We start from the raw sequence: 54,377 nt of genomic DNA on the forward strand, positions 1-54,377 counted from the left end.
GGGAACATGCCCCCCATACAAACCTCCGTTCAGCCTGAGCGAAGTCGAAGGCCAAGGGAATCCCTCAGAAACACGGTTCCGCTCCCTGACTCAGCCGGTTAGGGAAGCCCCCATGCTGGACTTTCATCGCGCCGATCTGGCCCGGTTGGCCGCGCGGGACCGATTGCGGGTGTTGGCCCCGATGGCGGGCAAGGACTTCGCCTCCAACGACTATCTGGGACTGGCGAACAGCCCGCGCCTCACCGCCGCCATCGCGCGCGCGGTCGAGGAGGGGGTGCCCGTCGGCTCGGGCGGCTCGCGGCTGCTGCGCGGCAACCATCCCGAACATGAGGCGCTGGAGGCCGAGGCCGCCACCTTCTTCGGCGCGGAGGCGAGCCTGTATTTCTCCTCGGGCTATGCCGCCAATGTCGCGATCATGGCGACGCTGCCGCAGCGCGGCGACCTGATCGTCCATGACGCGCTGGTCCATGCCAGCATGCACGAAGGGATGAAGCTGTCGCGGGCCGCATCGGTCGCGGCGGCGCATAACGATCCGGCCGCGTTCGAGGACGCGATCGGGACGTGGCGGGCGCAGGGCGGCAAGGGGACGGTCTGGATCGCGGCCGAAAGCCTCTATTCGATGGACGGCGACACCGCGCCGCTCGCCGATCTGATGGCGGTGGCCGAGCGGCACGACACCATGCTGATCGTCGACGAGGCGCATGCCACCGGCGTCTTCGGCGAGCGGGGGCAGGGGCTCGCGACGCCCGGCGAGCGCGTCGTCACCCTCCACACCTGCGGCAAGGCGATGGGGTGCGAGGGCGCGCTGGTCGCGGGGCCGCGTATAGTGCGTGACTATCTGGTCAATCGCGGGCGGGGGTTCATCTTCTCGACTGCGCCCTCGCCGCTGATGGCGCGCGGAGTGCGCGAGGCGTTGCATATTCTGGCCGACGAGCCTGAGCGGCGAGCGGCGTTGCACGACCGGATCGCGCTGGCGGGCGAGCATCTGGCGAAACATGGCGCGCTGGCGGGGGGCACTCCGATCATGCCGCTGATCCTGCACGACAATGGCCGCACCATGCGCACCGCCGAGGCTTTGCAGGCGCGCGGCTTTGACATTCGCGGCATCCGCCCGCCGACCGTGCCGGTGGGCGCGGCGCGGCTGCGGCTGTCCATCACCCTGAATGTCGAGGCGGCGGACATCTTCGCGCTCGACGACGCACTGCAAGAGGTTCTGGCATGAGCGCCATCATCGTCACCGGCACCGATACCGAAATCGGCAAGACCGTCTTCTCCGCCGCACTCACGGGTGCGCTGGGGGCGAGTTACTGGAAGCCGGTGCAGGCGGGGACGGACGAGGACGGGCATGGCGATGCCGAGACCATCGCACGGCTCAGTGGGCGGCCGGTCCTGCCTTCCGCCTATCGGTTGAAGACGCCCTGCTCGCCGCATCGCGCCGCCGAGATCGATGGGGTGACGATCGAACGCGCGCGGCTGGCGCTACCGGAGGTCGAGGGGCCGCTGGTGGCCGAGGGCGCGGGGGGCGTGCTGGTGCCCATCACCCGGCAGATGCTGTTCGCCGACCTGTTCGCCCATTGGGGCCGACCGGTGGTGCTGGTCGCGCGCACCGGGCTGGGCACGGTCAACCACAGCCTGTTGTCGATCGAGGCCTTGCGGTCTCGCGGGGTGCCGATCCTCGGCATCGCATTCGTCGGCGAAGGCGTCGAGGACAGCGAGGCGACCATCGCCGCAATCGCCGAGGTGAAGCGGCTCGGCCGCCTGCCGCGTCTGGACGTTCTCAATCGCGAGACACTGGCCGAGGCGTTCGCCGCGAACTTCGATGTCGAGGATTTCCGATGACCTCGCCGGTCTGGCACCCCTTCACCCAGCATGGTCTGGGCGAGCCGATCCCAAAGGTCGCCGCCGCCAGCGGCGCGGTGCTGACCACGGTCGACGGGCGTGAGGTGATCGACGCGATTTCCAGCTGGTGGGTGACGACGCACGGCCACAACCATCCGCGCATCAGCGCCGCCATCGCGGAGCAGGCCGGCAAGCTCGACCAGATCATCTTCGCAGGGTGGACGCACGAACCCGCCGAGGCGGTCGCCGCCGAGCTGGTGCGGATCACCCCGCTCGAGCTTACGCGGGTGTTCTTCTCCGACTCCGGGTCGACGGCGGTCGAGGTCGCGCTGAAGATGGCGCTGGGATACTGGCTCCACCGGGGCGAGCCGCGCCACCGCATCCTCGTCCTCGAACACAGCTATCATGGCGACACGATCGGGGCGATGTCGGTGGGCGCGCGCGGCGTGTACAACCGGGCCTATGCACCGCTGCTGTTCGATGTCGGCACCATTCCCTTCCCCAGCGACGTGCAAGCCACGCTCGACGCGCTGGAGGCGGCGTGCCGGGCGGGTGCGGCGGCGTTCATCGTCGAGCCGCTGATCCTCGGCGCGGGCGGCATGTTGCTCTACGCGCCCGAGACGCTGGCCGCGATGCGCGACATCTGCGCCGCTCACGGCGTCCTCTTCATCGCCGACGAGATCATGACGGGCTGGGGCCGTACCGGCACGCTCTTCGCCTGCGAACAGGCAGGCGTGGTGCCGGACATTCTCTGCCTGTCCAAGGGGCTGACCGGCGGCGCGGTGCCCTTGGCGGTGACGCTGGCGATCGAGCCGATCTTCCAGGCGCACTGGTCGCAGACCGATCGGTCAAGGCAGTTCTTCCACTCGTCCAGCTACACCGCCAACCCCATTGCCTGCGCGGCGGCGGCGGCCAATCTGGCGATCTGGCGCGACGAGCCGGTGCAGGACCGGATCGATACGCTGGCGGCGGCGCAAGCGCGGCACCTTGCGGCGATCACCAGCGAGCCATCGGTGCGCAATCCCCGCCAGCTCGGCACCATCGCCGCGTTCGAGCTGGGCGCGGGGCAGGACTATCTCTCCGACCTCGCCCCCCGGCTGCTGGCGCATTTCCGTGAGGCCGACCTGCTCGTCCGGCCGATGGGCAACACCGTCTATGTGATGCCGCCTTATTCGATCACGCCGGAACAGCTCGGTACAGTCTGGACCGGCATCCGCGAGGCGATCGACCGCTTCGGGCGTTAAGCGCACGCCCTTTGACTTTAGGGCTTTTCATTTGCTTTATCCGGCGGCGATTCAAGAGGAGCAGGCATGGGCGTGGCGGCGGCAAGAGCGGTGGGGGCTCTGGCATCGATGACGGCGCTGATGTGGAGCCTTGCGGCCACCGCGCAGACGAGCCCGCCTGCGCCGGCGCAACCGCTGGGGCCGATCAACGCCGATCTGCCGCCCGGTGGCGATTTCTACACCCGCGCGATCGATCGTGCCCCGGTGGCCGCAACCAACTGGACGCTGTCCGCTTGGGTCCAGCCGCGCAGCGTGGGCGGCAAGGGCACGACGATGCTGATCGGCGGCTTCGGCGACCCCGCCAGCGGCCCACGACGCTATCTGGCGCTGGTCGACGGTCAGCCGGCGCTCGTCACCGAGGCGGGCGTGGTGCAGGGCGGCGGCGACGCCGATCGCAACAAATGGACGCATATCGCCGCCAGCTATGACGGCAAGGTCGTGCGGCTGTTCGTCAACGGCCGACAGGTGGTGCAGCGCGGGCTGACACTGGCGCCGGTGGCGGGCGTCGCGACGCTGGCCCCGCGTGCGTATCAGCCGGTTTTCGCGGGCAAGGTCATCGACTTCCGCATGGTGCGCGAGGCGGTCGACCCGCTCGCCATCCGCGTCGCCGCGCGGCGCGCGCCCGATCCGGCGAAACTGGCGCTCCAGACCGGCAGCCCAAGCTGGCCCTATCAGACCCGGCAGATGCAGGGACAGACCGTACCGCAGGACGCCTGGACGCTCCCCCAGTCCAAGGCCCCGATCCCGACCAGCGGCACCGCCAAGCCCGAGCCGAAGGCCCCCGCGCTGGTATCCACCGCGACCGGCCAATGGGCGGTGAATGGCTGGCGACTGATCGAGGCGGCCAAGGTTGGCCCCGGCGGTGCGGACCTGTCGCAGGGCAATTTCGACGCCAGCAAATGGTATGCCGCAGCCGTGCCGGGGACCGTGCTGACCACTTTGGTCGATCGCGGCGTCTATCCCGATCCGACGATCGGGCTGAACAACCTGTCCATCCCGGAGACGCTGGCGCGGCAGGATTACTGGTATCGCACCGAGTTCGACACGCCAGCAGAGGCGGCTGGGCGGACCATGTGGCTGACCTTCAACGGCGTGAACTATTCCGCCGAGGTCTGGGTCAATGGCCGGATGGCGGGGACGATGAAGGGTGCCTTCATCCGGGGCCGCTTCCCCGTGACGCTGGCGGCCGGGCGCAACGCGATTGCGGTGCGCGTCTCGCCGCCGCCGCATCCCGGCATCGCGCATGAGGAGTCGATGACGGCGGGCGTCGGCGAGAATGGCGGCGTCCAGATGATGGATGGCCCGACCTTCGTCGCGACAGAAGGGTGGGACTGGATTCCTAGCGTCCGCGATCGCAACACTGGGCTGTGGCAGGGCGTGACGCTGGCCGCGACCGGCCCGGCGGTGATCGGCGACCCGCAGGTCGTGACGACGCTGCCCAAGCCCGACAACTCGGTCGCCGATGTCGAGATCGCGGTGCCCGTCACCAATAACGGCCAGGCGCAGGTGACGACCATGGTGCGCGCGGTGTTCGACGATGTGGTCGTCGAAAAGCTGGTGACGGTGGGGCCGGGCCAGACGATCCGCGCCGTCCTGTCGCCCAGCGAATTTCCGCAGCTGTCGGTCAAGAACCCGCGCCTCTGGTGGCCCAATGGTTACGGCGACCCGGCGCTGCACGATCTGGCGCTGACGGCGGCGGTCGATGGCGCGCTGTCGGACAGGAAGGCGCTTCGCTTCGGGATGCGGCAGGTGACCTATGACCTGTCGCTGTTCGACGATGACGGCGATCTGGAGCGGGTGACGCTGGACCTCAACCGCGCGCGCGGCGGGCCGAAGCTGATCGACACCAGCCACAAGGGCATCCGCAAAACGGCGAACGGCTGGGCGATGAGCTTCACGCCGGGCGGCGACCAGTCGGCGGCGGTCGCCAAGCTGACCGACGATCCGCGCCTCGCCCCCTATCTGACCTTGCGGGTCAACGGCGTGCGCATCGCGGCGCGCGGCGGCAATATCGGCATGGACGACTTCATGAAGCGCGTCGACCGCGCGCATCTGGAGCCGTTCTTCCGCCTGCACCGCGACGCGCACCTCAACATCATCCGCAATTGGGTGGGGCAGAATACCGAGGAGAGCTTCTTCGACCTGGCCGACGAGTACGGCCTGATGGTGCTGTCCGATTTCTGGGAGTCGACCCAGGATTACAATATGGAGGCCGAGGACCCGCAGCTGTTCCTCGCCAACGCTGCGGATGTGGTGCGCCGCTATCGCAACCATCCCTCGATCGTCGCCTGGTTCGGCCGGAACGAGGGGGTGCCGCAGCCGATCATTAATAGCGGGCTCGACACCCTCCTGCGCGCCGAGGACGGCACGCGGCTCTATATGCCCTCGTCCAATGCGGTGAACCTGCAGGGCTCGGGGCCGTATAACTGGCGGCCGCCGGTCGAGTATTTCACGACGCACGCCAAGGGCTTTTCGGTCGAGGTCGGCACGCCCTCGCTGCCGACGCTGGAATCATGGAAGCGGACCATCCCGGCCGAGGCGGATCGCTGGCCGATCGGCGATGTCTGGGCCTATCATGACTGGCACCAGACCGGGAACGGCGCGGTGAAGACCTATATGGACGTGCTTGAACGCCGCTTCGGTCCCGCCACCGGGCTGGAGGACTTCGAGCGCAAGGCGCAGATGATGGAGTATGAATCCTATCGCGCCATCTTCGAGGGGATGAATGCGGGCCTCTGGACGGAAAATTCGGGCCGGATGCTGTGGATGACGCAGCCCGCCTGGCCGTCCTCGGCATGGCAGATCTTCTCGTCCGACTATGACACCCATGCCGCCTTCTATGGCGTGAAGAAGGCCGCCGAGCCGATCCATGTCCAGATGAACCTGCCCGACCACCGCGTCGTGCTGGTCAACAACACCCGCGACGCGCTGAAGGGTGTGCAGGTGCGCGCGAGGATCGTCGGGCTCGACGGCCGATCCGAGGGCGAGCAGGAGGCCAAGCTGGTCGCCAATGGCGAGGCGGTGACGCCGGCCTTCACGCTCGACCTCGCCAATGCGATGAAGCGCGGCGCGGTGCTGGTGCGGCTGGAGGCGACCGATGCGGGCGGGCAGCTGCTGTCGACCAACAGCTATTGGCAGGCGGCCGACGATGCCGGTTACCGCGCGCTGACCGGCATGGGCGCGGCGAACGTCACCCCGAGCGCGACGACACAGACGCAGGGCGAGGAAACGCTGGCGAACGTGACGCTGGCCAATAACGGTTCGGTGCCCGCGATCGAGACCAAGCTGACCGTGATGAACGCCGATGGTGCCCAGGTGCTGCCCGCCTATTTCAGCGACAATTACGTCACCCTGATGCCCGGAGAGACCCGCGTGATCGAGATACGCTACCCCACGGCCAAGGCGGACAAACCGATGGTGAATGTGCGCGGCTGGAACGTGACCGCGACCGCAGCGGACCTGCGCCCGTGAGCCGGGTGATCCTCACCGCGCTGATGGCGCTGACGCTCGCCGCGCCCGCCTGCGCCCAGACCGCGCCGAAGGAAACGGATGCACAGCGGTGGACCCGCGAATGGGAGGAACGGCTGCACAACGACTTCGCCTATCTGGCGCGCTATCGCGACGACAATGCGAAGCTGTCGGCGCCGGTGGCGGGGCAGCCGCGTGTAGTCTTTATGGGCGATTCGATCACTGAGGGCTGGGTCGGCAAGATGCCGCAATTCTTTACCCCCGGTCGGATCGGGCGCGGGATCAGCGGGCAGACGACGTCGCAGATGCTGCTGCGCTTCCGCCAGGACGTGATCGACCTGCATCCGGCGGTGGTCCAGATCATGGCGGGCACCAACGATATTGCCGGCAATACCGGCCCGACGACCGATGCGCAGGTCGAGGGCAATATCATGTCGATGGTCCAGCTGGCCCAAGCGAACGGTATCCGGGTGATCTTGGCCTCGATCCCGCCCGCCGATCATTTCGAATGGAAGCCGGGCCTCGCCACCGCGCCGCGCATCGCGACCCTGAATGCGTGGTTGAAGGACTATGCCAAGCGGGTGGGCGCGACCTATGCCGATTACTGGTCGGTGCTCCATGTCGGCGACGCGCTGAACCCCGCTTACGGCACCGACGGGGTGCATCCCAATGCGGCGGGCTATGCCGCGATGGCGCCGGTCGCCGATGCCGCGATCAAGCAGGCCTTGGCCAAGCCTCAGCCGCGCAGGATGCGGTAGTTCAGCCGGGCGGTCGCGATCGGATTGTCGCGATCCTCCTGCCAGGCGACCGCCTCGACATTGGCGGTCCGCTGGCCGAGGCGCAGGATGGTGCCGACCGCACGCGTCGGATGCCGGTCGCGGCCGGTGCGCAAGTAATTGGTGGTGATCGTCACCGGCTTGATCCGCGCCGTGCCGTCACCCGCCAGCCGGTGGGTCAGCGCGGCGATGCCGGCGACCTCCAGCAGCCCGGCGATCGCGCCGCCCTGCAGCAGCCCCGGCCAGCCCATCACATGCTCGCCGAACGGCATGACGAGGTGCGGATCACCCTCGACCCAATCGATCGAACAGCCGAGCCATTCGGCATAGGGCGGCAACTCCATCGCCTGCCCGATGGCGGTCCGGGGCGCGCTCATGCGGCCATGCCGATGAAAGTACCCGCGACATGCGCGACCGGATCGTTGGGATCGCCGTCATGCGCGATGCCCCGGACGAAGGCGATGCTGCGGGTGACCCGGTAACATTCGCCGCGCCCGATCACCGTGCGTTCGGGCACGGCGGGGCGGAGATAATCGACCCGCAGGTCGAGCGTCACATGCGCCTCGAACTTGCCCCGCTTCAACCAGACCGCGACGCTGGTCGCCATGTCCATCATCGCGACGATCGGGCCGGAGGCGATGACCCCGCTCGCCGGGTCGCCGATCAGCCGCGCGTCATAGGGCAGCGCCAACTCGGCCCAGTCCTCGCCATGCGCGCGGTAGCCGATGCCCAGATGCCGTCCATGCCCGCCGCCCAGGCCACCCATCGCGACGAAGCGTTCCATATCGAACCCCATAAGGCGATGGTCTACACCAGCATGCGACAAGCGCAAAAGGAGAGCGATGGTGCAGGACCGGGTGACGATCGAGATGGCGGACGGCGTCGCCGATGTCCGGCTGGCGCGCGGGGAGAAGCTGAACGCGATCGACCGCGCCATGTTCGATGCGCTGGCCGAGGCGATCGATGCGCTGGCGGTGCGCGCTGACCTGCGCGTGGTGGTGCTGTCGGGCGAGGGGGATGGTTTCTGCTCCGGACTCGACATGGCGGCGATGGCGGGGGGCGATCTGGCGGGGCTGGACCTGTCGACGCGGGCCCATGGCCCGGCCAATCTGGTGCAGCAGGTTGCCTGGGGCTGGCGCACCCTGCCGGTGCCGGTGATCGCGGCGGTTCACGGTGTCGTGTTCGGTGGAGGCACGCAGATCATGGCGGGCGCCGATATAAGGCTGGCCCATCCCGCCACCCGGTTCGCGATTCGCGAGGTGCATTGGGGGATCGTCCCCGACATGGGCGGCTTTGCCTTGTGGCGCGGGGTGCGCGAGGATTGCTTGCGCGAATGGGTCTATACCGCGCGCGAGTTTGATGCGGCCGAGGCGCAGGCGGCGGGGTTCGTGACGCGGCTGGTCGAGGACCCGCGCGCCGAGGCTCTGGCGCTGGCCGCCAAGATCGCCGAGCGCAGCCCCGATGCGGTGAGGAGCGCCAAACGGTTGTTCGGGGCGATGGGGACTGCGTCGGAGGAGATGCTGGCGATGGAGAGCGCCGAGCAGGTGGCGCTGATGCAGGGGACGAATTTCCGTGAGGCGGTGCGGGCGAACATGGAGCGGCGGCGGCCTGTGTTTCGGGACGTTTGAGGGGGCGCGTGACCTCTCCCCACACGATAGCCCCTCCCGCAGGCGGGAGGGGTTGGGGAGGGCATGGGGTCTCATAGAGACTGTCGCCCGTGGCGTTCCCTCCCCCATCCCCTCCCGCTTGCGGGGGGGGGCGTGCTTGGGGCGGTCGGCGGGGCCCAAACAAAAAAGGGGGAGCCTCTTTCGAGACTCCCCCCTTCCATCCAGCGTTCGGAAATTACTCCGCGGTCGCCTTCAAAATCTTGCCCGGATTGCGCGGCGGCTCGCCCTTGGGCAGCGCGTCGACATGTTCCATGCCGCTCTCGACCTGGCCCCAGACCGTGTACTGGCGGTCGAGGAAGCGCGCGTCGTCGAAGCAGATGAAGAACTGCGAATTGGCCGAGTTCGGATCGTTGGTCCGCGCCATCGAGCAGGTGCCGCGCACATGCGGCTCGGCGTTGAACTCCTGCTTCAAATTCGGCTTGTCCGAACCCGACATGCCGGTGCCCGTGGGGTCGCCGCCCTGCGCCATGAAGCCGGGGATCACGCGGTGGAACACGACGCCGTCGTAAAAGCCTTCATTGGCAAGCCCGCCGATGCGCGCGACATGCTCAGGCGCCAGGTCGGGGCGCAGGGTGATGACGACATCGCCGCTCTCGAGCGTCAGGGTCAGCTTGGAAAAAGTCTCGGCCATAAGGGGTCTTCCTTGGTTGATGCCCCGCAGGTAGGCATTCCGGTGCCCGCTGGCAAATGCCGCCATCGCAGTTTAGAGGCGTGACACAGCGTTCATGATCGATCGAGGGAGGCCGAGATCAGCGACACCGAACTCCCCGAACTCGAAACCGAGACCCTGCCACCCGAAACCCAGCTGGACGAAGACGACCGGCTGAAGCCCGAATATGTGACCGCCGTGCTCGACGCGCTGGAGGCGGGCGATGACGAAGGCGCGCGCGCGCTGGTCGAGCCGCTCCACCCCGCCGACATCGCCGATCTGTTCGAGCTGGTCGGCGACGAGGAACGCGTCAGCCTGGCGCGCGCGGTCGCGGACCTGCTGAACGGCGACGTCTTCGCCGAGATGAACGACTATGTGCGCGAGCAGCTGATCCAGGCGCTCGAACCGCATGAAGTCGCCGACATCGCGTCGGAACTCGACACCGACGACGCGGTCGCGATCATCGAGGACATGGACGAGGACGAGCAGCGCGCGGTGCTGCGCGCGCTCGATCCCGACGACCGCGCCGCGATCGAGGAAGCCCTGTCCTTCCCCGAGGAGTCCGCCGGCCGCCTGATGCAGCGCGAGCTGATCGCGGTGCCCGAACATTGGACGGTGGCCGAGACGATCGAATTCCTGCGCAGCGACGAGGAAATGACGACCGATTTCTGGGAAATCTTCGTCGTCGATCCCGGCCACCGACCGATTGGGACGTGTCAGCTTTCCTGGATCCTGCGCGCGCCCGGCGGAATCGCGATCGGCGATGTGATGAAGCGCGAACAGACGCTGATCCCGGTCGACATGGACCAGGAAGAGGTCGCGCTGCGCTTCCAGAAATATGCGCTGATCTCGGCCGCCGTGGTCGATGCCAGCGGGCGGCTGGTCGGCATGATCACCGTCGACGATATCGTCCACATCATCCAGCAGGAGGCGGGCGAGGACGTGCTGCGCCTGTCGGGCGCGGGCGAGGGCGACATCAACGAGCCGATCCTCGACAGTTACAAAAGCCGCGTCCGCTGGCTGCTCGCCAACCTGATCACCGCGATGGTCGCCTCCTCGGTGATCGCCGCGTTCGAGGGCACGATCGCGCGGATGGTGGCGCTGGCGACGCTGATGCCGATCGTCGCGGGCGTCGGCGGCAATGCGGGGACGCAGACGCTGGCGGTAACCGTCCGCGCGCTGGCGACCAACCAGCTGACCCAGTCGAACACCGCGCGCGCGATCATGCGCGAAATCCGCGTGGCGATGATGAACGGCGTGACGGTCGCGGCGGTGATCGGGGTGGGCGTCAGCTTGGTCTTCGGCAACCCTGCGCTCGGTCTGGTGATCGCGGCGGCGATGATGACCAACATCCTGGTCGCCGGGCTGGCGGGGGTGCTGGTGCCGGTGACGCTCGACCGGTTCGACGCCGACCCGGCGGTCGCATCGTCGGTGTTCGTGACGATGACGACCGATTCGATCGGCTTCCTGGCGTTTCTGAGCCTCGCGACCGCGGCGGGGCTGACGGGGTGATCCTCCCCGTGCCGGGGAGGATTTCCGTCGCAATTCCATCGCCCAATCAAAACTATGGCGGTCGCCCCGCGCCATGCTTATGATGCACCCCCGCGCAGCCGGGGGGCCGCGTGCATCCTCCACCCGACACGCGGGAATAGTTAAGCAGCGCGCATGAATCGTTTTGCCATCGGTATCGCCGGTATTCTCGTCATTCTGGCGATCGCGGTCGCCCTGTCCACCGACCGCCGCGCCATCCGGCTGCGCGTCGTCGGCGCGGCCTTTGCGCTGCAGGCGGGGATCGCGGTGCTGGTCCTTTACGTCCCCTGGGGCAAGAAGGTGCTCCAGACCCTGTCCGCCGGGGTCGCCGGGCTGCTCGGCTATGCCAATGAGGGGACCAAGTTCCTGTTCGGCGCGCTGGCCTCCGATCCGCTGGGTCGCAACTTCGCGATCCAGGCGCTGCCGGTCATCATCTTCTTCGCCGCCCTCGTCTCGATCCTCTATTATCTGGGGATCATGCAGCTGGTCGTCCGCTGGCTGGGCGGCGCGATCGAGAAGGTGATCGGCGTGTCGAAGGTCGAATCGCTCTGCGCCGCCGCGAACGTGTTCGTCGGCCAGTCCGAATCGCCGCTCGTCATCCGTCCCTATCTGGCCGGACTGACCCCGGCGCAGCTGTTCACGGTGATGACCAGCGGCATGGCGGGCGTCGCGGGCACCATCCTGGCGGCCTATGCCTCGATGGGCATCTCGATCGAATATCTGCTCGCGGCCAGCTTCATGGCGGCGCCCGGCGGCATCCTGATGGCCAAGATCATCATGCCCGACCGGATCGAGCCGCCCGCCGGGCAGCTGCCGCTGGGCGACGTGATCGAGGACGAGAAGATCGCGCTGGCCGAGGCGACGCATGACGAGGAAAAGCCCGCCAACATCATCATGGCGGCGGCGCAAGGCGCGCAGACCGGCGTGAAGCTGGCCGTCGCGGTCGGCGCAATGGTGCTGGCCTTCGTCGCGCTCGTCGCACTGGCGAACGGCCTGCTGGGAAGTCTGGGCAATCTGGTCGGCCTGCCGGGCCTGAGCTTCCAGGCGTTGCTGGGCTATGTGTTCCAGCCGATCATGGCGCTGCTCAACGTGCCGTGGAAGGAAGCGGGCATTGCCGGCGGGCTGTTCGGCGAGAAGATCGTGCTCAACGAGTTCGTCGCCTATATCGACCTGGGCAAGCAGGCCGCGCAGCTTTCGCCGCGCACCGTCGCGGTCGTCACCTTCGCCTTGTGCGGTTTCGCCAATTTCTCGTCGATCGCGATCCAGATGGCTGTGACGGGCAGCCTCGCCCCCAACCAGCGTCCGACCATCGCGCGCCTGGGCATCCGCGCGCTGATCGCCGGGAGCTTGGCCAACCTGATGTCGGCGGCGCTGGCGGGCCTGCTGATCGGCTGACCCGCTTTTTCCTCCCCTTGCAGGGGGAGGAATCATAGGGATTTTTCGGGGGGTTGATCCCTTGTGCGGTGGGGCGTTATGGCGCCCCTGTCGGCCGTGAGAGCCGACTCACGCTTAGGATCACAATGCCCCGATCTAGTCCCTTGTCCGGCGACGAGGACAGTAGACGCACCCGCGTCCACGTTCTTGCCGACCGTTTGACGGGCCTGACGGGGTCGACGATGTCGGCCCGCTAAACGCCGATCCTCGCCGACCTTCCGCCGGGCTCGAACCACGAACCCGAAGGAGGTCCGCCATGACCCGCATGATGTTCCGCGCGCATGTCCGCGCCCAGTCCCTCGCCACCGTGATGGCCAGCGTGCCGCGCGAGCGCGCCCGGCTGCTCCGCGCCGTCGCGACCAGCCGGCCGCAACCGATCCGCCGCACCCGCACCCCCGCCTGAAACCGGGGCCTGAAGGGCGGGGCGGGTACGGCCGGACGCGATCAGCGCGTCGGCACCGGCTCCGCGCCGGTATAGTCGTAAAAGCCGCGCTTGGTCTTGCGGCCATACCAGCCCGCCTCGACGTATTTGATCAGCAGCGGGGCGGGGCGGAACTTGGGATCGCCCGTGCCCTCGAACAGCACGCGGGTGATCTCCAGGCAGGTGTCGAGACCGATGAAGTCGGCGAGCGTCAGCGGCCCCATCGGGTGATTGAGGCCCAGCTGGCATGCCGCATCGATGTCGGGAATCGTCGCCACGCCTTCGCCCAGCGCGAAGATCGCCTCGTTGATCATCGGCATCAGTACGCGGTTGACGATGAAGCCCGGCGCGTCATTGGCGTGCACCACGCGCTTGCCCAGCTCCTGCGCGAAGCCCTCGACCCGCGCGACCGTCTCGTCCGAGGTGGCGAGGCCGCGAATCAGCTCGATCAGGCCCATGACGGGCACCGGATTGAAGAAGTGCACGCCGACGAAGCGCCCCGCATCGGGCGCGGCCTGCGCCAGCCGGGTGATCGGGATGGACGAGGTGTTGGTCGCCAGGATCGCGGTGTCGGACATCACCTTGCCGACCTCCTCGAAGATCGCGCGCTTGATGGCCTCGCGCTCGGTCGCGGCCTCGATCACCAGTTCGCAATCGGCCATGGCGGACAGGCTGCCGACCGCCTCGATCCGGGCGAGCAGCGCGTCGGCGTCTTGCCGCGTCATCTTTTCCTTGGTCACCAGCCGGTCGAGCGCCTTGGAGATGCCCGCCTTGCCCGCCTCGGCCCGTTCGGCCGAGACATCGGCGAGCTTGACCTGATAGCCCGCCGCCGCCGAGACTTGCGCAATGCCCGCGCCCATCTGCCCCGCCCCGATCACGCCCACTGACTTCATCGCGAAACTCTCCTTGTGTCTTTGGTCAACGCCCTATCCGTTTCGGAACGCGTTCGCTAGCAAGCGGGTTGAGGGATATATGAATCGACCGTACCCGGCCCCCCTGATCCTGGCCTCCCTGTTACTGGTCGGCGTCACGTCGGCGGCGGCCGCGCCTGCCGATCCGGTGCCGGCCAAGCCCCGGGTCTTCCACAACTGGATCGTCGCGTGCGACAATGGCGGGCGGTGCGAGGCCGCGTCGCTGTCGGCGGATGACGGCATGTTGCAGGATGCCGGCCTGCTGGTGCGACGGGACGAGGATGGCGGCCTGTCGGTGCGGGTCGCGGACATGACCGGCAAGGCGCCGAGCGCCACGGTCCGCGTCGATGGCCGCGCCGTCGCATCCACCCCCCTGACGCGGCAGGACGAGGGGACGTGGCGCGGCGCATCGGCCAGCGCGCTGGTCACCGCGCTGGTGCGCGGGCGGCGGGCAGCGATCCTGACGCCCACGGCGCATCCCCTGTCGCTGCGCGGGGCGGCGGCGGCGTTCCGCTACATGGACGATCGGCAGCACCGCGCGGGAACGCGGACCGCTTTGGTCGCCAAGGGCAGCGCCGCCTATCGCCGCAAACCGCCCGCGCTGCCCGTGGTGCGGATCGTCACCCCGCCAGCCGGTGCCGCGCCCGCCATTCCCGCCGCCGCGATCAACGCCGCGCGTCGCCAATATGGCTGCGCGACCGATGACGGCAGTCCGGTCAGCGCCGATGCGCATCGGCTGGACGGACGATCGACGCTGGTCCTGCTATCCTGCGGGGCGGGGGCCTATAATTATATCGTACAGCCCCTGATCTGGCGCGACGCGCGGTTGACGCCGGCCGCGTTCGACTATGCCTTCGACTTCGGCGAACCCAAGCCCGCGGGCCAGCCCCGGGTGCTGGTCAACGCCGACTGGTCGCGCGAGGGCCGTTTGTCGAGCTGGGCCAAGGGGCGCGGGCTCGGCGATTGCGGCGATGCCGCGCAATATGGCTGGGACGGTACCCGGTTCCGGCTGTTGCGCGCAGCGGTCATGCCCGAATGTCGCGGTGCGATCGATACGCTCGGCGTCTGGCGGGCCCGCGCGGTGCCGGCCGCCCGCTAGGACCCTTCAGGAACAGGAGAGGATCATGCTCGAACATCTGCCCGCCTGGCTCGGCAAGGCGATGAGCGGCTGGCGCGCCGGCGTCGAGTCGCTGGCGATCACCCGCGCCGATCTGGCCCCGCCGGCCAGCCTGTCGCTCAACAGCGCGGCCTTTGGCGATATGGCGCGTCTGCCCGAACGGTTCACGGCCGATGGCGAGGGGGTGTCGCCCCCCTTGTTCTGGGGCGATCCGCCAGAGGGCACCGCCATGCTGGCGCTGATCGTCGAGGATGCCGACGCGCCGACGCCGCAACCGCTGGTCCATGCCATCGTTTGGAACCTGCCGTCCCATCGCGGCGAACTGGCCGAAGGGGCGATCGTCGCCGATGGGCCGGGTTCGGCCGACGCGGGCGATGTCGGCCGCAATTCCTATCTGGGCGAAGGCTGGCTGCCGCCGGATCCGCCACGCGGGCATGGCGAGCATCGTTATGTCTTTCAGCTGTTCGCGCTCGACGCGCGGGTCGATCCGGCCGGCGAGACGCCGGGGCGCGGCGCGATGCTCGATGCGATGGCGGGGCATGTGCTGGCCGCCGGGGTGCTGACCGGGACCTATTCGCGCGATGAGGAAGCCCCGGTGGGGCTGGTCGGGGCCGTCGCCTGACCCCGGTGTCGGGCCGGGCGTCGCGGATCGACGACCCGGCCGATGGCGGGATGCCGACGCATGGCGTCAGGCGATCGGGAAGACGGGCGCGGCGCTGGTGATCGCCAGCCCGGCGAACACCAGCGCGCCGAGGCAGGAGACGAGGAACTGACGGGCCTGAACGGTCTGGAACATGGTGAAACTCCCTTTTTTGGTCCGGCCACCAGGTGTTGGTGACCGATGCCGGGAGCTTTGCAGGGGCCGTGCCAGTTTCTTAAGCCGTTGTTGCATAAGGGAAAATAAAACAGGCTCGCGATTTGTGGGAAATTGCGCCACCTTGCCAAGGGATTTTCCGCCATCTGGTGGCGGGAAATCTCAGTCCCTGCAGATGCGGTTACGGCCTTCGTTCTTGGCGCGGTACAGCAGCGCATCGGCCCGTGCGAAGACCGTCTCGTGCGTGTCGTCGGGGCGGAAGCCGGTGAGCCCGGCCGAGAAGGTTACCTCGCCGATCGATTCGCCCGTCTCGCGCACGCGCAACCGCTTTTCGCGCACCGCTTCGCGTGCCCGGTCGATCAGCTTGTGCGCCTGCGCCATGGTCACCCCGGTCATCAGGATCGCGAATTCCTCGCCGCCATGACGGCAGACCAGATGCCCATGGCCTTCCTCGCTCAGGATCTGGCCGATCGCGTTGAGCACCCGGTCGCCGACCGCATGACCATGTTGATCGTTGATTCGCTTGAACCGGTCGACATCGCAAAGCGCGAGGCAGCAGGACTGGGGGGCCTGGAAACACTGACCGATCGATTCGTTGAACGCCAGACGATTGGCCAGCCCCGTCAACGGATCGCGGCGCGCCGATGCGCGGGCCTCGACCAGCTTCTCGCGCAGCGCGTCGGCCTCCGCCGTCGCCTTTTCCAGCCGGCGCTCGCTGTCATGGATCCGCTCCAGCATCTCGCCAGTCAGCTTGGCGAGCGTGGCCAGCCCGATCGGCTCGCCGCGCCGGATCTCCGCCGCGCTGCGTTCCAGATTGGCGCTGAAGGCCGAGGTGTCGGCGTGTATGGTGCGGATCATCGCCGACAGCGCCTCGACATGGCCCTGGGTCTGTTCGGCCAGCGCGTCGGTACGCGTCTCCGCCGGGTCGACCAGATGATCGCGCGGCGGTGGCTCGGACGGCGCGACGGGCTCTTCGCGGGTCATCGGTCGTTGACCGGCGGCCGGGCCGCCCAGCCGCTGGATGTCATCCTGATGCAGGCGCACGCCGCCGTCGATCAGCTCGGCGGCGGCCTTGGCCAGGCTGCTGTTCGGTTGGGTCAGGATCGCATGGACGAAGGCATAGTGCGCCGGGTCCGGGACCAGGCGGTGATCCTCCAGAAACTGGCCGATACGATTGTACAGCTTGTCCGACGTCATGGCGCGCTATCTGCCGCGATCGACCCTGGCATCACATCTCCCCCGTGGATGCGCCGCGCCGATCCGACACCCTGTCCTTTATTCATATTGGCCCCGCCCGCGCTATACTCAGCGCTTGGCGGTCAGTCCACGCACCGCCGCCAACGTGGTGGCGACATGTTCGGCCGGGTTCATGTCGTCATGAACAAAGGCGATGCGGCCGTCGCGACCGATGACATAGCTGGTGCGCGAGGTGATGTCGCGCCCCTCCATCTGGCGGCCGAGCGCGACGTCATAGCCCTTCACGATCGCGGGGCCGGCGCTCGCCACCGGAAACTTGCCGGCGCATTCGGCCTTGGAAAAGGCGGCGAGCTTGTCGACCGGATCGGCCGACATGCCGATGACGCGCGCGCCGGCGGCGCGGAAGGCGTCGATCTTCTCGGCAAAGGCGCGTGCTTCGGCGCTGCACCCGCTGGTGAAGGCGGCGGGGAAGAAATACAGGACGACCGGGCCGTGGCGCAGTTGATCCTTCAGGTTCAGCGTGAAGACCTTGCCCGCGACCGCGCCGCGCGTCGTGAAGTCGGGGGCGGCCGCACCGGGACGCAACGCGGCATCAGCGGGTACGGCCAACAACGCAAGAACAACGCCAAGCAGGTGACGCATCGCGATCGATCCTTCTAAAACAAGGTTAATGCGTAACCTTTCGCATGGCCGCCGTCCATTGCTGATCGCGCCGCGCTATCCTATCGCATGTCCCATGTCCGTTCATAAAGCCGATATCGACCTGGCGCTGGCCTTGGCCGACGCCGCGGGTGCCGCGATCCGCCCCTATTTCCGCCGCGACATGGGGCTGGAGATCAAGGCGGACAACTCGCCCGTCACGCTGGCCGACCGCGAGGCGGAGGCGGCGATGCGCCGCATCCTGGAGACGGAACGCTCGGGCGACGGCATCCATGGCGAGGAATATGGCGTCAAGGAGGGCGTGACCGGCCGGCAATGGGTGCTCGACCCGATCGACGGCACGCGCAGCTTCACCGTGGGGCGGCCGATCTTCGGCACGCTGATCGCGCTGGTCGACAATGGCTGGCCGGTGCTGGGCATCATCGACCAGCCGATCGCGGGCGAACGCTGGCTGGGCGTGACGGGGCGGCCGACGCTGTTCAACGGACAGCCGGCGCGGACCCGGCCCTGTCCCGAACTGGAGGGCGCGACGATCGCGACCACCAGCCCGCATCTGTTCGAGGATGAGGACGTGCCGCATTACATGGCGCTGGTCGCGGCGATCAGCGGCAATAGTCCCCGGCAGGGGCCTGTCTATGGCGGCGACTGCTATAATTACGGGCTGCTGGCGAGCGGCCATATCGACATCGTCTGTGAATCGGGGCTGAAGCTGCACGACTTCGCCGCGCTGGTGCCGGTGGTCGAGGGCGCAGGGGGACGCATGTGCGACTGGAACGGCGATCCGCTGACCGCCGACAGCGCGGGTCATGTGCTGGCGATCGGCGACCCGGCGCGCACCGAGGAGGTGCTGGAGGCGCTGCGCAACGTGCCGCACGGGCATGACCATCACGATCATTGACCCGGGGCGGTGCGGGTCCCTCCGCGCGGCACCGTTCATTCTCATAGCGGTTCCGACATAACCTTCATGCCGAAAACGCGTCGAGGCCGACGACCCTGGGGCGATTGTCCGTCGCGGCGGGGCGGCCATCGATAGGGCGGGTGCCGGAACCCATGCCCGGAGCCGGCGGGGATCCGGCCCGCCGGCCGGTGTCGTCAGATCTGCGCCAGGCCCCCATCGGTGAACAGCTCGCTACCGGTCATGAAGCTGCTGTCCGACGATGCCAGGAATGCGGCGGCGGCCGCGACTTCGGCGGGGTCGCCGATATGGCCGATCGGTGTCGTGGCGCCCATTTCGATCATCGCATCGCGCCCCACCACCTCGGCGGCCAGTTCGGTCAGCGTCGGTCCGGGTGACAGCACGTTGACGCGGATGCCGGTGCCGCGCAGATCCTGGGCCCAGCTGCGCGCCAGGTTGCGCACCGCCGCCTTGGACGCGCTGTAGACGCTGAACGCCGGGGTGCCCATGACGCCGGTGGTCGAACCGGTCAGGATGATCGAACCACCCGCCGTCATCAGCTTCAGGCCCTTTTGCACCGTGAATATCGTGCCCTTCACATTGACGTCGAAGGTCGCGTCGACATGGTCGGGCGTGATCTCCGCCAGCGGCATCAGCGCGCCGGTGCCGGCATTGGCGAACAGGATGTCAAGCGTGCCGCGCTCGCGCTTCACCGTGTCGAACAACCGGTCCAGATCATCCGCCTCGGTCACCGACCCGGCGACCGCATGGGCATGACCGCCTAGTGTCGCCGCCGCCGCGTCCAGCCTGTCGGCGCGGCGCCCGAACAGATAGACGAACGCCCCTTCCGCCACGAACCGCCTGGCCGTCGCCAGCCCGATGCCGGTGCCACCGCCGGTGACGATAGCGGTCTTGCCTTCCAATCGCGTCATATGTGCCTCCATCAAATGGGTTGCACGCAGCTGGCCCCGTGCATACCTATCGGCAAGTATGCACCTTTTGGTAAGTACCAGAAAATGCCTCATTCCCGCGATAATGGTTCCCCCGCCCCGGCCGCGCCGGCCTTCACCTGTGGGCTCGACGCCACGCTCAAGGTCATTTCGGGCAAGTGGAAGCCGCTGATCCTGTATTTCCTGCTGCGTGGGCCGACCCGTTACGGCGAACTCAAGCGCGCGGTGCGCGACGTCAGCGACAAGGTCCTGATCCAGCAGCTGAAGGAGCTGGAGGCGGACGGCGTGCTGATCCGGCGCGATTATCGGGAGGTTCCGCCGCGCGTGGATTATGCGCTGACCGATATGGGGCAAAGCCTGGCCCACGCGCTGGAGCCGCTATGCGCCTGGGGCACCGAGAATATGGCGGCGATGCAGGCGCTGTTCGCGTCGCGCGATGGCCAAGGGCGGCGCGCCTAGCGCGTCATGCCGGTCCCCGATCGACCGGTGGATCCGACCCCTGCGAAAACGCTGGCCGGTGCGGTGTCGCCGTGCCACATGAACGGGCCGTCATCACAAGGGGTTACCAATGCGCACCGGTGTCTGCCTGATCGCTGTCCTGCTTGCCTCCGCCGCGACCGCGCAAACGCCCGGCACCGCCTATCATCGCGCCCCCGACGCGATCGCCCGCGCGCTGGAAACCCCGCCGACCCCGGCGGTCCGGGTCAGTCCCGATCACCGCACCCTGGCGATCCTGGGGCGCGAGAACCTGCCGACCATCGCCAATCTGTCGAAACCGATCCTGCGGTTGGGCGGATACCGTATCGACCCCGCGACCAACGGCCAGGCCGAGGTCCGCGTCCAGTGGCTGAACGCGTTGAGTTTCAAGGACATCGCCAGCGGCCATACGGTCGCGGTCGCGCTGCCCGCCGGTCTGCGCTTCGCCGCGCCCGACTGGTCGCCCGACGGCAACCGCGTCGCCTTCTATGCGCAGGATGCCGATGGCCTGTCGCTCTGGGTCGCCGAGCGCGACGGCCGGGCGCGCGCCATCGCCAGGGGCCTGAACGGCACGTTCGGGACGCCCTTTGCCTGGATGCCCGACAGCAAGGGCCTCGTCGCCTACACCGTGCCCGCCGGACGCGGCGCGCCGCCCGCCCCGGCCACCACGCCGACCGGCCCGGTCGTGCAGGAAAGCAGCGGCCGCACCTCGGCCGCGCGCACCTATGAGGATCTACTGAGCGACGCGCATGACGAGGCGCTGTTCGACCATTATTTCACCGGCCAGCTCGTCCGTATCGGGCTGGATGGCAACGCGACGGCGATCGGCACGCCGGGCCTCGTCCGCGACTTCAGTGTCTCGCCCGATGGCCGCTATCTGCTGACCGAGCGGCTGAAGCGTCCCTATTCCTATTTGCTGCCCGCGCGGTTCTTTCCGACCGAAATCGCGGTTTCGACCATCGAGGGGCAGCCGGTGCGCACGCTGGTCGACCGTCCGCTCGCCGACGATCTGCCGGTCGATTTCGACGCCACGGTGAAAGGCCCACGCGAGGCGGAGTGGCGGTCGGACGCGCCCGCGACGCTGGTCTGGGCCGAGGCGCTGGACGGCGGCAATCCGCGCCTCAAGCTGGCCGTTCGCGACAAGGTGATGATGCAGGCGGCACCCTTCGACGCCGCGCCGGTCGAGCTGGCCCGCACGCCGGCGCGCTATGCGGCGACGCTGTGGGGGGATGACGGCTTCGCCATGGTCGTCGACCGCGAATGGCGCAGCCGCACCGAGCACCGGCTGGCGATCGCCCCGTCGCGACCGGGCGAGACGCGGATGCTGCTGACCCGCAATTATCAGGACCAATATGGCGATCCGGGCGACCCGGTCATGGAGGACAACGCGGCGGGCAAGCCGGTGATGCGCTTCACGCCCGCGCATGACGGCGTCTTCGTCACCGGCGAGGGCGCGACGAAGGCGGGGGCCTTTCCCTTCCTGGCCACCATGCCGTTGACCGGCGGCGCGCAGACGCGGCTCTGGACCGCCCGGGCGCCCTATTACGAACCGGTCGTCGCCATGCTCGATGACAAGGGCCAGCGCATCCTGACGCGGCGCGAGAGCGCGACCCAGCCCCCCAATTATGTCGTGCGCACCGTCAAGGGCGGCGGCGCGAAGCCGATCACCGATTTCGCCGATCCCGCGCCCGTCTTCGCCGGCGTCACCCAGCGGACGATCACCTATAACCGCGCCGATGGCGTGCCGCTGTCGGGCACGCTGTATCTGCCCGCCGGCTATGACGCCAAGCGCGACGGGCCGCTGCCCACCTTGCTCTGGGCCTATCCGGCGGAATATACCGATGCCAAGGTCGCCGGGCAGACGGTCGACCAGGGCAATCGCTTCGTGCGGCCGCGCGGCATCAGCCACCTGTTCCTGCTGACCCAGGGTTATGCCGTCCTCGACAACCCCGCGATGCCGATCATCGGCGAGGGCGGCGCGGAGGCGAACGACACCTATGTCAAGCAGCTGCGCGAGGATGCGAAAGCCGCGGTCGATGCGGTGGTGAAGCTGGGCGTCGGGGACCGCACGCGCATGGCGGTGGGCGGTCACAGCTACGGCGCGTTCATGACCGCCAACCTGCTCGCCCATACCGACCTGTTCCGCGCCGGCATCGCGCGGTCGGGCGCCTATAACCGCACGCTGACCCCATTCGGATTCCAAGCCGAACAGCGCACCTATTGGCAGGCGACGCCCACCTATACCGAGATGAGCCCCTTCACCTATGCCGACCGGATCAAGGCGCCGATCCTGCTCATCCACGGCGGCGCCGACGACAATAGCGGCACCTTCCCCATCCAGTCGGAACGCATGTACGCCGCACTGAAGGGCAATGGCGCGACTGTGCGCTATGTCGTCCTGCCCAACGAACCGCATGGCTACCGCGCGCTGGAATCGACCGAGGAGACGCTGTGGCAGATGACCGACTGGCTCGACCGCCACGTCAAACCCCGGCAGCCCGCCGTGCCGGCGGCGAACATGGCGAGCACCGACTGACCGGCGGCAGGGGTGGCGGGCGGCCGTTGGGGGCCGCCTGCGACGCCATGGTTGCACTTCGGGTGGCTGCGCGCCAAAGGGGGTCGTCTATCCGGGCGCGGGGTTCGTAGCCGTCGCGCCGCAATGACGATGGGCGATGTCGTGACCACCAAGATCTACCTCTCCGCCGACCGCCTGCTGGAGGATTCCTTCCGTCTGGCCAATCTGGTCTTCGACGCCGGCTTTCGGCCGACCCATATCGTCGGCATCTGGCGCGGGGGTGCGCCGGTCGGCATCGCGGTGCAGGAACTGCTCGAATATCGCGGGGTGCAAAGCGACCATATCGCGATCCGCACCGCCTCCTATACCGGGATCGACCAGCAGGAGCCACAGGTCCGCATTTATGGCCTGGGCCATCTGGTCGATGTCCTCAACCCCGAGGATCGGCTGCTGCTGATCGACGATGTCTTCGATTCCGGGCGTTCGATCCGCGCGCTGCTCAATGAGCTGAAGGCGCGGTGCCGCAACAACCTGCCGGACGACGTGAAGGTCGCGACCGTCTATTACAAGCCGTCGCGCAACGTCACCGACCTCAAGCCCGACTTCTTCGTCCACGAGACGAACGACTGGCTGATCTTCCCGCATGAGATCAACGGCCTGACCGAGGAGGAAATCCGCGCGTACAAGCACGGCGCCGATATCATCCTGCGGGGGTGATCCACGGCTTGCGCGGCGACCCCGCCGTCGCCTAGCGTAGCGCAAAGCCTTTCATAAGCCGGGGAAAATCAGCATGGATCGTCGCACCTTCCTCTTGTCCAGTGCGGCGACCGCCGGCGCGACCGTGCTGCCCGCCATCCCCGCCTTCGCGCAGATGGTGTCGGGGACGGCACTCGCCCCCGGCGACGCGCGGCTGAACGCGGTGTTCGATCAGGTGCTGGCCGAAACCGTGCGCGAGTCGCCCGAATTCGCCACGTCTCTGGGTTTCGACACCGGCAAGAACGCCGATCTGCGCCACAAGCTGGGCGACAACAGCTATGGCGCCATCACCAAGAATCTGGCGCGCAGCCGCAAGGCGCAGGCGCTGGTCCGCGCGGTAGACCCCGCCACGCTGTCGCCGCAGGCGCGGATCGATCGCGAGGTCGTACTCTACAATATCCAGTCGAACATGGTCGGCCCCGAAAAGTTCGGCCTGTCCTCGCCGCAGGGCCCCTATCCGATCACGCAGCAGGACGGCGTCTATTTCTCGCTGCCCGACTTCCTCGCCTCGACCCACCCGGTCAAGACCGCCGACGATGCGCAGGCCTATCTCGACCGCCTGTCGCTGATGGGCCGCCAGCTCGACAATGAGACCGAGGTCCAGCGGCGCGAGGCCGCCAAGGGCCGGCTGGCCCCCGACTTCTCGCTCGACCTCGCGCTCGGCCAGATGGCCAAGCTGCGCGCGCCCGCGCCCGCCGACAGCCAGCTGGTCAAGGCGCTGACCAGCCGGACGAGCGCGGCCAACATCGCCGGCGACTGGCAGGCGCGCGCGACCAGAATCGTCGCCGATCAGGTCTATCCCGCGCTCGACCGCCAGATCGCGCTGTTGCGCTCGCTGCGCCCCTCGGCGCGCAGCGCGGCCGGGGTCTGGGCGATACCGGGCGGCGACGCGCTCTATGCCGCCGCGCTGGCGCAGGCGACGACGACCACCTTGTCGCCCGACGAGGTCCACCGCATGGGCCTGCAACAGGTCGCCGAACTCACCGCGCAGCTCGATCCGATCCTGCGCAGCCAGGGCCTGACGCAAGGCAGCGTCGGCGCACGGCTCGACCAGCTCAACCGGTTGCCGGCCCAGCTGTTCGCCGACACCGATGCCGGTCGTGCTGAGCTGCTCGCCAGCCTCAACGCCAGTGCGCAAGGGATGCAGGCGCGACTGCCCCAGGCGTTCAGCAACCCGCCCAACGCCGCGCTCGAAATCCGCCGCGTCGCGCCCGAGATCCAGGACGGCGCGCCCAATGGCTATTATTTCCGTGCGCCGCTCGATGGATCGCGCGCCGCGATCTACTGGATCAACCTGAAGAGCGTGCATGACTGGCCCAAATACACGCTGCCCAGCCTGACCTATCATGAGGGCGTGCCGGGTCATCACCTGCAGATCTCGACCGCGCAGCGCGCAGCCACCCATCCCTTGCGCAAGATCGCCTTCTTCAACGCCTATCTCGAAGGCTGGGCGCTCTATGCCGAGCAACTGGCCGACGAACTGGGCGGCTATGCCTCGCCGGTCGAGCGGGCGGGCTATCTGCAATCCTTCCTGTTCCGCGCGGCGCGGCTGGTGGTCGACACCGGCATCCACACCAAGCGCTGGACGCATGCGCAGGCGACCAAATATCTGGTCGACACGGTCGGCTTCGCCCCCGGCCGTTCGCAGCGCGAGGTCGAGCGCTATTGCGTGTCGCCAGGCCAGGCGTGCAGCTACAAGATCGGCCACGCCGCCTGGCTGCGCGCGCGCGAACGGGCCAAGGCGATCGCGGGCGACCGGTTCGACCTGAAGCATTTCCACGACGTGCTGGAGGCCGGCGCGATGCCGCTGTCGATGCTGGAGCGGATTGTCGAGGAACGCGCCCGCGCGGTCTGAACGCGGGCGGCATCGCTTCCGGGCCTTCCCCGGAAGGGCGGGGATCAGCCCCGTTCCGCCCGCCGCCAGTCGCGATAGCCGATCGCCGCCAGGCCGATCATCACCGCGTAGAGCGCGGCGGTGGGCAGCAAGCCCTTGGCGATGAACATGCCGACATAGACGATGTCGACCGCGATCCACAGCAGCCAGCTTTCGCGGTGCCGGCGCGCGGTCCAATATTGCGCGACCAGGCTGAAGCTGCTGAGCGTCGCGTCCAGCCAGGGCAGCGCGGCATCGGTATGCCGGCTGGTGAACCACCCGATCGCCAGCGCCGCCAGCCCGCCGACAGCCAGTCCCCCCAGGCCCACGCCGCGCGACAGCGGCATCACGACGACCGTACCGGTGCTGTCCCGGTCGCGCTGCCAGCTGATCCAGCCATAAAGGATGCCGACCGCGAACACCGCCTGCAACGCCATGTCGGCATAGAGGCGGACATCGAGGAACAGCTTGAAATAAAGCGCGCAGGCCAGAAGGTTCAGCGGCCAGCACAGCATGTTGCGCCGCGCCGTCAGCCAGATCGCCAGAAAGCTGATCGCGACCGCTGCGATCTCCAGGGGCGTCATCATCGGCCGGCCTCTTCGCGCAGGTCCGCCAGAAAGGCCCGCCTCGCCCCCGACAGGAACCAGTCGGCATGGCCCAGCAGATAGCCCTCCCAAGCCAATAGCGCGGCATCCGCATCGCCGACGATGCCCGCGAAATAATCGATCTCGGACAGCGCGAACTCGATATGGACCAGCGGCAGCAGGCGCACGACGGTCTCGATCAGGTCGCGCGACAGCGGCCCGGCCGAAGCATAGCCCGCGATCAGCGCACGCGCCGCACGCAGGTCGGCGATCGCGTCATCCGGCTTCGTCCCCAGCTCCAGCCAGGCAAAGGCGGTCCGCTCGATCGCGGTGGCCAGGTCGTGCGCGGCACAGGTCCGGTCGGCCAGCCCGAAGTCGAACACCGTCGCGACCATCCCGTCCGCCGCCCAGAGCAGGTTGGACGGGTGCCAGTCGTTATGCGTCCAGAGCGACGGCTGGCGGGTGATAAGCGGTGCCAGCCCGCTCGCCCCGTCCGCGAACAGCGCGGCCAGCGGGCTCCGCCAGTTTCGCGCCGACAGGAACGCGGCCAGTGCGGGCCGTGCGGCGACATAGGCGTCCACAGCCGCCATTGGGTCATGCGCGGGCAGGATGGTGAAGCTGGCGACCAGCGGTTGGGCGGTACGCGCCGGCGCATCGAACCCGCGCGCGGCATGGTGCATCTTGGCCAGCGCATGGCCCGCCGCATGTGCGTGGTCGTACGATCGGAACGGCGTCCAGGACGGGCGGTCGCGGTACAGGTCCGCGCCCGGCGACTGGCGATGCAGCTCATAGGTCCCCTCGCCCAGGGCCACCGCGCTCGCCCCCTCGGCGGTGCGCAGGACCTCGGGCACCGACAGGCCGGCCGTCGCGAGATGCGCGATGAAGCCATGCTCCGCCGCCAGCCCCGCGACGCTGCGCACCCGCTGGTCGTGCCGCTTGAGCAGCAGCGCGCCCCCCGCCGTGTCGATCAGCGTGGCGGCGGAAAAGGGACGCGGCGAGTGCCAACGCAGGGCCGTGATCGGGGCGACCTGCGGAAAATGCGACAGCACGGCCGCCGCCTCACCGTCCGTGATCGCGGGCCAGGTCGGTGCCGCCAGCGCCAGCCCCATGCCGTGGACGCGGTGGCCCTCGCCCTGCACGATCAGAAGCCGCGCGACAGGGTGGCGACGACCGCCGCGCCGCCCGCGATATAATAGGCCGGCGCATTGCCCGTAATGACCGTACCGCCGCGCCCGACCACATCGCGCGCATTGGTGGTCACCGCCTGCACGCCGGCCAGCACATGCGGATCGGTGACGTTGATCGCGTTCAGCCGCAGATCGGTGCGCTTGCCGTCCAGCCAGTCGGCCAGATGCACCCCGATCGACAGGTCGAGCGTGGCATAGCCGGGAATGCTCTCGTCATTCACGAAGGTCGCATATTGGCGGCCGACATATTTGCCCGCGATGCTGCCGAAGAGCCGCCCGTCGTCATAGATGCCGCCCGCGCCGAACTGCCAGGTCGGGCTGGACACCGCATGCTTGCCGCGCGTCGGCAGATCGTCGGTGCCCGCCGGCAGGTCGTCGCTGATCCGCGCGCGCAGATACTCGCCCGAGGCATAGAGGCTGAGGCCCGCCACCGGACGATAGTCGATCTCGGCATCGACGCCGTACGAGGATTGCCCGCCGGCATTCAGCGTGGAGTCGACCAGCGCCCCGCCATTGTCGACCACGGTCGCCAGCTGGCGGTTGCGGAAACGGTAATGGAAACCGGTCACCGAGGCGGACAGGCGGGTGCCGATGAAGCGATAGCCCAGTTCCTGCGACACCGAATATTCGTTCTTCAGCCTATCGGTGCCGCGTGTCGTGACCTGCCCGCCGATATAGCTGTCATAGAGGGTGAATTCGTTGGGCGTGCGGAAATTGGTGGTGATGTTGGCGAAGATTTGCTGCCGGTCGTCGATCGCATAGCGGACCGCCGCGCGCGGCAGCGCGATATTGCTCTCGCGGCGTACCGCCTGTTGCGGGCCGGGCAGATAGTTGCGGCCGCTGCGCAGCATGTTGATGCCCTTGACCCCCAGATCGACGGTCAGTTGCGGCGTCAGCGCGATGCTGTCGGCGACGAACAGGCTCTTGATCACGGTGACGGTACGCTGGTTCTCATAGGCGAGCAGCCGCCCGTCGGCGGTGCGGATCGCCCGGTTGCGATAGCCCCAGCGATCGGCGGGCTGGCCGTCGGGGCCGACCGCCGTATAGGTCTGGGTCACGCGGTCGATGCCATGATCGAACCACAGCCCGGCGGTGATCCGGTGGATGCCCGCCGCCCGCGTCAGCTTGACGACCTGGCCCAGCCGCCGCTGGTCGCCGGTGTAATTGCCCAGCACCGTCGCCACCCCGTCGACCGCGCCGGGCAGCGTGATCGGCGCGGTCAGCTCCTCATTGCCAAGGAAGTTGCCGGTGGTCGCCAATTGGGTGCCATAGGGCGAGTTGCCATAGCCGAACTGGAGATAGCTGGTGGTGTCGAGCGTCAGCCGATCGCTGAGCGACACATGCACCGGCGCGGAGGCATAGAGGTTGCGGAACGGCGCGCGGTACAACCGCCAATAGCTGGTGCTGCCTGGCGTATAGCGCGCATCGAAGTTGAACCCGCGCCCTTGCGCCTGCCATTCAGCGAGCGTCGGGCTGGGATAGCTCGACGAATTGGCGTCGTTGTACGACAGCGCCAGGCTGGCACGGTTGCCCTGCCCCCATTCGCGCAGCAGCTTGGCATCGACATGCTGGCGCAGGTCATAGCCCGGCCCGCGCCAGTTATCCGCCCGGGTATGCGAATAGGACAGGAACGCCTTCACCCCGCTATCGCCGAGCATCCCCGTATCGACCCGCACGAACATGCGGCGCAGGGCGTGCGACCCCAGCGACAGGTCGCCGCGCACCTGCGTCGTCGCCTTGGGATCGTCGAGGGTCAGCGACAGCAATCCGCCCGCGCCCGCGACGGTCGGCGAGTCCAGATCGACCGAGCCTTGCGCCAGCGCGATCTGGCGGATGTTGCCCGGATCGGCGAATTGCGACGGATAGGCGTAATAATAGCCGATGTCGTTCTGCGGCGCGCCCTCCATCAGCACGCCGATCTCATCCTGCCCCAGCCCGCGCAGGGTGAGGCTGGAACTGGTCGACAGACCGTACGGGTCGGCCGACGCCACCGTTGCGCCGGGTAGCAGATTGACCAGCTGAAAGGCGTTCAGGGTCGGCGCCTGCTTGACGATGAAGTCGGCGGAGATGGCGCTGACCGCCTTGGGCTCGGTCTGGTCGGGGAGCAGCCCGGCGGGATCGCGCTGACCCAGCACACGGATGTCCGCCGGCGGGGCATCCGTCACCGTCTGCGCCTCAGCCGCCAGGGGCAGCATCGCCCAGGCCGCCGACAGCAACAGGGCAGCAGGGCGGATCATCCGCTGATCACGCTTGGTCACAACCGGCATCGTCCTCTTGTCCACTTTCATGGAGGGAGGACGGAAAAGAGCGCCGCCGACCCTCCCTACGCCGGTATGACCCGGATCAGGTTCGGCGGGTCATGGGCTGCTGCCCACCTCTCAACCGCGCGTCAGCGGTCCCCCGGGGTGCGCGCGCTCTAGGCGCTTCCGCCGGTGAAGCAAATCCCTATCGTCGGTGGGGCGGCGGAGGATTCGTCGCCAATCGCGCCCGTAAAGCCCTTCGACCCTATCGCCGCGACAGACGCCGCAGGCCATTGGCGCGGTGAACGGCGTGCAGGCTGCGGGGATCGTCGAACAGGTCGCGGATCGCGCGCCGGCGGAAGCGGGTCCACCAGCGTTGCCAGCGATGCTCGGCCGCGTCGTGGATCATGTGGCAACGCTGGCACAGCGCGGCCAGGTTGCGCGGCTCGTTATTGCCCGGATCATGGTCGAGATGCGCGCAGGCCAGTACCACGCGGGTCAGGCGGACCTGTGCGATCGGCACCTGCCGCACCGTGATCCGACGCCCGCGCGGCGACCGCCAGCACCCGGCAGCGGCATCCCACCAGCGCCCGTCGCCCAGATGCGCGACACGCGCCAGATGCGGGCGCCGGCATTGCTCGCACCGCCCGCCCGCCCGGTCGAAGCGGATCGTGGCGGACACCTGCGGCCAATCGATCGGATAGAGCCAGCGATTTTCGGCGCGGATCGGCATGGCGCGACTATCTTTCGCCGCGCCGGGAATGAAAAGCATTATATTCCCGCTTTGTATGCGCTTTGTTTGCCGGGTCCGGCGGGCACGCGCGCCGGCCCGCGTGCCTTGGCGGCCACGCCATGCTAGGGGCCGGGCCATGGCGAAGACCCAAAGCACGGCCGGCAGCGTGACGCTCGACGGCGTTTCCTATGATTGGCACCTCCAGAGCGAACCCCATCAATCGGATGATGAGGGGTGGAAGGGGATGACCATCGCCGTGCTTCAGCAGGATGCCAAGCGCGAGGCGTGGCTGGAATTTCCCGCGCCCAAGCGGCTGCTCAAGGGCCTGCCGCGCGGCCGGTTGCAGCTGGACGACGCGACGATCCTGCGCTGCGTCCGGGCGGCGCTGGCGGCGGGCTGGGACCCGACCTCGCGCGGCAAGCCGGTGGTGTTCATGGTCGACGCCGACGGCAATTGAACCGGTGACGGTCGCACGCGACGCCGTGCTGGCGTTGCTGGCCCGGCGTGCGCCCGGGGCCACGATCTGCCCCAGCGAGGTGGCGCGGGCGTTGGCCGACGGAGACGACTGGCGCGGCGCGATGCCGGCGGTCCATGACGCCGTCGATACCCTGGTAAACGAGGGGCGCGTGGCGCTGAGCTGGAAGGGGCGGCCGCTGGCGGTGCGGGCCGGGCCCTATCGCATCCGCCGGTCCTGACCGGATCGTGTGCCAAGGATGGGTCGCGTCGACTCCGTCTGAGGTTCGGTCACGGGATGGAGAGGCGATGATGACGGACGGCGGAATCGGGATGCTGGCGGCGCTGGCGGGATTGGCGGTGCTGGGTGGTTGCGCGACGGCCGATGGCGGCATGGCCGAACATGGAGCCTGTCGTCCCGAAGCGGCCGCCGCGCTGGTCGGTGGGCCCGCGCCCGACGATGCGGCGATCCGGCGCGGCACCGGCAGCACGCTCGTCCGGCGGATCGCGCCGGGCGATGCGACCATCAAGGACTATCGGATCGAACGGGTGACGGTGACGGTCGCCGATGGGTGGGTGGTGGCCGCCTCCTGTGGCTGAGCCCGGGCGGCGGGGCGGGGCGATGACGCTCGCGCTTCTGCCGCCGCTCCTGGCCGGATGCGCGGTAGCCCGTCCGGTCGAGGGGCCGGTACGGCTGGGGCAGATGGCCGCGGTCAACGGACCGCGCGTGCGGGCGGACCGGGTGATCGAGGACAGCCGCTGCCCCGTAGGCGTCCGGTGCGTCCGGGCCGGCCGGCTGATCGTGCGCGTGACGGTGTTCGGGGGCGGCTGGTCACGGGTGATGGATCTCGGGCTCGGGACGCCCGTGGTGGTCGCGGACGGCCGCCTGACGCTGGTGGCGGCGACGCGCCGACCCTATCGCTTCGCCTTCGATTTCCAGGGCGGCCTGTAGGACGCATGGGGGGCAGCGGCGTGGGCGGTCGGACCCTGGCGCAGGAGCCCCCCGCCACGCCTCAACCCTGGCCGGTGAACGCGGCGCGGTGATCGCGCACGAAGGTGCGGAAGTCGCGCGGGGGATGGCCGGTCAGGCGTTCGATCTCGAAGGTCGGGTCGATGTCGTGGTGGCCGGCGACCACATCGGCGAACTGGACGACCAGTCCCCTGGTCATCCACCGCGAATTGCCGGTCAGCCGCAGCAGCGCGGCGAACAGCGGCTTGGGCAGGTTCAGATAGCGCACCCGCCGCCCGGTCACCTCGCCCAACCGCGCGGCGGCCTCCTTCATGTCGAGCGTTTCGGGGCCGGTCAGAAAATAGGTCGCGCCGGCATGGCCGTCTTCGGTCAGGACCGTCGCGGCGACGCGCGCGACATCGCGAGTGTCGACCCAGGAGACCGATCCCTTGCCCGCGACCTGCGGCAGCAACCCCTTGGCGACGGGGTCCTTGAACCACAGGAAATTCTGCATGAAGGCGGTGGGCTTCAGGATCGTCCAGTCGATGCCCGCGCCGCGCAGGTGATGGTCGATGCGCGCGTGCGTCCGCGCCCAGGGTACCGGCGAATGGATATTGCCGTCCGATGCGGAGATCTTGACGATCCGCTTGACGCCTTCGCGCCGGGCTGCGTCGATCGCGCCGGTCTCCTGCCGGAACTGGCTTTGCGTCGGAGGGGTGATCAGGAACAGCGTGTCGCACCCGCGCATCGCGGTCGCCAGCGTCTCGGCGCGGTCGAAATCGCCGAGCACCGCGTCCATGCCCTTTTGTCGCAGCGCGTCGACCTGTTCGGGGCGGCGGGCCATGGCGCGAAAGGGGGTGCCGGCGTCCTGGAGCAGGCGGCAGACTTCGCCACCGATACCGCCGGTGGCACCTGAGATCAGGATCATGGTCATGCGTCCTTTTCGTGGGAGGTGATGGGGGATGGGTCGAGCCGCTCGGTGATCAGCGCGATCATCTCCTGAAGCGTGGCGATGGCGTCGTGGAGGCGGGGCGCGCCGATCCGCTCGGCGATGGCTAGGTCGATCGGTGCCACCGCGCGCTCGGCCCCCGCCACCGCGTCGGCCCCGGCGGGGGTCAGCCCCACCAGCTTCGCGCGCCGGTGATGCGGATTGTCGTGAAAATCGACCAGCGCCCGTTCGGCGAGCAGATCGACGATGCGCTGCACCGCCTGCCGCGTCAGGCCCATGGTGCGCGCGATCGACGCCACCGTGAGCGGCGCAGGCGCATAGCGCAGCGCGGCCAGCACCTGCCACCAGGCGCTGGTCAGCCCGAGATGCGCGACCAGTTCATTGCCCGCGCTGACCAGCCGGCCATTGGCGGCAAAGACCGCCAGCGCGAGGGCGCGCACATCCGAAGGGGATGCGGGGGTCATGCGGCATATGTCCAAATCGACAACATGCTGTCAAAATTGCTGGGGTCGGGGATGGTTCCCCATGCTCCGTCAGGGCCAGCGGCGCATCGGATCGGTGCTTGGCCGTTCGTGCGATCGGTTGTTTGGAATGAGAGGCCGCATGGAGCGGGTTCGCGATGGGCGCGCCCACCGTCCGAGCGGCCTCGCGCCCACGACCCTGGCGGATAGCGTCCAATGCGCCTTCTCATGATGCGAAAGGCCGGCGGAAACCCGTACCGGCTCACCAGGCCCGGCCACCCACGGCCCGCCCCGCGAAACGCCTAGAAAATGCCCAGGAACTTCTTGCGCTGCGCCTTGGCCTGCCCCTCGCTCTGGCGGCCGTCCTTGGACTTGGCGGTGGTGCCGTTGCCGACATCGTCGCGCGGCGTGCCCTTGGTCGTCCGCTGGGCGCTGGCGCGGGCACCCGACAGCACCGGGCCGCACGCCGCCGCCTTGGCATCGCCGACATCGACGAAGGCCAGCACGCCCGCCAGCGGCGACGCCACCGCCGCCAGGCCCAGGCCTGCGCCGGCGCGTGCCAGCAGGTCGCCGCTGATCGGGTTGATTCCCGGCTGCGCGAAATTGCCGGTCAGGCCGACCGGGGACTGGCCCGAGAACAGGCTGAACTTCTTGGCATCGGCGCGCACCGCCATGTCGATCGCCTCGTTGCGGAAGCTGAAGCCGCCGCGCCCGACGATCACGTTCTTCGACGTATCGATCAGGATCGGGTCCGCCGCCGCCACCCCGCCGCGCACCGTAAAGGCGATCAGCCCGCAATTGATCCGCACCGGCTCCTTCAACCGCTCCTCGAACATCTTCTGGATGAAGGTGCCGATGTCCAGCTCGGCCAGCTGCGCGTTGCGGGTCCAGAGCGACCCGGCGGGCAGGATGAAGGCCATGCGCCCGTTCGCGCTGGCCAGCGAATCGTGAATGGTGTCGCCGCGCCCCTGAAGCTGGATGCGGCCCTTCACCGTGCCCGTCGTCCCCGCCTCGGCCACGCCCCAGCCCGCCAGCAACCGGCCGAGCGGGGTCGGCGACAGGCGGATGTCATAGCCGATGCGGCTGGGGCGCGGCCGCGTGTCGAACACCAGGTCGGAGGAGACATTGCCGCGCGCCATCGCGAAGTTCAGCGGCGACAGGGTCAGCTTGCCCCGGTCGAGCGCCAGCGTCAGGTCGACATCGGAAATCGGTACCTTGCGCGAGCGGACCGTGCCGATCGTCCATTTCAGATCGGCGTCGAAGCGCTGCATCGTCGCCACGGGCAGCGCGGCGTCGGGCAACAGCCGCTGCGCCCCGGCACCGGTCGCGGCGGCGGCGGCCTGCGCACCCCGGGATGCGACGATGTCGGGGTTGTAGCCGATGAAGGGTGCGGCATCGATGATGTCGAGCTTTTTGGTCGTCAGCGCCGAATCGAGACGCAGCCGTGCGCCATTGGTCACGGTCAGCCGCCCGGCCAGGTCGCTGTCGCCGAACACGCCCTTCAGGCCGGTGAAGCGATAGGCGTCGCCATCCTTCACCATCTGCGCGCGCACGTCATAGGTGCGGGTGCGCGGGATGGTGGCGCCGATGATCTCGAGTAGCGTCGACATGTCCTTGCCGCGCGCACGGGTGCGCAGCGGCACATTCTCGATGTCGGCGATCGAGGGCAGGGTGCCCGACACGTCGATGATATTGCCCGCCGCGCGCATCCGCGCGATCAATTCGTTCCGGCCGCGATTGGCGGTGGCGTCGGGCGACAGCAGTTGCGCGGTCAGGCGGAAGGGCGTTTCGCGAATCACGCCCCGGCCGCGCACGCCCACCGCCTTGCCGATGCGCGCGTCCTGCGAGCGGATGTCGTCCAGCGCCAGCTCGGCGGTCACCCGCATCCGGGGATCGCGATAGCGCACCGTCGTCCCCGTCACCTGCGCGGTGTCGATGCGCGGAAATTCCAGCGGCTTGCCGCCCTTCTTCTCGCTGAACGTCCATGTGTTGGTGCGGTGGTCGGGCGTCCATTCCAGATCGACCGCGCCGTTCGTCAGTTCCAGCCAGGTGAAGCGCCGCTTGCCGAACAGCAGCGACAGCGGGGCGATGCGCGAATCGATCCGGTCGGCGGTGAACAGGTTTGGCCGGCTCGCCCAGCCGGGGTTGGAGATGGCGATCTTCTCAGCGACGAACTTGATCCGCCAAGGCGCCAAGTAAAGCTGGAAGTCGCCGTCCACCGTTACCTGGCGATGGGTCAGCCGACCGACGGTCGATTCGAAGGTCGAGCGCAGGAAGCGCCCCTTGGTGACGAAGAGCACCAGCCAGATCGCCGCGATGACGACCAGCAGGCCGATGACGACCCGCAATGCCCATCGCCGCCACAGCGTGCGACGCGCGGGCGACGGAGCAATCGTTTCGGCCGCGGATGTTTGATCCATGGCCCTACCAAGCGTGCGAGCGCAGCGGCGGTTCCCTGGGGCGACATCGGTTGCAATCGCCCGCCACTTCGTCTAAGCGGCCCGCTTCCCGAGCGAGGTGTCACGAACGGCCCGGCCATCAGGGCTGCCGCGGCCGTTTCTGCCTTGCTCACAGCGAAAGGACCAAAATGCCCAAGCTCAAGACCAAGAGCGGCGTCAAGAAGCGCTTCAAGCTCACCGCGACCGGCAAGATCAAGCACGGCGTGGCCGGCAAGCGCCACCGCCTGATCAGCCATAACGGCAAGTATATCCGCCAGAACCGCGGCACCTCGGTCCTGTCCGATGCCGACACCAAGACCGTGAAGGCCTGGGCGCCTTACGGCCTGAACTGATTTCTGGAAGGATAGAGAGATATGGCACGCGTCAAGCGGGGCACGACCACCAAGGCGAAGCATAAGCGGATTTTGGATCAGGCGAAGGGCTATTATGGCCGTCGCAAGAACACCATCCGCATCGCGCGCCAGGCCGTCGAAAAGGCCGGTCAATATGCGTATCGCGACCGCAAGGTTAAGAAGCGGACCTTCCGTGGTCTGTGGATCCAGCGCATCAACGCCGGCGTCCGGACCGAGGGCCTGACCTATTCGCAGTTCATGCACGGCCTGAAGCTGGCGGGCGTCGAACTGGACCGGAAGGTCTTGGCCGACATCGCGATGCACGAAGGTGACGCGTTCAAGGCGATCATCGCGCAGGCGAAGGCCGCTCTGCCGCAGGCTGCGTAATTCGCAGCCGACGGTTCAGCGCCGGAAATCGAAAAGGGCGTCGGTGGGGTTCCACCGGCGCCCTTTTTCATGGGGGTCAGCGCGGGGCGGGCAGCCAGGCCGGCTCGAACCGCGGCCGCCGGGGCGGCAGCGACGACAATCGGCGCAAGGCGGCCAGGTCGCGCAACTGGAACCGGTGCCCCTGGCGCGCGAGCAGCCCCTCTTCCTCCAGCGCCCGGATGGTGCGGTTCACATGCACCGCCGTCAGCCCCAGCAGGTCGCCCATGATCTCCTGGGTCAGCGGCAGGTGGAAGCCGTCATCGGCCACCAGCCCGATCGGGCCGAGCCGCGTATGGAAATCGACCAGCAGCCGCGCCAGCCGCTCGCGCGCCGAGGCATTGCCCGTCATGGCCAGGGCATCCATCAGCGCCAGCCGCTCCATCTGGGTCGCGACGGTGAACAGCGCGGCAAGGCGCGGATGCGTCTCGTACAACTGGCCGAAGCGCTCATAGGGCACGAAGGCGGTGATCGCTTCGGTGACGGCGGTCAGCGTGTCGGCCGCCTCGGGCAGCACCATGCTGGGCGTGCCGAGCATGTCGCCGGGCAGATGCACCTTCTGGATCAGGCGGTTGCCGTTGCGCAAGACGATCGAGGATGTGACCCAGCCCTGGACGTGCAGATGGAAGCCGTTGGTCGCCTCGCCTTCGCGCTGGAACACCTCCCCCCGCCGTCGGACGACTTCGGCGTCGCCCAGCGTGGCGAGCGCCTCAACCTCATCCGATGTGAGGTTGGCGAACGCCTCATAGCGATGAATCGGATATGCTATTTCGGCCTCCCTAGACCCGTCCCGTCGTACGACCGATGACGGCCGCCGACATTGTTCACCGGCCTGCCATAAGAGAAGCGCGCGCGTCCTTCGCAGACGTAAATCAATCGGGCGGGGGAAATTGTCGTCGGCCGCCGGGCCGCGCGGGGCGGATCGCCGGGGATCGCAACCGAAGGGCTCTGGTCTTCGTCATGGTCGGCCCCCACATGCCACCGCGACATGGCGTTGCATTTGACCAAGGTCGCGTTCGGGGCGGCCAGTATCGATCATCTGGCCGAGCGACTGGCCTTGCGGGCAAAGGATGGCCCGGTGTTTTTGACCACGCGCTATCTGCCCAAGCGGCATGAGGAAGTGGCGGGGCAGGGATCGCTATTCTGGATCCTGAAGCATCAGCTGGTCGCGCGCTCGCCGATCCTGTCGTTCGGTGAGGCCGAGGGCGGGCGGTGCGCGATCCATATCGACCCCGCGCTGGTGCTGGTGCAGGCGCTGCCCCGGCGAGCGCATCAGGGCTGGCGCTATCTGGAGGCGGCGGACGCGCCGCGCGACCTGAGCGGCGCGGCGACGGGGATCGAGACGATGCCGCCGGTGCTGGTCGGCAAGCTGGTCGAACTGGGGCTGATTTGATCCTCCCCGGGACGGGGAGGGGGACCGCGCCCGCAGGGCGTGGTGGAGGGGGCGTGCCGCTTGACGTGTTCCTTTGTGGAAGCCCCCCTCCGTCAGGCCTGCGCCCTGCCACCTCCCCGTGCCGGGGAGGATTTTTGCATGATCAGAATTTCGGCCCTGCCACCGCCGCGCGGGTCTTTTTCGGGGTTTCGGCCAGCAGCTTGGCGATCGCGGCGTTGCGCGAATCCTGGGTGGCATAGTCGCGTGCGGTCAGGCCGGCGATATTGTCGGCCTGGTCCGGGTCGGCCCCAGCGGCGAGCAGTTCGCGCACCATCGCGATGTCGTGACGCTGGACCGCGCGGATCAGCGGGGTCTCGCCGCTGGCATTGCCGATATTCGGGTTCGCCTTGGCCGCGGTCAGGATGCGGATCATCTCGGGCTGGCCGCCCGCCACCGCCAGCAGCAACGGCGTGTTGCCGCGTCCGTCGCGCAGGTTCGGATCGGCACCCTTTTGCAGCAGGAAGCGCAGATACGTCTCGTCGTCGCGCTTGATGACGATATGCAGCGCGCCCTCGCCACTGGTCACGTCGCGGGTATTGATGATGCTGGCGCCGGGGCGGTCCAGCATGTTGGTCACCTCATTGCCCTTGGCCTCCTTTACCGCCTGCAGGAACTTGTAGCTTTCCGACTGCATCATCTGCGCGGTGGCGGGCGCCAGGGCGGGCAGGGCGAGGCTGCCCAGAAGCGCGGCGGCAAGCAGGGGGCGAAGGGACATGAAGCGAAATCCTGAACGATAGGGCATGACTTGCAACCGGCGATTTATCACAGCAAGGCTGTCGTCGTCATGACCCGATTATTTCCGTTCTTTGGCGCGGCCTTGGCGCTCGCCACCACCGGTTGCGGCTCCGGTTCGCAGGCGCCCACGTCCGAGCAGCCGCCGCTCGCCGGTGCGAAGATCGGTGGTCCGTTCCGCCTGACCGGCGCCGATGGCCGCCCCGTCACCGATCGCGACTTCGCCGGGCGCTACCGCGTCATGTATTTCGGCTACACCTTCTGCCCCGATGTCTGTCCCACCGACATGCAGGCGATCGCCGCCGGTTTGAAGCTGCTCGACAAAAGCGCGCCGGCCAAGGCGAAGAAGATCGTCCCCATCTTCGTCACCGTCGACCCCGAGCGGGATACGCCGGCGGTGGTCGGCCGCTTCGCCGCCGCCTTCGATCCGCGTGTCGTCGGGCTGACCGGCACGCCCCAGCAGGTCGAGGCGGTGAAGAAGGCCTATGCCGTCTGGTCGCAAAAGGGCGTTCCGTCGCCGGGTGGCGGCTACCTCGTCAACCATAGCCGCCAGGTCTATCTGATGGATCCGGCCGGCAAGCCGCTGGCGCTGATCCCCTCGGACGAAGGGCCGCAGGCGGTCGCCGCCGCGCTCGACCGCTGGGTGAAGTGATGGAGCGCTTCTGGGAAAAGCCGATCGAAAGCCTCGACCGCGCGCAATGGGAGGCGCTGTGCGACGGCTGCGGCAAATGCTGCATCCACAAGCTGGAGGATGAGGAGACGGGCGAGCTGGTGCCGACCAATGTCGCCTGCCGGCTGCTCGACCGACGCAGCGGGCAATGCTCCAACTATCGCCACCGGCGTGCCTATGTCAGCGAGTGCGTGCGGCTGACCATGGGCAATGTCCGGTCGATCGACTGGCTGCCCACCACCTGCGCCTATCGCCTGCGCGCGGCGAACGAACCGCTGCCCGACTGGCATTATCTGATCTCCGGCGACCGCGAGGCGGTGCACCGCGCCGGCCAGTCGGTGCGCGGCTGGACGATCAGCGAGGACGATGCCGGCGATTTCGAAAACCATATCGTGGACCGTGAATTGTGATCGACGAAGTCGTGCGGCATCCGACCGCCAAGCGTATCCGCCTCAGCGTCGATCCGGCCACCGGTACCGCCCGACTGGTGGTGCCCAAGCGCGCCGCGCTGAAATCCGCGCTGGCCTGGGCCGAGGACAAGCAGGGCTGGATCGCCGAGCAGCGCGCGCGCCTGCCCGAACCGCGTCCCTTCGTGACCGGCGCGGCCATCCCCTTCGGCGACGACACGCTGACGCTGCACTGGGAAGCGGGCAGTCGCCGTGTGATCCAGCGCGAGCAGGACCGGCTGCTCGCCTCCGGCCCGATCGAGACGCTGGGCCGCCGGGTCGAGGCGTGGCTGAAGCGGCAGGCGCTGGAGGTGCTGGCGCGCGAGACGGCGGAGTTCGCGCGGTCCGCCGGGGTCGCGGTGTCGAAGGTCAGCGTCGCCGATCCCAAGGCGCGCTGGGGCAGCTGCGCCTCGTCGGGGGCGATCCGCTATAGCTGGCGGTTGATGCTGGCGCCCGCCTTCGTCCGCCGCGCCACCGTCGCGCACGAGGTCGCGCACCGCATCCATATGAACCACGCGCCCGCCTTCCACGCGCTGGTCGCCCAATTGCTGGGCCAGGACCCGGCGCCCGCCACCGCTTGGTTGCGGCAGCATGGCGCGGGACTTCACTGGTACGGGCGGTCGTCCTGATAATCGCGCGGGGGCGCGGGGCGCGGGGGTGCCGCGCGCGGGGCGTTGCGCGGATCGCGCGGGTCGCCGCGTTGGGCTGATCCCGTACCGCGTCCGGTGACGCGGTCGATCCACGCCTGATCCAGGCGCTGCTGCGGTTGCGGCGGCCGGGCCACGCCATCGGGGGCGTCCGGCGCATCGGGCTGCTGCGGCTGCTGGATCGGAACCGGTGCGCTCGGATCGCGACGCATCGGGATTTCCACCGCCTCGCTGCCGTCCGGTGCGGCACCGGCGGTCGGCGGGGGCAGCGGATTGCCATCGGCATCCACGCCGGTCACGCCGTCGTCGGGCTGGCCGAAATAGCTCTCCTCATCGGGTTCCAGCTGCCATTCGGGCAGCGTGACCTGCGTCTCGAACTGTTCGATCGGCCGGTTGGCGACCGCGACCTTCATATAATCGGCCCAGGCCTTGGCGGGGGCGGTGCCGCCATGCAGCCCCGCGACCGGCCGGCCATTGTCGCGCCCCATCCAGACGCCGGTGGTGATCCCGCTGGAGAAGCCCAGGAACCAGCCGTCCTTGGAACTGCTGGTCGTGCCTGTCTTGCCCGCGACCGGCCGGCCGATCTGCGCGGCGCGGCCGGTGCCGGTGTTGACGGCGGTTTGGAGCAGGTCGGTCATCTGCGCCGCCACATAAGGCGCGACCAGCACATGGCTGCGATCCACCTCGTGCGTGTAGATCGTCTCGCCGTTCGCCATGACCTTGGTGATGGCATAGGGGGTGACCTTCACCCCCTTGTTCGCGACGCTGGCAAAGGCGCTGGTGATGTCGATCACGCGCACCTCGGACGTGCCGAGCACCATCGAGGGGTGGGTGTTGACCGGCGTGGTGATGCCGAAGCGGCGCGCCATGTCGGCGACCGTCTGGAAGCCCACTTCCTGGCCCAGCTTGGCCGCCACGGTGTTCAGCGAATAGGCAAAGGCGGTGCGCAGCGTCACGCTGCCCGAATTGCGGCGCGAATCGTTGCGCGGGGACCAGCCGTCGATGGTGACGGGTTCGTCGACCACCCGGTCCTCGGGCTTGTGTCCCGCCTCCAGCGCGGCGAGATAGACGAACAGCTTGAACGCCGAGCCCGGCTGGCGGACCGCCGTCACCGCGCGGTTATAGTTGGTGGCGACATAATCCTTGCCCCCCACCATCGCGCGCACCGCGCCGTCGCGGTCCAGGCTGACCAGCGCGCCCTGCGTGCCCGGTGGGGCATCGTTGCGGATCGCGGCATCGGCCGCGCGCTGCATATTGAGGTCGAGCGTGGTCCACACGTCGAGCGGCGCGGTCTGCTCGTCGATCAGCGTGTCGAGCTGCGGCAGCGCCCAGTCGGTGAAATAGCGGACCGAATTCTGCTTGGGCTCGGGCGCGAGCTTGAGCGCCTGCGGATCGGCCTCGGCCGCCTCGCCCGGGGTGATGAAGCCGTTGCGCTCCATCTGCCCGATGACGACACCGGCGCGGCCGACCGCGGCCTCGGCATCGGCGGTGGGCGAATAGTTGGACGGCGCCTTGACCAGCCCGGCGATCACCGCCGCCTCCGACAGGCTCAGATGATCGGCGCCATGGCCGAAGAATTTCCGGCTGGCGGCATCGATGCCGTACGCGCCGCCGCCATAATAGACCTTGTTCAGATACAGCTCGAGGATCTGGTCCTTGGAGAATTTCAGCTCCATCGCCAGCGCCAGGATCGCCTCGCGGAACTTGCGGCCGAACCTCTTCTGGTTGTTCAGGAAGACGTTGCGCGCAAGCTGCTGGGTGATGGTCGAGCCGCCCTGTTTCCAGCGGCCCTTCTCAAACCGGACCTCGACCGATCGGGCGATGCCGATCGGGTCGACGCCGGGATGCTGGCGGAACCGGCGATCCTCGACCGCGATCGTCGCATCGCGCATGACCTTCGGAATCCGGCCATAGGGCAGCCATTCGCCATAGCTGGGCCCGAGCGAGACGATCACGGTACCATCGGCGGCATGGACGCGGATCATCTGCCCGTTGGGCGAGGATTTCAGCTCGTCGAAGCTGGGCAGTTGCGACTTGGCGACGAACACCGCGATCGCCAGCGCGCCGACAGCCAGCACGGCCAGGCCGATCAGGACCTGCAGGGTTACGACGATCCGGCGCCGCCAGGGAGAGCGGGGCTTGGACGAACGAGGCCGGGAAGACCGGGAAGACGGTGCGCGAGGCATGGGACGCCCCGCGAATTACAGCGCTTTGCCGGTGACGACAAGCGGGGCGGTCATCGACCCATGGCAGCGGCCGGCCGGCCGACGGAGGCCAAAGCGCCGCGGGTCACCGGAAATCGGTGGCAAAGTTGGTATTTTTTTACAGATGATCGATTAAGGTGCGCAGCGGGCCGTGTTCCGCTTTGGCGATCACGGCGGAAAGGGCAGGGATGGAGCAGGTCGAACAACAGGACAGCGCGTCGGTCGAACGACGGGTCGGCAAGCGGCATTCGGCCGTCCTGTTGCTGGGCAAGGTGTGCGGCGACGCGCCCGGCGTGTGCCTGGTCCACAATATCTCGGCGACCGGCCTGATGGCGCGCTTCGTCAATGTGCCGCGGGTCGGCGAATCACTGTCGATCGAGGTGCGTGGCCTGCCTCCGGTGCGCGGTACGGTGCGCTGGGTACAAGGTGCCAAGGCGGGCATCGAGTTCGATTCGCTCCAGCCCTATGAACAGATCTTCCTGCACGAGGATGACGAGGGCAGCGTCCCGCGCGCGCCCCGATTCGCGGTGACGCTGGCCGCCGATGTCCGGCTGGGCGACCGCAAGCTGACCGCCCGGATGATCGACATCTCCGCCGGCGGCGCCAAGCTGGAGGCGGAGGAAGAAGTGGTCGCAGGACAGGCGGGCCATATCATCGTGCGCCCGCAGGGGGTGTCGATCTTCGGCACGATATGCTGGACGCATGAAGGCCGTTTCGGCTTCCGCTTCGTCTCGCCGCTGCCGATCGATACGCTGGCATCGATCGTCGAACGCCGCTGATCGCGTTCCTTCGATCCACTATCTTTCTCGGACCGATCGTATCGACATTCAACTCTTCCTCCCCTGCAAGGGGAGGGGAACCGGCAAAGCTGGTGAAGGGGTGTCTCCCCTCTCGATAGCGGGACACCCCTCCGTCAGGCTTTTGGCCTGCCACCTCCCCTTGCAGGGGAGGAAAGGGGTGATGCGGTTTGCGGGGTCCGGCTGATCGCACCGCACACGGCGCGCGGCCGGCCTGCGCTTGCGGGCAAGAACGGAGCAGGCTCGCGCCCATCACGATGTCTGGAAAAATCCGCTCGCTTGGAGCGGAAATGGTGCGGTCGAGAAGACTCGAACTTCCACGGCCTTTCGGCCACAACGACCTCAACGTTGCGCGTCTACCAATTCCGCCACGACCGCACTCGATAGTCACCACCGGCAAGCCGGAGGGCTGGTAGGCGGGTGCCCCTAGCAAAGCGTTGCAGGCAGCGCAAGGGGGCTTTCATCCGGGAATCGCGGGTTTCCCTGTCGGACGGCGGCGACTAGGGCAGGCGTCATGACCGCGCCGCTTTCCACCAACCCCCCGGCCCCGCGCGCGGAAATCCTCCGCCTGCTGGGGCTGGCCTGGCCGGTCGTGCTGACCAGCCTGAACTGGACGATCCTGCATGTCACCGATGTGATCGTGGTCGGGATGGTCGGTGAGCATGAGGTGGCGGCGCTCTCGGCCAGCCGGTCGCTCACCTATATCGCGATCGTCACCGGGCTGGCCTGGCTGTCGGGCGTGCTGGTGCGGGCGTCGCGCGCCGACGGGGCGGGCGACCTGCCGGCGACCGGCCAGGCTTTGCGCGACGGCATGGTGCTGGGGCTGATGCTGGGCGTGGCGGCCATGCTGATCCTGGGCTTGGGCGGGGCCGCCTTGCTGCGCGGAATCGGCGTCGCGCCCGCGCTGATCGAACCCGGCGCACGGGTCGTGGCGGTGATGGCGCTGGGCTATCCGTTCCAGATGGTGCTGATCGCCGCGAGCTTCTTTCTGGAGGGGATCAGCCGCCCGCGTCGGGTGACGGCGGTCAACCTGTCGATCCTGCCGGTCAACGCGGTCCTCGCCTGGGCGCTGGCGGGTGGTCAATGGGGACTACCGGCACTGGGCGCGGTCGGCGCGGCCCTGGCGACGGTCATCGCCTCGGCGCTCGGCGCGGTCGCGATGGTGGTCAGCGCGGTCACCCTGCCACGCGGCGCGGCGCGCGGCGTGCGGCGGCTGGACCGCGCCGCCTGGGCACCGACGCTGGCCGGAGCATGGGGCCTGGCCAGGTTCGGCACGGTGCCGGCCATCGCCTCGGGACTGGAACTGGCCGGCTTCGCCATCCTGATCGCGCTGTCGACGCGGCTGGGCGATGCCACCGCGCATGGCTTCCAGATCGTCTTCTCGGTCCACAACGTCACCTTCGCGCTGGCGCTGGGGCTGGGATCGGCGGCCGGCGTGCGCGCGGGCAATGCGGTGGGCGAGGGGATGGCCGTGCAGGCGGTGCCGCGCACCCTGCTGGCGGTGGGGCTGGCCGCGCTGGCCATGGGACTGTGCGGGCTGGCGCTGGTCCTGACGCCGGGGCCCGTCGTCACCTTGTTCCCCGCCATGCCACAGGCGCATGCGGTGGCGATCGCCATGCTCGCCATCTGGGCGCCCTTCATCCTGTTCGACGGGATGCAGGTGGTGCTGGTCTATGCGCTGCGCTCGCTGGGGGATCAGGTGGCGGCGGGGATCAACAGCATCATCGCCTATTTCCTGGTGACCGGCGGCCTTGGCTGGTGGCTGGTCGGCGCGGGCTGGGGCGCCGGCGCGCTGGCCTGGGCGTCGGCGGCGGGGATGCTGGTGGCGGCGACGCTGCACGGCGCGCGGTTCGCCATCGTTGCGCGGCGGTTACGCGCGGAGTGGCGCCCCGCCTGACCGATCAGTTTGCCGGGCTGCCCTCACCCGCGAAGCTCAGGTCCAGCCGTTTGGAACTGGGCGGCACGTCGAGCTTGGCCGAGTTGAAGTCCATCGACGCGCCGGGGCCGAGCGTCCGCTGCTGCGGCGCGATCGTCCAGGAGAAGACGACGCGGCCCTGCGCATCCTTCAGTTCGGCGCGCAGATCGGGCACACGCTGTTGCCCCGGGGACGGGTTGATGATCTGCCCCGAAATGGCGAACAGCTCCGACCCGTTTTCCAGCTCGCGCCGCTCGATCGGGTTGGAGCGAAGCTCCAGCGCCGATTCGGTCGACCCGAAGCCCAGCCAACCGCCGATGCCCGGCATTCCCGTCCACAGGATCGCCGCCGTCGCGACCAGCATCAGCAGGCCAGCGGCGACCGCCCCGATCGTCCAGCGGCGCACCGGGTTGCGGCGCGCGCGAAACGGCGGGCGGTGCGCGAAGGCATCGAAGCCCGGATCGCCCGGCGACAGGATCGGTGGGGCGGGCGGCGGCACGATGACCGGCGGCGGGGGAACGGGTTCGTCGACGACGGCGGGCTCGCTTACCGTCCCGCCGGTCTCTTCGATCGGTGCCGGCGCGTCCGGGTCGGCGGGGTCCTGAAACCAGCTGTGCCGGCAATGGGCGCAGCGCACGGTCCTTCCCTCTGGCCCGATCGCGCTGTCGGGCACCAGATAGCGGGTGCGGCACTCAGGGCATTCGAGGATCATGCGGAACGGCACTTCAACGGACAGGACGAGGCCGTTTGATCGGGCCCCCATGATTTCCAGTAAGCACGCCGCCCCCGGGCGTGGCAAGCGTGAAGCGCGGAACTTGAAGCGCGCGGCGTGCCATGCCAAGGCCCGCAGGGCATGGCGAACATCGTCCAGTTCGAGAATGTCGGTCTGCGATACGGCGCGGGCGAGGAAACGCTGTGCGACGTCAGTTTCACGCTGCGCTCGGGCCAATTCTATTTCCTGACCGGGGCCAGCGGCGCGGGAAAGACCTCGCTGTTGCGCCTGCTCTATCTGGCGCAACGTCCCAGCCGGGGAATCATTCGCCTGTTCGGCGAGGATGCCGTCATCCTGCCACGCGACCGCCTGCCCGGTTTTCGGCGGCGGATCGGGGTGGTGTTCCAGGATTTCCGCCTGATCCCGCATCTGTCGGCCGCCGACAATATCGCGCTCCCTTTACGCGTCGCGGGCATGGCCGAATCGGAGATCGCGCGCGCGGTGCGCGAGATGCTGGCCTGGATCGGCCTGTCCGAACGCGCGAACGCACGCCCCGCCACCTTGTCGGGCGGGGAGCAGCAGCGGGTGGCGATCGCGCGCGCGGTGATCGCGCGCCCCGAAATGCTGGTCGCCGACGAGCCGACCGGTAACGTCGACCCCGCCATGGCCGAGCGGCTGCTCCACCTGTTCCATTCGCTCCATCGGCTGGGCACCACCGTCGTCATGGCGACGCATGACTGGCACCTGATCGACCGGGTGCCGGACGGCCATCGCCTGCATCTGGATCGCGGCCGGCTGGTCGATCCCGAACCGCTGCCGCCGGCGTCGAAACCGCCGCCCTCGACGCTGGTGCGGAGCGGCCTGTGATGCGGGCACGCAAGGGGACGGGGGCGGAGGCCCGCGCGCTCGACGATGTCGGCGGTGCGCATGTCATGAGCTGGGTCATCGCGATCATGCTGTTCCTGACGCTGCTGACCGCCGCCGCAGGGCTGGCGACCGCGCGGGCGGCGGGGGCGCTCGACCGGCAGATGGCGGGGCGGCTGACCGTCCAGATCGTCGAGGGCGAGGCGCAGCGGCGCGATGCCGCCGCCGCGCGCGTGCTGGCGGTGCTGCGCGGGCAAAGCGATGTCGCACGCGCGACCCCGGTGGCGCAGGCCGATCTGGCGCGGATGCTCCAGCCCTGGCTGGGCAGCGATGCCGCCGCCGCCGAACTGCCCGTACCGGCGTTGATCGATGTCGACCTGAAGGGCGATGGCGGCGACGCGGTCCGGCGGGTCACGGCGGCGGTCACGCGCGCGAGCGGCGCGGCGCGGGTCGATTCGCATGCCACCTGGCTGGGGCCGGTGGGCCGGCTGCTGGACACCGCCGCCTGGCTGGCCGGGGTCATCATCCTGCTGATGCTGGGGGCGACGGCGGCGGTGGTCATGCTGGCGGCGCGCGCCGGGCTGGAGGCGCATCGCGGCACGATCGAGGTCATCCATATGCTCGGCGCGACCGATCGCCAGGTCGCCCGGCTGTTCCAGCGGCGCATCGCGCTCGACGCCGGGATCGGCGCGGGCGTGGGCAGCGTCCTCGCGGCGATCGCGATCTGGATCGTCGCGCGACAGGTGGGCGCGCTCGAATCGGAATTGCTAGGCGGGATGACGCTGGCGATGCGCGATCTGGCGATGCTGGTCGCGTTGCCGCTGGGGTTCGTCGCGCTGGCGGTGCTGGCGGCGCGACTGGCGGTTTTGGCGCAGATGCGGCGGATGCTCTGATGCTGAGGCTGATCGGTCTCGTCGCGCTCGGCTGGTGCCTGGGGTTCGCCGCCTTCATGCTCAGCCTGCCGCACCCGCTAGAGAACAACACCACCGATGCGATCGTGGTGCCGACCGGCGGGGCGGGGCGGATCGATCGCGGCATCGCGCTGCTGCAGGCGCATCAGGCCAAGCGGATGCTGGTGACGGGGGTCGCGCCCGGCGTGCGGCCGATCGACCTGGCGCGCACCTATCGCACCGCGCCGTCGCTGTTTTCCTGCTGTATCGATCTGGGGCTGGAGGCGGTCGACACGCGGTCCAATGCCGAGGAAACGGCGCGCTGGGTGCGCGAGCATGGCTATCGCACGGTGCGGCTGGTCACCTCCGACTGGCATTTGCCGCGCGCGCGGATGGAGCTGGTCGCGGCGCTCGGGCCGCAGGTGGTGGTGCTGGGCGACGGGGTGCCGTCCGAGCCACGGCTGGGCACGCTGGTGAACGAATATAACAAGCTGATCCTGCGCAGGATCGCGCTTTGGACGGGGATTGGCGCGTGATTCTTCTTCGCAACATCGTGTTCGTCGCGATCTTCTATCCGGTGTCGGCGGTGATGGCGCTGTTGTCGCCGCTGATCGCGGTGGGGGGGCGACGGGCGGTGATCCACTGGGCGACGAGCTGGACGCGCTTCCACCGCATCTGCACGCGCTGGATTCTGGGTATCCGCGTGCGCGTCGAGGGCACCCGGCCGACCACGCCGGCGCTCTACCCCGCCAAGCATCAGGCGATGTTCGAGACGATGGAGCTGCAACGCATCCTGGGCGCGCCCGCCATGGTGCTGAAGCGCGAGCTGGCCAATATCCCGCTCTGGGGCTGGGCGGTGCGCAAATACGGCGCGATCGTCGTCGACCGCGCGGCCTCGGCCAAGGCGATGCGCGGCATGATGCGGGACGCGCAGGTCGCGGTGAAGCAGGGGCGGGCGATCATGATCTTCCCCGAAGGCACCCGGGTGAAGCCCGGCGAGACGCCGCCGCTCAAGCCCGGTTTCGCCGGGCTGTACCGGATGCTGAACCTGCCGGTGGTGCCGGTGGCGACCGATTCGGGACTGGTGTGGCCGCGAAAGGGGCTGAAGCGGCCGGGGGTGGTGACGCTGCGCTTCGGCGAGGTGATCCCGCCGGGCCTGCCGCGCGCCGAGGCGGAGGCGAAGGTGCATGCCGCGATGAATGCGCTGGAATCCTCCCCGGCACGGGGAGGTGGCAGGGCGTAAGCCCTGACGGAGGGGGGGCTTGCCGCATAGGTCATCCCTTGTGGTGAACCCCCTCCACCACCGCTTCGTGGCGGTCCCCCTCCCCGTGCCGGGGAGGATCGTCAGCCCTCGTGATTCCGCCCGAAATCCTCGCGCGCGTCGTCCTGGCCCTGGTCGATGATCGAGCGGCGGATGGCGCGGGTGCGGCTGAACAGGTCGAACAGCTCGTCGCCCTTGCCCCAGCGGATCGCGCGTTGCAGCTGGCTGAGATCCTCGGAAAAGCGCTGGAGCATCTCCAGCACCGCCTCGCGGTTGGTCAGGAACACGTCGCGCCACATGGTCGGGTCCGACGCGGCGATGCGGGTGAAGTCGCGGAAGCCGCCGGCGGAATATTTGATGACCTCGGACTGGGTCACTTCCTCCAGGTCGCTGGCGGTACCGACGATCGTATAGGCGATCAGATGCGGCAAATGGCTGGTGACGGCGAGTACCCGGTCGTGATGGTCAGGGGCCATCAGCTCGACATCGGCGCCCAGCCGCCGCCAGAATTCGGCCACCCGTTCGACCGCCAGTGCGTCCGCGCCCTCGGGCGGCGTGACGATGCACCAGCGTTTCTGAAACAGCGTGGCGAAGCCCGCCTCCGGCCCGCTGCGCTCGGTGCCCGCGACCGGATGCGCCGGGATGATCGTCGCGTTGGGCAGCGCCTCGCTCAGTGCGGCGAGGACCGAGCCCTTGCAGCTGCCCACGTCGGACACGATCGCCTCGGCGGGCAGATCGTCGGCGAACTCGGCGGCGACCGCGCCCATCGCGCCGACCGGCACGCACAGGATCACGAAGTCGGCGTCGATCACACTCGCACCGGCCGTGTCGGCGACGTCATCGGCCAGATCGAGCGCGCGCACCGTCTCGCGCACCTGCGGGTCGGCATCGTACGCCGTGATCCGCGCGGTCGGCATGGCTTTCCGCGTCGCCCGCGCGACCGAGGAGCCGATCAGGCCGAGCCCAATGATGGTGATCCGCGCGAAGGGCAGCATCAGCCTGCGTCTACCATCTGGCGCAGCGCGGCGATGACGCCCTTCACCTCGTCCTCGGTGCCGATGGTGATGCGCAGGCCATGGCCCAGGCCCTGGCTCGGCAGCCAGCGGACGATATAGCCTGCGTCCATCAAGCCATGATAGGCACGCTCGGCGGTGAGTTGCCCCTCGAACAACACCAGCGAGAAATTGGCCTTGGACGGCACGCAGCGCAGGCCCGCATTGCCCAGCGCTGCGACCTGCTCCTCGAACCAGCCGAGCCACTGGGCGTTATGCGCACGCGACGCCTCGACGAAAGCGCGGTCGCGGATCGCCTCGATCGCGGCATTCTGTCCGGCGATCGTCACGTTGAACGGCGCGCGGATGCGATGCAGCGCGTCGATGATGGGCGCGGTGGCATAGCCCCAGCCGATCCGCTCGGCGGCGAGGCCATGGATTTTGGAGAAGGTGCGCGATACCAGCACGTTCGATGCGGACTCGGCCAGCGCCAGCCCGCCGTCATCCTCGCCCGGCTCCAGATATTCGGCATAGGCCTGGTCGAGGACCAGCAGGACATGGCTCGGCAGTCCGGCGTGCAGCCGCGCGATTTCGCCCGCACCCGCATAGGTGCCGGTCGGGTTGTTGGGATTGGCGACGAAGACGACCTTCGTCTTGTCCGTCACGGCGCCCAAGATCGCGTCGACATCGGTGGCATAGTCATGGTCGGCAACCACCACCGGCTCTGCGCCCACGCGGCGGGTGGCGATTTCATAGACCGCAAAGCCGTAGCGGACATGGATGATCTCGTCCCCCGGCCCGGCGAACGCGCCCGCCGCCAGATGCAGGATTTCGTCCGAGCCGGTGCCGTAGATGATCCGTGCCGGGTCAAGCCCGTGCACTGCGCCGATGGCCTCGCGCAGCGCGGTCGCGCCCGGATCGGGGTAACGCTCCAGCTGCGCGGCGGCGGCGGCGAAGGCAGCGCGCGCCTTTTCGCTCGTCCCCAGCGGATTCTCATTGGCCGAGAGTTTGATGACCTTGCGCCCGTCAGCGGTCGTCGCACGGCCGGGGACATAGGGCGCGATGGCCTGGACCCAGGAGATCGGTTCGGGAGCTTGGCGGTCGGTCATGGCACCCGCCATAGCGGCCTCGCCCTTGCGTTGCCAAGCATCGCGGCCTAGCGGATAGGGCTCCATGGCCGCTTCCGTTTCCGCTTTATCCCACAGCGACGACCAGCGTTTCGGTCTGTCGCGGCATGTCGTGCTGCCTGGGCCGCTGCGGCTCGATGGCGGTGGGCTCTTGTCGCCAGTCGAGATCGGCTATGAGACCTATGGCACGCTGAACGCCGATGGCTCGAACGCCATCCTGATCTGCCATGCGCTGACCGGCGACCAGCATGTCGCCTCGCCCCATCCGCGTACCGGCAAGCCGGGCTGGTGGACCCGCCTGGTGGGGGAGGGCAAGCCGATCGATCCGACGCGGCATTTCATCATCTGCTCGAACGTCATCGGCAGCTGCATGGGCTCGTCCGGCCCCGCCACCATCGACCCCTCGACCGCCGAACCCTGGGGCATGCGCTTTCCGGTCATCACCATCCGCGACATGGTGCGCGCGCAAGGGATGCTGCTCGACCATCTGGGCGTCGGACAGCTGAAGGCGGTGGTCGGCGGATCGATGGGGGGCATGCAGGCGCTGAGCTGGGCCGCCACCTTTCCCGATCGGGTGCGTGCCTGCGTCATGGTCGCGTCGACCGCGCGGCATTCGGCGCAGAATATCGCCTTTCACGAGGTCGGGCGGCAGGCGATCATGGCCGATCCGAAATGGCGCGGCGGCGCGTACTATGAGTCGAACGATCCCCCCGCCGCCGGTCTTGCGGTCGCGCGGATGGCGGCGCACATCACCTATCTGTCCGAGGCGGGGCTGACCGAGAAGTTCGGGCGGCGGCTCCAAGCGCGGCCCGACCGGCCCGATGGGGCCAAGAGCTTCGGGTTCGACGCCGATTTCCAGGTCGAGAGCTATCTCCGGCATCAGGGATTGAGCTTCGTCGACCGGTTCGACGCCAATTCGTACCTCTACATCACCCGCGCGCTCGATTATTTCGATCTGGCCGAGGAACATGGCGGGCTGCTCGCCAGTGCGTTCCGGGGGACGAAGACCCGTTTCTGCCTCGTCAGCTTCGACACCGACTGGCTCTATCCGACCTCCGAGTCGCGCGCCGTGGTGCAGGCGCTCAATGCGGCGGGTGCGGCGGCGAGCTTCGTCGAACTGTCGAGTCCGTATGGCCATGACGCCTTCCTGCTCGAAGCGCCCGAGATGAACCGGGTAATCGACGGCTTCCTGCGGGCCGAACCATGAGCGAGACGCTACGCCCCGACCTCGCGATCATCGCACGGCATGTCGCGCGCGGCGCGCGCGTGCTGGATGTCGGTTGCGGCGACGGGCAATTGATGGCGGCGCTGCGCGACGAGGCGGGGGTGGATGCACGCGGGCTGGAGATCGACCCCGCCAATGTCGCCTCGGCGGTCGCGCGCGGGCTGGCGGTGGTGCAGGGCGATGCCGATGTCGACCTGGCGGGCTATCCCGACAAGGGGTTCGACTATGCGATCCTCAGCCAGACGCTGCAGACCGCGCGCGCGCCCGACCAGGTGCTCGACCATCTGCTGCGCATCGGTGGGCGCGCCTTCGTCTCCTTCCCCAATTTCGCGCATTGGCGGGTACGGCTGTCGCTGCTGTGGGGCGGGCGGATGCCGGTGACCGGGCTGCTCCCCGAACAATGGTATGACACGCCCAACATCCACCATGTCACCATCGACGATTTTCGCGCCTTCGTCCGCGAGCGGCGGATCACGGTGGAGGGAAGCTGGTTCCTGTCACGCGGGCGCCCGACCAGTGCGGCGGCGGCGAATTTCCGCGCCGAACATGCCGTATTTCTGTTGCGTCGTTGAAATCACGACGCATCAGGAACTTTATCTGGATCAAGGATGTTGATGCGGAAAGTGACGGGAATTTGACATGAGCCGAACCGCCCTGATCGTGGAAGACGAGATATTCGTGGCCCTCGATCTTGAGCGCATTTTGACCGACGCGGGCTATCAGGTGGCGGGGATCGCGGCGGACAGCCGTACCGCCTTCGAGGTCGCGCCGAATTGTGCGTTCGCCTTCGTCGATGTCAATTTGCGCGACGGCGCCACGGGGCCCGAGATCGCGCGCCGCATCGCCCAGGATCACGGCGTCAAGATCGTGTTCGTCACCGCCAATCCCGCCCAGATCGCCCCCGACATCCAGGCGTTGGGCTATATCCGCAAGCCGTTCAGCGAACAGGCGATCCTGGCCGCGGCGGCGCTGGCGACGAACCGCGACGCGCAACGCTGCGACGAGGTCATACCGCTGGGCGCGATCGCCTGATCCCTCCCGCGGTCGTCATGACCGGCTGCTGACCCGATCCGCATAAGCCCCCCGGCGCCCCGTCCGCCGACGAATCCGCCTATTGGGGGATACCGATCCCCGCCGGTCGGCTGAACGACGCCAGCGGTACGTCGATCGTTACATCCAGTCCCTCGGCCCGCCATTCACGCGTCACCTGCCCGCCAAGCTGACGCACCGCCGACAGCTCGATCAGTTGCGACCCGAAGCCGCTATGATCGGGCGGTGCGGTCACCGCCGGGCCATCTCGCTCTCGCCAGCACAGGCGGACCATCTCGTCCCGCTGCGCGATCGTCAGGTCGATCGCGCCGTCGATGATCGACAGCGCGCCATATTTGGCCGCGTTGGTCGCCAGTTCGTGGAACAGCAGCGCCAGCGGCGTGGCGGAGCGGTCATCGACCCGCACATCGTCACCCGACAAATGAATGCGCGGCGTGGTGTCGTGGCGATAGGCGTCGAACAGGTCGGCGAGCAGGCCGTGCAGGCTGTCCTGCCGCGCCTTGGGACGCGATTGCGGGCTGTGCGGCCGGACGAAGTCGTGCGCGCGGCCAAGCGCGGTGATACGGTCGCGCAGGTCGCTGGCGATGCCGCCAAAGGCCGGATTGGTCCGCGCGGCAAAGGCGATCAGGCCGGAAATCACCGCGAAGATGTTCTTGATCCGGTGGCTCAGTTCCTGGCTGACGATCTCCCGCTCTTCCAGCGCCAGCTTCTGTTCGTGAATGTCGGTACAGGTGCCGAACCAGCGGGTGATCCGCCCATCGCCGTCACGGATCGGCAGCGCCCGGCCCAGCACCCAGCGATACAGGCCGTCGCGGTGCCGCAGCCGATATTCGATCTGATAGGGTTCACCGGTGACCAGGCTGTGCCGCCACCGGGTCCGCGCGCGTTCCTGATCCTCGGGATGGAACATGCCGTTCCAGGCTTCGCCATCGGTCGATCCCTCCGGCATGCCGGTGAACTCATACCAGCGGGCGTTGTAATAATCGTGGAAGCCGTCGGGCAGCGTCGACCATACCATTTGCGGCATGGTGTCGGCCAGCGTGCGGAAACGCTGTTCGCTGTCGGCGACGCGCGCCTCGGAGGCCTCGACGGTCTGGACATGCTCCAGTCGCGCCCGGCGATCCTGCAACCGGCCCATCACCGCCGTCGCCAGGATCTCCAGTCCGCGTCGCTGGAAATCGGTCAGCCCCCCGGGGCGGGGCGTGCCCGAGATGACGCAGATCGCCCCCAGCGGCACGCCCTCGCGCGAGATCAGCCGGGCCCCGGCATAGAAGCGGATATGCGGCGGCCCGACGACCAGCGACATCTGCGCGAATCGCGGATCGTCGCGCGCATCGGGCACGACCATGACCGGTTCGTCGTCCAGCATGGCGTGCGCGCAAAAGGACGTATCGCGGTGCGTGTCGGGCTG

The 54,377-nt window shown here is 68.5% G+C and carries 56 protein-coding genes, 1 tRNA gene and 1 riboswitch (1 of these 58 running past the window's edge); of the genes, 35 read left to right on the forward strand and 22 right to left on the reverse strand.

The genetic code is table 11. The features are described from left to right. Window positions 1-112: 112 nt before the first annotated feature. The 5 genes from ACQKJZ_RS00755 (at window position 113) to ACQKJZ_RS00775 (ending at window position 7,348) form a co-directional block, all read left to right on the forward strand. A complete protein-coding gene (locus ACQKJZ_RS00755) occupies window positions 113-1,222 on the forward strand; it encodes an 8-amino-7-oxononanoate synthase (protein WP_427729636.1) in 1,110 nt (369 codons plus the stop codon). Beyond that, a complete protein-coding gene (gene bioD, locus ACQKJZ_RS00760) occupies window positions 1,219-1,839 on the forward strand; it encodes a dethiobiotin synthase (RefSeq protein WP_427729637.1) in 621 nt (206 codons plus the stop codon). The genes ACQKJZ_RS00755 and bioD overlap by 4 nt, the downstream gene beginning before the upstream one ends. After that, window positions 1,836-3,083 carry an adenosylmethionine--8-amino-7-oxononanoate transaminase gene (locus ACQKJZ_RS00765; protein WP_427729638.1) on the forward strand — a complete coding sequence of 416 codons (1,248 nt, stop codon included), beginning with the start codon at window positions 1,836-1,838 and terminating at the stop codon, window positions 3,081-3,083. Before bioD ends, ACQKJZ_RS00765 begins: the two co-directional genes overlap by 4 nt. 66 nt (window positions 3,084-3,149) lie before the next feature. Continuing rightward, complete coding sequence (locus ACQKJZ_RS00770) at window positions 3,150-6,593, forward strand: glycosyl hydrolase 2 galactose-binding domain-containing protein (protein ID WP_427729639.1); 3,444 nt, start codon at window positions 3,150-3,152, stop codon at window positions 6,591-6,593. After that, window positions 6,590-7,348 carry an SGNH/GDSL hydrolase family protein gene (locus ACQKJZ_RS00775; protein WP_427729640.1) on the forward strand — a complete coding sequence of 253 codons (759 nt, stop codon included), beginning with the start codon at window positions 6,590-6,592 and terminating at the stop codon, window positions 7,346-7,348. The genes ACQKJZ_RS00770 and ACQKJZ_RS00775 overlap by 4 nt, the downstream gene beginning before the upstream one ends. On the opposite strand, the gene ACQKJZ_RS00780 is transcribed toward ACQKJZ_RS00775, so the two are convergent. After that, the gene (locus ACQKJZ_RS00780; protein WP_409790277.1) at window positions 7,327-7,743 is read right to left on the reverse strand and encodes a PaaI family thioesterase; all 417 of its coding nucleotides are present in this window, start codon (window positions 7,741-7,743) and stop codon (window positions 7,327-7,329) included. The two genes, ACQKJZ_RS00775 and ACQKJZ_RS00780, sit on opposite strands and share 22 nt — an antisense overlap. After that, window positions 7,740-8,150 carry a PaaI family thioesterase gene (locus ACQKJZ_RS00785; protein ID WP_427729641.1) on the reverse strand — a complete coding sequence of 137 codons (411 nt, stop codon included), beginning with the start codon at window positions 8,148-8,150 and terminating at the stop codon, window positions 7,740-7,742. Before ACQKJZ_RS00785 ends, ACQKJZ_RS00780 begins: the two co-directional genes overlap by 4 nt. Window positions 8,151-8,211: 61 nt before the next feature. Here ACQKJZ_RS00785 and ACQKJZ_RS00790 point away from each other — a divergent pair, with 61 nt between their 5' ends. After that, entirely contained in the window at window positions 8,212-8,994 is a 783-nt protein-coding gene (locus tag ACQKJZ_RS00790) for a crotonase/enoyl-CoA hydratase family protein (protein ID WP_427729700.1), read from the forward strand. 214 nt (window positions 8,995-9,208) lie between these two features. Here the strand turns inward: ACQKJZ_RS00790 and ACQKJZ_RS00795 are convergent, their stop codons facing one another. Then, window positions 9,209-9,664: a peptidylprolyl isomerase gene (locus ACQKJZ_RS00795; protein ID WP_056436311.1), complete on the reverse strand. Its 456-nt coding sequence runs from the start codon at window positions 9,662-9,664 to the stop codon at window positions 9,209-9,211. 117 nt (window positions 9,665-9,781) lie between these two features. Between ACQKJZ_RS00795 and mgtE the strand changes: the two genes are divergently transcribed. The 3 genes from mgtE to ACQKJZ_RS00810 all read left to right on the forward strand — a co-directional run bounded on the left by mgtE (window position 9,782) and on the right by ACQKJZ_RS00810 (window position 13,049). Then, on the forward strand, window positions 9,782-11,194 hold the full coding sequence (gene mgtE, locus ACQKJZ_RS00800) for a magnesium transporter (protein ID WP_427729701.1): 1,413 nt from the start codon (window positions 9,782-9,784) through the stop codon (window positions 11,192-11,194). Between the two features lie 153 nt (window positions 11,195-11,347). After that, complete coding sequence (locus ACQKJZ_RS00805) at window positions 11,348-12,607, forward strand: NupC/NupG family nucleoside CNT transporter (RefSeq protein WP_312488603.1); 1,260 nt, start codon at window positions 11,348-11,350, stop codon at window positions 12,605-12,607. A gap of 295 nt (window positions 12,608-12,902) precedes the next feature. Further along, a complete protein-coding gene (locus ACQKJZ_RS00810; RefSeq protein WP_427729642.1) occupies window positions 12,903-13,049 on the forward strand; it encodes a hypothetical protein in 147 nt (48 codons plus the stop codon). Window positions 13,050-13,090: 41 nt separating this feature from the next. Here the strand turns inward: ACQKJZ_RS00810 and ACQKJZ_RS00815 are convergent, their stop codons facing one another. Beyond that, window positions 13,091-13,960: a 3-hydroxybutyryl-CoA dehydrogenase gene (locus ACQKJZ_RS00815; RefSeq protein WP_427729643.1), complete on the reverse strand. Its 870-nt coding sequence runs from the start codon at window positions 13,958-13,960 to the stop codon at window positions 13,091-13,093. Between the two features lie 79 nt (window positions 13,961-14,039). Here ACQKJZ_RS00815 and ACQKJZ_RS00820 point away from each other — a divergent pair, with 79 nt between their 5' ends. Continuing rightward, the gene (locus ACQKJZ_RS00820) at window positions 14,040-15,077 is read left to right on the forward strand and encodes a DUF1176 domain-containing protein (RefSeq protein WP_427729644.1); all 1,038 of its coding nucleotides are present in this window, start codon (window positions 14,040-14,042) and stop codon (window positions 15,075-15,077) included. A 25-nt stretch (window positions 15,078-15,102) separates the two neighbouring features. Next, the gene (locus ACQKJZ_RS00825; protein ID WP_427729645.1) at window positions 15,103-15,717 is read left to right on the forward strand and encodes a YbhB/YbcL family Raf kinase inhibitor-like protein; all 615 of its coding nucleotides are present in this window, start codon (window positions 15,103-15,105) and stop codon (window positions 15,715-15,717) included. A gap of 354 nt (window positions 15,718-16,071) precedes the next feature. Here ACQKJZ_RS00825 and ACQKJZ_RS00830 read toward each other — a convergent pair whose 3' ends face one another. Further along, the gene (locus ACQKJZ_RS00830; protein WP_427729646.1) at window positions 16,072-17,106 is read right to left on the reverse strand and encodes a diguanylate cyclase; all 1,035 of its coding nucleotides are present in this window, start codon (window positions 17,104-17,106) and stop codon (window positions 16,072-16,074) included. A 108-nt stretch (window positions 17,107-17,214) separates the two neighbouring features. Further along, complete coding sequence (locus ACQKJZ_RS00835; RefSeq protein WP_312490135.1) at window positions 17,215-17,748, reverse strand: peroxiredoxin; 534 nt, start codon at window positions 17,746-17,748, stop codon at window positions 17,215-17,217. 94 nt (window positions 17,749-17,842) lie between these two features. Between ACQKJZ_RS00835 and ACQKJZ_RS00840 the strand changes: the two genes are divergently transcribed. After that, a complete protein-coding gene (locus ACQKJZ_RS00840) occupies window positions 17,843-18,664 on the forward strand; it encodes an inositol monophosphatase family protein (RefSeq protein WP_427729647.1) in 822 nt (273 codons plus the stop codon). A gap of 194 nt (window positions 18,665-18,858) precedes the next feature. Here ACQKJZ_RS00840 and ACQKJZ_RS00845 read toward each other — a convergent pair whose 3' ends face one another. Beyond that, entirely contained in the window at window positions 18,859-19,593 is a 735-nt protein-coding gene (locus ACQKJZ_RS00845; RefSeq protein ID WP_427729648.1) for an SDR family NAD(P)-dependent oxidoreductase, read from the reverse strand. 84 nt (window positions 19,594-19,677) lie between these two features. Between ACQKJZ_RS00845 and ACQKJZ_RS00850 the strand changes: the two genes are divergently transcribed. The 4 genes from ACQKJZ_RS00850 to ACQKJZ_RS00865 all read left to right on the forward strand — a co-directional run bounded on the left by ACQKJZ_RS00850 (window position 19,678) and on the right by ACQKJZ_RS00865 (window position 25,214). After that, the gene (locus tag ACQKJZ_RS00850) at window positions 19,678-20,070 is read left to right on the forward strand and encodes a winged helix-turn-helix transcriptional regulator (RefSeq protein WP_427729649.1); all 393 of its coding nucleotides are present in this window, start codon (window positions 19,678-19,680) and stop codon (window positions 20,068-20,070) included. Between the two features lie 109 nt (window positions 20,071-20,179). Continuing rightward, the gene (locus tag ACQKJZ_RS00855) at window positions 20,180-22,624 is read left to right on the forward strand and encodes a prolyl oligopeptidase family serine peptidase (protein ID WP_427729650.1); all 2,445 of its coding nucleotides are present in this window, start codon (window positions 20,180-20,182) and stop codon (window positions 22,622-22,624) included. 129 nt (window positions 22,625-22,753) lie between these two features. Then, window positions 22,754-23,320 (forward strand): phosphoribosyltransferase, encoded by a 567-nt coding sequence (locus tag ACQKJZ_RS00860; RefSeq protein ID WP_427729702.1) that lies wholly within the window; start codon window positions 22,754-22,756, stop codon window positions 23,318-23,320. A gap of 73 nt (window positions 23,321-23,393) precedes the next feature. Next, a complete protein-coding gene (locus ACQKJZ_RS00865) occupies window positions 23,394-25,214 on the forward strand; it encodes a DUF885 domain-containing protein (protein ID WP_427729651.1) in 1,821 nt (606 codons plus the stop codon). Window positions 25,215-25,258: 44 nt separating this feature from the next. Here ACQKJZ_RS00865 and pnuC read toward each other — a convergent pair whose 3' ends face one another. From pnuC to ACQKJZ_RS00885, 4 genes are all read right to left on the reverse strand, one after another. Then, window positions 25,259-25,816 (reverse strand): nicotinamide riboside transporter PnuC, encoded by a 558-nt coding sequence (pnuC, locus tag ACQKJZ_RS00870; RefSeq protein WP_427729703.1) that lies wholly within the window; start codon window positions 25,814-25,816, stop codon window positions 25,259-25,261. Next, window positions 25,816-26,925, reverse strand: coding sequence for a phosphotransferase enzyme family protein (locus tag ACQKJZ_RS00875; protein WP_427729704.1), 1,110 nt, complete (start codon window positions 26,923-26,925; stop codon window positions 25,816-25,818). Before ACQKJZ_RS00875 ends, pnuC begins: the two co-directional genes overlap by 1 nt. 32 nt (window positions 26,926-26,957) lie before the next feature. Beyond that, window positions 26,958-29,198 (reverse strand): TonB-dependent receptor, encoded by a 2,241-nt coding sequence (locus ACQKJZ_RS00880; RefSeq protein WP_427729705.1) that lies wholly within the window; start codon window positions 29,196-29,198, stop codon window positions 26,958-26,960. A 108-nt stretch (window positions 29,199-29,306) separates the two neighbouring features. Beyond that, a riboswitch (TPP riboswitch) is annotated at window positions 29,307-29,416 on the reverse strand. Window positions 29,417-29,508: 92 nt separating this feature from the next. Continuing rightward, window positions 29,509-30,015: a hypothetical protein gene (locus tag ACQKJZ_RS00885; protein ID WP_427729652.1), complete on the reverse strand. Its 507-nt coding sequence runs from the start codon at window positions 30,013-30,015 to the stop codon at window positions 29,509-29,511. A gap of 97 nt (window positions 30,016-30,112) precedes the next feature. On the opposite strand from ACQKJZ_RS00885, the gene ACQKJZ_RS00890 reads away from it, so the two are divergent. The 4 genes from ACQKJZ_RS00890 (at window position 30,113) to ACQKJZ_RS00905 (ending at window position 31,381) form a co-directional block, all read left to right on the forward strand. After that, window positions 30,113-30,433 (forward strand): hypothetical protein, encoded by a 321-nt coding sequence (locus tag ACQKJZ_RS00890; RefSeq protein WP_312490452.1) that lies wholly within the window; start codon window positions 30,113-30,115, stop codon window positions 30,431-30,433. A 4-nt stretch (window positions 30,434-30,437) separates the two neighbouring features. Then, entirely contained in the window at window positions 30,438-30,671 is a 234-nt protein-coding gene (locus tag ACQKJZ_RS00895; protein ID WP_427729653.1) for a DUF3253 domain-containing protein, read from the forward strand. Window positions 30,672-30,738: 67 nt separating this feature from the next. After that, complete coding sequence (locus ACQKJZ_RS00900; RefSeq protein WP_427729654.1) at window positions 30,739-31,029, forward strand: I78 family peptidase inhibitor; 291 nt, start codon at window positions 30,739-30,741, stop codon at window positions 31,027-31,029. Next, window positions 31,022-31,381 (forward strand): hypothetical protein, encoded by a 360-nt coding sequence (locus ACQKJZ_RS00905; RefSeq protein WP_427729655.1) that lies wholly within the window; start codon window positions 31,022-31,024, stop codon window positions 31,379-31,381. Before ACQKJZ_RS00900 ends, ACQKJZ_RS00905 begins: the two co-directional genes overlap by 8 nt. Window positions 31,382-31,442: 61 nt before the next feature. On the opposite strand, the gene ACQKJZ_RS00910 is transcribed toward ACQKJZ_RS00905, so the two are convergent. The 3 genes from ACQKJZ_RS00910 to ACQKJZ_RS00920 all read right to left on the reverse strand — a co-directional run bounded on the left by ACQKJZ_RS00910 (window position 31,443) and on the right by ACQKJZ_RS00920 (window position 35,208). Then, window positions 31,443-32,306: an SDR family oxidoreductase gene (locus ACQKJZ_RS00910; protein ID WP_427729656.1), complete on the reverse strand. Its 864-nt coding sequence runs from the start codon at window positions 32,304-32,306 to the stop codon at window positions 31,443-31,445. A gap of 2 nt (window positions 32,307-32,308) precedes the next feature. Further along, window positions 32,309-32,791 (reverse strand): MarR family winged helix-turn-helix transcriptional regulator, encoded by a 483-nt coding sequence (locus ACQKJZ_RS00915; protein WP_427729657.1) that lies wholly within the window; start codon window positions 32,789-32,791, stop codon window positions 32,309-32,311. Window positions 32,792-33,090: 299 nt separating this feature from the next. Then, a complete protein-coding gene (locus ACQKJZ_RS00920) occupies window positions 33,091-35,208 on the reverse strand; it encodes an AsmA family protein (RefSeq protein ID WP_427729658.1) in 2,118 nt (705 codons plus the stop codon). Window positions 35,209-35,375: 167 nt separating this feature from the next. Here ACQKJZ_RS00920 and rpmI point away from each other — a divergent pair, with 167 nt between their 5' ends. Both rpmI and rplT read left to right on the forward strand, forming a co-directional pair. Beyond that, complete coding sequence (gene rpmI / locus ACQKJZ_RS00925; protein ID WP_179513023.1) at window positions 35,376-35,579, forward strand: 50S ribosomal protein L35; 204 nt, start codon at window positions 35,376-35,378, stop codon at window positions 35,577-35,579. A gap of 21 nt (window positions 35,580-35,600) precedes the next feature. Further along, window positions 35,601-35,966: a 50S ribosomal protein L20 gene (gene rplT, locus ACQKJZ_RS00930; RefSeq protein WP_427729659.1), complete on the forward strand. Its 366-nt coding sequence runs from the start codon at window positions 35,601-35,603 to the stop codon at window positions 35,964-35,966. Window positions 35,967-36,042: 76 nt separating this feature from the next. Here the strand turns inward: rplT and ACQKJZ_RS00935 are convergent, their stop codons facing one another. Beyond that, window positions 36,043-36,663 (reverse strand): Crp/Fnr family transcriptional regulator, encoded by a 621-nt coding sequence (locus tag ACQKJZ_RS00935; protein WP_427729660.1) that lies wholly within the window; start codon window positions 36,661-36,663, stop codon window positions 36,043-36,045. 327 nt (window positions 36,664-36,990) lie between these two features. Between ACQKJZ_RS00935 and ACQKJZ_RS00940 the strand changes: the two genes are divergently transcribed. Continuing rightward, window positions 36,991-37,395: a DUF1489 family protein gene (locus ACQKJZ_RS00940; RefSeq protein WP_427729661.1), complete on the forward strand. Its 405-nt coding sequence runs from the start codon at window positions 36,991-36,993 to the stop codon at window positions 37,393-37,395. 142 nt (window positions 37,396-37,537) lie between these two features. On the opposite strand, the gene ACQKJZ_RS00945 is transcribed toward ACQKJZ_RS00940, so the two are convergent. Then, on the reverse strand, window positions 37,538-38,149 hold the full coding sequence (locus tag ACQKJZ_RS00945; RefSeq protein ID WP_427729662.1) for an ankyrin repeat domain-containing protein: 612 nt from the start codon (window positions 38,147-38,149) through the stop codon (window positions 37,538-37,540). A 69-nt stretch (window positions 38,150-38,218) separates the two neighbouring features. Here ACQKJZ_RS00945 and ACQKJZ_RS00950 point away from each other — a divergent pair, with 69 nt between their 5' ends. The 3 genes from ACQKJZ_RS00950 to ACQKJZ_RS00960 are packed head-to-tail and all read left to right on the forward strand — an operon-like array spanning window position 38,219 to window position 39,911. Then, window positions 38,219-38,818, forward strand: a complete 600-nt coding sequence (locus ACQKJZ_RS00950) for an SCO family protein (RefSeq protein WP_427729663.1) — start codon at window positions 38,219-38,221, stop codon at window positions 38,816-38,818. After that, on the forward strand, window positions 38,818-39,246 hold the full coding sequence (locus tag ACQKJZ_RS00955) for a YcgN family cysteine cluster protein (RefSeq protein ID WP_219018535.1): 429 nt from the start codon (window positions 38,818-38,820) through the stop codon (window positions 39,244-39,246). The genes ACQKJZ_RS00950 and ACQKJZ_RS00955 overlap by 1 nt, the downstream gene beginning before the upstream one ends. Next, window positions 39,243-39,911: a M48 family metallopeptidase gene (locus ACQKJZ_RS00960; RefSeq protein ID WP_427729664.1), complete on the forward strand. Its 669-nt coding sequence runs from the start codon at window positions 39,243-39,245 to the stop codon at window positions 39,909-39,911. The genes ACQKJZ_RS00955 and ACQKJZ_RS00960 overlap by 4 nt, the downstream gene beginning before the upstream one ends. On the opposite strand, the gene ACQKJZ_RS00965 is transcribed toward ACQKJZ_RS00960, so the two are convergent. After that, window positions 39,887-42,115: a transglycosylase domain-containing protein gene (locus ACQKJZ_RS00965; RefSeq protein WP_427729665.1), complete on the reverse strand. Its 2,229-nt coding sequence runs from the start codon at window positions 42,113-42,115 to the stop codon at window positions 39,887-39,889. The genes ACQKJZ_RS00960 and ACQKJZ_RS00965 overlap by 25 nt on opposite strands. Before the next feature lie 206 nt (window positions 42,116-42,321). Here ACQKJZ_RS00965 and ACQKJZ_RS00970 point away from each other — a divergent pair, with 206 nt between their 5' ends. Then, window positions 42,322-42,912 carry a PilZ domain-containing protein gene (locus ACQKJZ_RS00970; RefSeq protein ID WP_427729666.1) on the forward strand — a complete coding sequence of 197 codons (591 nt, stop codon included), beginning with the start codon at window positions 42,322-42,324 and terminating at the stop codon, window positions 42,910-42,912. 309 nt (window positions 42,913-43,221) lie between these two features. Here ACQKJZ_RS00970 and ACQKJZ_RS00975 read toward each other — a convergent pair. Beyond that, window positions 43,222-43,308 (reverse strand) — tRNA-Leu (locus tag ACQKJZ_RS00975). A 136-nt stretch (window positions 43,309-43,444) separates the two neighbouring features. Here ACQKJZ_RS00975 and ACQKJZ_RS00980 point away from each other — a divergent pair. Beyond that, a complete protein-coding gene (locus tag ACQKJZ_RS00980; protein WP_427729667.1) occupies window positions 43,445-44,827 on the forward strand; it encodes an MATE family efflux transporter in 1,383 nt (460 codons plus the stop codon). 4 nt (window positions 44,828-44,831) lie between these two features. On the opposite strand, the gene ACQKJZ_RS00985 is transcribed toward ACQKJZ_RS00980, so the two are convergent. Beyond that, entirely contained in the window at window positions 44,832-45,608 is a 777-nt protein-coding gene (locus ACQKJZ_RS00985; protein ID WP_427729668.1) for a zinc-ribbon domain-containing protein, read from the reverse strand. Between the two features lie 90 nt (window positions 45,609-45,698). Here ACQKJZ_RS00985 and ftsE point away from each other — a divergent pair, with 90 nt between their 5' ends. Genes ftsE through ACQKJZ_RS01005 form a run of 4 tightly spaced genes read left to right on the forward strand, consistent with a single transcriptional unit; the run spans window position 45,699 to window position 48,554 of the window. Beyond that, entirely contained in the window at window positions 45,699-46,424 is a 726-nt protein-coding gene (gene ftsE, locus ACQKJZ_RS00990; RefSeq protein ID WP_427729669.1) for a cell division ATP-binding protein FtsE, read from the forward strand. Next, window positions 46,424-47,314 (forward strand): cell division protein FtsX, encoded by an 891-nt coding sequence (locus tag ACQKJZ_RS00995; RefSeq protein WP_427729670.1) that lies wholly within the window; start codon window positions 46,424-46,426, stop codon window positions 47,312-47,314. Before ftsE ends, ACQKJZ_RS00995 begins: the two co-directional genes overlap by 1 nt. After that, window positions 47,311-47,847 (forward strand): YdcF family protein, encoded by a 537-nt coding sequence (locus ACQKJZ_RS01000; protein WP_037569839.1) that lies wholly within the window; start codon window positions 47,311-47,313, stop codon window positions 47,845-47,847. The genes ACQKJZ_RS00995 and ACQKJZ_RS01000 overlap by 4 nt, the downstream gene beginning before the upstream one ends. Beyond that, the gene (locus tag ACQKJZ_RS01005; protein WP_427729671.1) at window positions 47,844-48,554 is read left to right on the forward strand and encodes a lysophospholipid acyltransferase family protein; all 711 of its coding nucleotides are present in this window, start codon (window positions 47,844-47,846) and stop codon (window positions 48,552-48,554) included. Before ACQKJZ_RS01000 ends, ACQKJZ_RS01005 begins: the two co-directional genes overlap by 4 nt. Before the next feature lie 101 nt (window positions 48,555-48,655). On the opposite strand, the gene ACQKJZ_RS01010 is transcribed toward ACQKJZ_RS01005, so the two are convergent. Beyond that, window positions 48,656-49,567: a prephenate/arogenate dehydrogenase family protein gene (locus tag ACQKJZ_RS01010; protein WP_427729672.1), complete on the reverse strand. Its 912-nt coding sequence runs from the start codon at window positions 49,565-49,567 to the stop codon at window positions 48,656-48,658. Next, window positions 49,567-50,673 carry a histidinol-phosphate transaminase gene (gene hisC / locus ACQKJZ_RS01015; protein ID WP_427729673.1) on the reverse strand — a complete coding sequence of 369 codons (1,107 nt, stop codon included), beginning with the start codon at window positions 50,671-50,673 and terminating at the stop codon, window positions 49,567-49,569. The genes ACQKJZ_RS01010 and hisC overlap by 1 nt, the downstream gene beginning before the upstream one ends. Window positions 50,674-50,737: 64 nt before the next feature. Between hisC and metX the strand changes: the two genes are divergently transcribed. The 3 genes from metX (at window position 50,738) to ACQKJZ_RS01030 (ending at window position 52,948) form a co-directional block, all read left to right on the forward strand. Further along, window positions 50,738-51,898 carry a homoserine O-acetyltransferase MetX gene (gene metX / locus ACQKJZ_RS01020; protein WP_427729674.1) on the forward strand — a complete coding sequence of 387 codons (1,161 nt, stop codon included), beginning with the start codon at window positions 50,738-50,740 and terminating at the stop codon, window positions 51,896-51,898. Continuing rightward, window positions 51,895-52,488, forward strand: coding sequence for a methionine biosynthesis protein MetW (gene metW, locus ACQKJZ_RS01025; protein WP_427729675.1), 594 nt, complete (start codon window positions 51,895-51,897; stop codon window positions 52,486-52,488). The genes metX and metW overlap by 4 nt, the downstream gene beginning before the upstream one ends. Before the next feature lie 67 nt (window positions 52,489-52,555). Further along, window positions 52,556-52,948: a response regulator gene (locus tag ACQKJZ_RS01030; protein WP_312489065.1), complete on the forward strand. Its 393-nt coding sequence runs from the start codon at window positions 52,556-52,558 to the stop codon at window positions 52,946-52,948. 79 nt (window positions 52,949-53,027) lie between these two features. On the opposite strand, the gene ACQKJZ_RS01035 is transcribed toward ACQKJZ_RS01030, so the two are convergent. Next, window positions 53,028-54,377, reverse strand: the 3' portion of a protein-coding gene (locus ACQKJZ_RS01035) for a sensor histidine kinase (RefSeq protein WP_312489063.1). The gene runs 222 nt beyond the window's last position; the window shows 1,350 of its 1,572 coding nt (coding positions 223-1,572); the start codon falls outside the window, past its right edge; it ends in the stop codon at window positions 53,028-53,030.

Source organism: Sphingomonas sp. NPDC019816 (assembly GCF_050274375.1).
In the GTDB taxonomy this organism is placed as follows: Bacteria; Pseudomonadota; Alphaproteobacteria; order Sphingomonadales; family Sphingomonadaceae; genus Sphingomonas.

Bases quoted from the DNA above. Each gene is read 5' to 3' on its own strand.
- ACQKJZ_RS00755 (WP_427729636.1), top strand. From the start codon at position 113: ATGCTGGACTTTCATCGCGCCGATCTGGCCCGGTTGGCCGCGCGGGAC.
- bioD (WP_427729637.1), top strand. From the start codon at position 1,219: ATGAGCGCCATCATCGTCACCGGCACCGATACCGAAATCGGCAAGACC.
- ACQKJZ_RS00765 (WP_427729638.1), top strand. From the start codon at position 1,836: ATGACCTCGCCGGTCTGGCACCCCTTCACCCAGCATGGTCTGGGCGAG.
- ACQKJZ_RS00770 (WP_427729639.1), top strand. From the start codon at position 3,150: ATGGGCGTGGCGGCGGCAAGAGCGGTGGGGGCTCTGGCATCGATGACG.
- ACQKJZ_RS00780 (WP_409790277.1), bottom strand. From the start codon at position 7,743: ATGAGCGCGCCCCGGACCGCCATCGGGCAGGCGATGGAGTTGCCGCCC.
- ACQKJZ_RS00785 (WP_427729641.1), bottom strand. From the start codon at position 8,150: ATGGAACGCTTCGTCGCGATGGGTGGCCTGGGCGGCGGGCATGGACGG.
- ACQKJZ_RS00795 (WP_056436311.1), bottom strand. From the start codon at position 9,664: ATGGCCGAGACTTTTTCCAAGCTGACCCTGACGCTCGAGAGCGGCGAT.
- ACQKJZ_RS00805 (WP_312488603.1), top strand. From the start codon at position 11,348: ATGAATCGTTTTGCCATCGGTATCGCCGGTATTCTCGTCATTCTGGCG.
- ACQKJZ_RS00810 (WP_427729642.1), top strand. From the start codon at position 12,903: ATGACCCGCATGATGTTCCGCGCGCATGTCCGCGCCCAGTCCCTCGCC.
- ACQKJZ_RS00815 (WP_427729643.1), bottom strand. From the start codon at position 13,960: ATGAAGTCAGTGGGCGTGATCGGGGCGGGGCAGATGGGCGCGGGCATT.
- ACQKJZ_RS00820 (WP_427729644.1), top strand. From the start codon at position 14,040: ATGAATCGACCGTACCCGGCCCCCCTGATCCTGGCCTCCCTGTTACTG.
- ACQKJZ_RS00825 (WP_427729645.1), top strand. From the start codon at position 15,103: ATGCTCGAACATCTGCCCGCCTGGCTCGGCAAGGCGATGAGCGGCTGG.
- ACQKJZ_RS00830 (WP_427729646.1), bottom strand. From the start codon at position 17,106: ATGACGTCGGACAAGCTGTACAATCGTATCGGCCAGTTTCTGGAGGAT.
- ACQKJZ_RS00835 (WP_312490135.1), bottom strand. From the start codon at position 17,748: ATGCGTCACCTGCTTGGCGTTGTTCTTGCGTTGTTGGCCGTACCCGCT.
- ACQKJZ_RS00840 (WP_427729647.1), top strand. From the start codon at position 17,843: ATGTCCGTTCATAAAGCCGATATCGACCTGGCGCTGGCCTTGGCCGAC.
- ACQKJZ_RS00845 (WP_427729648.1), bottom strand. From the start codon at position 19,593: ATGACGCGATTGGAAGGCAAGACCGCTATCGTCACCGGCGGTGGCACC.
- ACQKJZ_RS00850 (WP_427729649.1), top strand. From the start codon at position 19,678: ATGCCTCATTCCCGCGATAATGGTTCCCCCGCCCCGGCCGCGCCGGCC.
- ACQKJZ_RS00855 (WP_427729650.1), top strand. From the start codon at position 20,180: ATGCGCACCGGTGTCTGCCTGATCGCTGTCCTGCTTGCCTCCGCCGCG.
- ACQKJZ_RS00860 (WP_427729702.1), top strand. From the start codon at position 22,754: ATGGGCGATGTCGTGACCACCAAGATCTACCTCTCCGCCGACCGCCTG.
- ACQKJZ_RS00865 (WP_427729651.1), top strand. From the start codon at position 23,394: ATGGATCGTCGCACCTTCCTCTTGTCCAGTGCGGCGACCGCCGGCGCG.
- pnuC (WP_427729703.1), bottom strand. From the start codon at position 25,816: ATGACGCCCCTGGAGATCGCAGCGGTCGCGATCAGCTTTCTGGCGATC.
- ACQKJZ_RS00875 (WP_427729704.1), bottom strand. From the start codon at position 26,925: ATGGGGCTGGCGCTGGCGGCACCGACCTGGCCCGCGATCACGGACGGT.
- ACQKJZ_RS00880 (WP_427729705.1), bottom strand. From the start codon at position 29,198: ATGCTGCCCCTGGCGGCTGAGGCGCAGACGGTGACGGATGCCCCGCCG.
- ACQKJZ_RS00885 (WP_427729652.1), bottom strand. From the start codon at position 30,015: ATGCTTTTCATTCCCGGCGCGGCGAAAGATAGTCGCGCCATGCCGATC.
- ACQKJZ_RS00890 (WP_312490452.1), top strand. From the start codon at position 30,113: ATGGCGAAGACCCAAAGCACGGCCGGCAGCGTGACGCTCGACGGCGTT.
- ACQKJZ_RS00900 (WP_427729654.1), top strand. From the start codon at position 30,739: ATGATGACGGACGGCGGAATCGGGATGCTGGCGGCGCTGGCGGGATTG.
- ACQKJZ_RS00910 (WP_427729656.1), bottom strand. From the start codon at position 32,306: ATGATCCTGATCTCAGGTGCCACCGGCGGTATCGGTGGCGAAGTCTGC.
- ACQKJZ_RS00915 (WP_427729657.1), bottom strand. From the start codon at position 32,791: ATGACCCCCGCATCCCCTTCGGATGTGCGCGCCCTCGCGCTGGCGGTC.
- ACQKJZ_RS00920 (WP_427729658.1), bottom strand. From the start codon at position 35,208: ATGGATCAAACATCCGCGGCCGAAACGATTGCTCCGTCGCCCGCGCGT.
- rpmI (WP_179513023.1), top strand. From the start codon at position 35,376: ATGCCCAAGCTCAAGACCAAGAGCGGCGTCAAGAAGCGCTTCAAGCTC.
- rplT (WP_427729659.1), top strand. From the start codon at position 35,601: ATGGCACGCGTCAAGCGGGGCACGACCACCAAGGCGAAGCATAAGCGG.
- ACQKJZ_RS00940 (WP_427729661.1), top strand. From the start codon at position 36,991: ATGGCGTTGCATTTGACCAAGGTCGCGTTCGGGGCGGCCAGTATCGAT.
- ACQKJZ_RS00945 (WP_427729662.1), bottom strand. From the start codon at position 38,149: ATGTCCCTTCGCCCCCTGCTTGCCGCCGCGCTTCTGGGCAGCCTCGCC.
- ACQKJZ_RS00950 (WP_427729663.1), top strand. From the start codon at position 38,219: ATGACCCGATTATTTCCGTTCTTTGGCGCGGCCTTGGCGCTCGCCACC.
- ACQKJZ_RS00955 (WP_219018535.1), top strand. From the start codon at position 38,818: ATGGAGCGCTTCTGGGAAAAGCCGATCGAAAGCCTCGACCGCGCGCAA.
- ACQKJZ_RS00965 (WP_427729665.1), bottom strand. From the start codon at position 42,115: ATGCCTCGCGCACCGTCTTCCCGGTCTTCCCGGCCTCGTTCGTCCAAG.
- ACQKJZ_RS00970 (WP_427729666.1), top strand. From the start codon at position 42,322: ATGGAGCAGGTCGAACAACAGGACAGCGCGTCGGTCGAACGACGGGTC.
- ACQKJZ_RS00980 (WP_427729667.1), top strand. From the start codon at position 43,445: ATGACCGCGCCGCTTTCCACCAACCCCCCGGCCCCGCGCGCGGAAATC.
- ACQKJZ_RS00985 (WP_427729668.1), bottom strand. From the start codon at position 45,608: ATGGGGGCCCGATCAAACGGCCTCGTCCTGTCCGTTGAAGTGCCGTTC.
- ftsE (WP_427729669.1), top strand. From the start codon at position 45,699: ATGGCGAACATCGTCCAGTTCGAGAATGTCGGTCTGCGATACGGCGCG.
- ACQKJZ_RS00995 (WP_427729670.1), top strand. From the start codon at position 46,424: ATGCGGGCACGCAAGGGGACGGGGGCGGAGGCCCGCGCGCTCGACGAT.
- ACQKJZ_RS01010 (WP_427729672.1), bottom strand. From the start codon at position 49,567: ATGCTGCCCTTCGCGCGGATCACCATCATTGGGCTCGGCCTGATCGGC.
- hisC (WP_427729673.1), bottom strand. From the start codon at position 50,673: ATGACCGACCGCCAAGCTCCCGAACCGATCTCCTGGGTCCAGGCCATC.
- metX (WP_427729674.1), top strand. From the start codon at position 50,738: ATGGCCGCTTCCGTTTCCGCTTTATCCCACAGCGACGACCAGCGTTTC.
- metW (WP_427729675.1), top strand. From the start codon at position 51,895: ATGAGCGAGACGCTACGCCCCGACCTCGCGATCATCGCACGGCATGTC.
- ACQKJZ_RS01030 (WP_312489065.1), top strand. From the start codon at position 52,556: ATGAGCCGAACCGCCCTGATCGTGGAAGACGAGATATTCGTGGCCCTC.